Below are 56313 nucleotides of genomic sequence, written 5' to 3'. Positions count from 1 at the left end.
GCCGCGAGGCTTTCGCCGGTGTGGTGGCGGAACACGTCCTCGAGGCTCGCCTCGGGACCGAGCTCGGCTTTCAGATCAGTCGGTGAGCCGAGAGCCCGCAGCCGACCCAGGTGCATCAGCGCAACCCGGTCGCAGAGGATGTCGGCCTCCTCCATGTAGTGCGTGGTCAGCAGCACGGTCATCCCGTACCGCTCCTGCATGTCCTGGACCCGCGCCCACACCGAGTCCCGCGCGACCGGATCCAGCCCGACCGTCGGCTCGTCGAGCACGAGCAGCGCGGGCCGGTTCACCAGCGCCTGCGCGAGCTCGAGGCGCCGTACCATCCCGCCGGAGTACGTCGACGCGAGCCGGTCCGCTGCATCTGTCAGATCAACGATCTCCAGTACTTCGGCCACGCGCGCCGCCCGTTCACGCCGCGGTACGTCGAACAGCCGCGCGAACCACGACACGTTCTCGCGGCCGGTCAGCGCTCCCTCGATCGACAACTGCTGTGGCACGTAGCCGAGCATCCGCCGTACAGACATGGCATCCCTGCGCACATCGAGGCCGAAGACGCGGACCGTGCCCGACTGCGGCGGATAGAGCGTGTTGAGCACCCGAAGGGTGGTCGTCTTCCCGGCGCCGTTCGGGCCGAGCAGACCGAAGCACTCGCCGGGCGCGACGGTCAGGTCAAGGCTGTCGACGGCGAGATGGTCGCCGAACCGGTGACTCAGCCCGGCGATCTCTGCGGCCGGCACTGCTGGTGACGCGGTTTCGGCACTCATACGCGCTCCTTGACGTTCTGCTCGGTTGGGGTGAGGCGCTCGGCGAGCTTGTCGAGAACCGGAAGAGCAGCCCGCAATGCGTCACGGTCGTCAGCGGTGAGACCGTCGAGGGCTTCGTTGACGAGGGCGGCGCGGCGGTCGCGCCAGGCCTCGACCTGCTCGCGGGCCGGTTCGGTCAGGGTCAGGCGGGCGACCCGGCGGTCCGCCTCGTCGGGTGCGCGCAGCAGCATGCGGCGCTCGGTGAGCTGGCCGACCAGGGTTGACACCGTGTTCGCGACGAGGCCGAGCTCGGCGGCGGCCTCGGCGACGGAGATGCCCGGATTGCGTCGCACGAGCCGTACCAGCTCCGCCTGCGAGCCGGTCAGCGTGCTGAGCGCCAACGGCCGGCCCGCGGAACGACGTAGCCGGCGGCGTACCAGCCCGATCGCAGCCAGCAGGTCCTCGGCGAGGGTCTCGGTCACGTCTCCGAGATTACCTCTGTCGCAGAGATATTTCATCGGCAGAACCCCAACTAATCGGGGTACAGCCGGGATCCGGACCCGCGCACGATCGAGTCATGAGCACAACAGAGAGCAACAAAACCGTCGTCAATGACTTCATCGACGGACTGTTCACCAAAGGGGACCTCGGTGCCGTGGACACCCACCTGGCCGAGGACTTCATCAACCACGACCCGCCGTTCGGCGTGACGCCGGACCGCGAGGGGATGCGGGACGCCGGGAAGATGATCCGGGCCGCGTTCCCGGACTGGCACAGCGACACGCACGCGCTGATCGCGGAGGGCGACCTCGTCGTCGAGCGGTTCACGGCCGCCGGGACGCACCGCGGCGAGGTGATGGGCGTGCCGCCGACCGGCAAGGCGCTCAGCCTGCCGGGGATCAACATCTGGCGGCTCCGGGACGGCCTGATCGTCGAACGCTGGGGTCTGCTCGACGACCTCGGATTCCAGCGGCAACTCGGCGTAGCATCCTGACCATGGGGGCGGGGCGGGGTGGGGGACGATGGATCGCCTGGAGGTGCTGATCCAGCGCTGTTACGCGGGGCTGGACGCCGATCAATTGCGGTCCGAAGTGCTCGCGCGGCTGCGGGGTGTGCTGACGGTCGACGCGGCGTTCTTCGCGACGGTGGACCCGGCGACGGTGCTGTTCACGTCGGCGATGGTCGACGAGCCGCTCGGTGCGATCACCGAGCAGTTCATCGCGAACGAGTTCGGGCAGGACGACGTGAACAAGTTCGCCGTACTGGCCGGCGGCCGCGATCCGGTGCGGTCGCTGGGCCAGGCGACGAAGGGCGACTGGGGGAGCAGCCCGCGGTACGTCGAGTTGATGCGCCCGCTCGGTCTCGGCGACGAACTCCGCGCCGCGCTGATGTCGAACGGCCGCTGCTGGGGCGTCCTGTGTCTCCACCGCGAGACCGCAGAGGCGGGTTTCGCGGAGCAGGAGGTTCAGTTGGTACGCCGCCTCGCGCCGCACCTCGGCGAGGGCCTGCGTCTCGGACTCCGCCCCACCGCCTTCGAGGCGCGGGAGCCCGGGCCGGGACCGACAGACCATACCGTATGGTATGCCGGTGGGCCGCGAGTCGGGCCGGGGGTGGTGGTGCTGGACACCAGGCTCCGGATGCAGTCGTCGAGCGTCGAGGCGGATCACTGGCTCGCAGAGCTCGGCTCGGCGGATGAGCTGCCCGTTGCCGTCCGGTCGGTGGCCGCGCGGATGCAGCTCGACCAGGCGACGGCGAGGCTGAAGGTCAGGACGCGGGCTGGCGACTGGTTACAGCTTCAGGCGTCGCGGCTGGGGGACGAGGGGCGGATTGTCGTCGTGATCGAGCCGGTGACACCAGCTCAGCTGGGGTCCTTGCTGCTGGATCTGCATGGACTCACGCCGGCTCAGCAGCGGGTCACGGAACTCTTGTTGCGCGGGTACTCCACGCGGCAGATCGTCGAGCGGTTGTGCCTGTCGCCACACACCGTGCAGGAGCACGCGCGGGCGTCGTTCGACAAGGTCGGCGTCGGGAGCCGACGCGAGCTGGTGAGTGTGTTGCTCAGAGGGTCCGCATCACGCGGATGATGCGGCGGCGGAGCCAGACGCGGCGGGTGCCGTCGGGATAGCGACGAAGACGGGCAAGCTCCCACCCGCCGTACTCCGCGTGCTCGGTGAGCAACCTGCGCACCGCACCGCGGGACTCCGTCCTGGACACCTCGAACTGCTGCAGCTCGTATTCGGCCATCCGCACCTCCACCTACGGGAACAACCAAACCCTCACGAAACATCCTCCAGCGCCGCGGCGATCGCGGGCGGCAGGGTGAGTTCCTCCACTCCGAGCACCGACTTCAATTGCAGCGCAGTCCGGGCTCCGACGATGGCTGCCGACACGCCGGGCCGGTCCCGCACCCAGGTCAGCGCGACCTCGAGCGGGGTCCAGCCGAGTCCGTCGGCGGCTCGCGCGACCGCCTCCACGATGCCCGAAGACCGGGCGTCGAGGTAGGGGTCGACGAATCTGGACAGATGCTGAGATGCCGCCCGGGAGTCCGCCGGGATGCCCGTCCGGTACTTCCCGGTCAATACACCGCGGCCAAGCGGGGACCACGCCAGGACGCCGATCCCGAGCCCGGCGGCAGCGCGGAGTGCGTCGACCTCGGCGTCCCGGGCGAGCAGCGAGTACTCCACCTGGTTCGACACCGGGATCGCGCGGCCCGGCCACGCCTGCTGCCAGGTGACGGCCCGGGCGGACTTCCAGCCCGCGTAGTTCGAGATCCCGACGTACCGCACCTTGCCGGAGGTGACCGCGTGATCCAGCGCGGAGAGCGTTTCCTCCAGCGGGACGTCGTCGGACCAGGTGTGCAGCTGCCAGAGATCGATGTGGTCGACGTTCATCCGGCGCAGCGAGCCCTCGAGGTCGCGCAGCAGGGCGCCGCGGGAGGTGTCGGTGATCCGCTCGCCCCGGCGGACGCTGAACCCCGCCTTGGTCGCGATCACCAGGTCGTCGCGGTCGACCACGTCGCCGAGCAGCGACCCGATCAGCAGCTCGCTGTCACCATCGCCGTACGCCGCGGCCGTGTCGATCAGCGTCCCGCCCGCGGACACGAACGCCGCCAGCTGCTCACGCGCCTCATGCTCATCGGTGTCCCGGCCCCACGACATGGTGCCCAGGCTTAGCCTGCTCACCGCCAGTCCACTGTGACCGAGATAGCGCTGCTGCATGACCCGAGCCTATTGCGGCCCACCGACAACCTCTCGCTAGGCTCGCCAGTCATGCGACTCGGACTCAACATCGGCTTCGTCTTCGGCGGCGACGACCATCTCGATCACCTGAGGCTGGTGAGGGAGGCCGAGGCACTCGGCTTCGCTGTCACCTGGGCCGCGGAGGCGTACGGCTCGGACGCGGCCACGCTGCTCAGCTGGATCGCCGCCCAGACCACCACGATCGACGTCGGCGCGGCCGTTTTCCAGATCCCGGCCCGGACGCCGGCCATGACCGCGATGACCGCAGCCACGCTGGACCGGCTGTCGAACGGCCGGTTCCGGCTGGGTCTCGGCGTGTCGGGGCCGCAGGTTTCGGAGGGTTGGCACGGTGTCCGTTTCTCTCAGCCTCTGCTCAGGACCCGTGAGTACGTTGACATCGTGAACGCGGCCCTCCGGCGTGAGACCGTCGCGTACGAGGGGAAGCACTTCACCTTGCCGCTGCCCGACGGACCGGGCAAGGCGCTGAAACTGACCGTGCGGCCGATCCGCGACCACGTGCCGGTGTACCTGGCGGCGGTCGGTCCGAAGAACCTCGAGCTGGCCGGCGAGATCGCCGACGGCTGGCTCGGCATCCTGAACGATCCTGCCTACCTGGGAGAGCAGTTGACGCACATCAAGGCGGGCCGGCAAGCCCGTCAGCTCGGTCTCGACGGCTTCGACGTGGTGGTTTCCACGCCGCTGATGACCGGGGACGACCTGCAGGTCGCGGCCGACCCGGTCCGCGGGTACGCCGCGCTGTACATCGGCGGCATGGGCAGCCGGGAGAAGAACTTCTACAACGCACTCGCGGTCCGGATGGGGTACGCCGAGGAGGCCAAGCAGATCCAGGACCTGTACCTGGCCAAGAAGCACCGCGAGGCGATGGCCGCCGTACCGTTCGGGTTCCTGGACTCGATCTCGCTGCTCGGTTCGAAGGAGCGGATGGCCGAGAAGCTCACGGCGTACGCCGAGGCCGGGGCGACGACGGTCGCGGTGACGCCGTTCGCGTCGACCGTCGAGCAGCGGATCGCCGACCTGCACACCGCCGCCGAGGCGCTCGAGCTGTCCGGGGTCGCGGGCTGATGACGATCTGGGACTCCATCATCCTCGGCATCGTCGAGGGCCTGACCGAATTCCTCCCGGTCTCCAGCACCGGGCACCTGACCATCGTGTCGAAGATGCTCGGCCTGAAGATCGACGACCCGTCGATCACCGGCTTCACCGCGGTGATCCAGGTCGGCGCGATCGCCGCGGTCGTCCTGTACTTCTGGAAAGACATCTCCCGCATCGCGGTCGCCTGGGTCCGCGGCCTGGCGAACCCCGAACACCGCGGCGAGTTCGACCACCGCATGGGCTGGTACGTCATCGTCGGCTCCGTTCCGATCGTGATCGTCGGCTTCCTCGCCCGCGACCTGATCTCGGGTCCGCTGCGCAGCCTGTGGTGGGTCGCCGCCGCCCTGATCGGCTGGTCGGTCGTAATGGTCGCCGCGGAACGCATCGGCACCAAGGAACGCCCGCTGACCCGCATCACGTTCATCGATGCGCTCGTCATGGGCCTGGTCCAATGCCTGGCCCTGATCCCCGGCATCTCCCGCTCCGGCGCCACAATCTCAGCCGGCCTCTTCCGAGGCCTGGACCGAGTAGCCGCGACGAGAATCTCGTTCCTGCTGGGCATCCCGGCGCTTGTAGGCGCAGGCGTCTATGAACTGAAGGACGCTCTCCACGGCACCGTAGGCGCCGTGCCTCTGCTCGTCGGCACGGTCGTCAGCTTCGTCGTCGCGTACGCGTCGATCGCCTGGCTGCTCCGCTTCGTCGCCAAGCACACCATCGAGGTCTTCGCCTTCTACCGCGTCCTACTGGGCATAGTCCTCGTAATCCTCCTGGCCACCAGCACCATCACCGCCACCTGACGCAACCCCGCGCGCCCGCAACCCCGCGCGCCCGCGGACGCCGGCGCGCGGAGGGATATCCGTTCCTGTTGTGCCTTCTCTGCTCGTGTGAGGGGGGAGAAGGCGCAACACCAGTGGAGAACCCCTACAGCCAGCCGACCTTGCGGAAGAAGGCGTACATGGTGGTGCAGACGATGGCCATCAGGAGGAGGACGGCGTAGTAGCCGAAGTGCCAGCGGAGTTCGGGCATGTTGTCGAAGTTCATGCCGTAGATGCCCGCCAGCATCGTGGGGACCGCCGCGATGGCAACCCAGGCTGAGATTTTTCGCATGTCGTCGTTCTGCTGGACGGACACCCGGGCGAGGTGTGCGTTCAGCGCCGACTGGAGCAGGATGTCGATCGACTCGGTCTGCTCGGAGACGCGGGTGAGGTGGTCGGCGACATCGCGGAAGAACGGGCTCGCCTTCGGGCCGAGGCCGGCGACGCCGTGCGCGAACTCCTCCATCGGCTCGCGCAGCGGATCGATCGCCCGACGCATCTCGAGCACCTCGCGCTTGAGCCGGTAGATCCGCTCCGCGTCGCTGGTCCGCTCGGGCGAGAACACCGAGCTCTCGATCTCGTCGACGTCGAACTCGACCTGTTCGGCGACGGTCTCGTACTGGTCGACGATCGCGTCGCAGATCGCCCACAGTACGGCGGCCGGCCCGTGCCCGAGCATCGACGCGCGCTCCTCAAGCTCGTGCCGCGTGGTGGCGAGCTCACCGCCTTCCCCGTGCCGCACGGTCACGACGTACCGCTGGCCGATGAACGCCGTCACCTGGCCGGTCTCGACCGCGTCACCTTCGTCGACGTACCAGAGGGTCCGCAGTACGACGAGGATCATGTCGCCGAACCGCTCGACCTTCGGCCGCTGGTGGATCTGCAGTGCGTCCTCGACGGCAAGATCGTGCAGATTGAACAGCCGCTGCACCCGCTTCATCTCGTCGTCGGACGGGTCGTGCAGCCCGATCCACCCGAACGAGTCGTGGTCGTCGTCGATGGCCTGGGCAACGGTCTCGGGATCCTTGGGCAGATCCCGCCGTTCCCCCTCGGCGTACACCCCGCAGTCCACGATCACGTCCCCCATCATGGCACCCGAACTTGCCGGACCGGATAACGTGCACACCATGCCCACGGTGATTCTGGTCCGTCACGGCCGTAGTGCCGCGAATACGTCCGGCACGCTGGCTGGTCGCACGCCCGGTGTGAAGCTGGACGAGACCGGCGTCAAACAGGCCGAGGCGGTGGCGCAGCGGCTGGCCGAGCTGCCGCTGGCCGCGATCGTCACCTCGCCGCTCGAGCGGTGTAAGCAGACCGCCGCAGCGATCGCCAAGCACCACGCCGAGCACCATCCCGAGCACGTGTTGCGTCCGGCAACCGACCGGCGGTTGACCGAGTGCGGGTACGGCGACTGGACCGGCAAGAAGATCGCGACCCTCGCGAAGGACCCGCTGTGGGCCGTCGTCCAGCAGCACCCGTCGGCGGTCACGTTCCCGAACGGCGAGTCGATGCGGGGGATGCAGCAGCGCGCGGTCGACGCCGTACGAGCGCACGACGCGGAGCTCGCCAAGTCCCATGGCAACAACGCGATCTGGGTCGCGGTCTCACACGGCGACGTGATCAAGGCGATCGTGGCGGATGCGCTCGGCCAGCACCTGGACACGTTCCAGCGGATCGTCGTGGACACCGCCTCGACCACGATCATCACCTACACCGCGACCCGCCCGTTCCTGGTCCGCCTGAACGACTCCGGCAGCGAGCTGGCTTCACTGGTTCCTAAGCCGACAGCGAAAGGCAAGCCCAAGAAGCAGTCCTCGGACGCAGTGGTCGGCGGACGGTAATAGGGTCTAGATATGGCGCGAGTTGTACATACCTACGACGACCCAGAGCGGTTCGTCGCCGGCACCGTCGGAGAACCAGGTGCGAGGACGTTCTTCCTGCAGGCCAGGGCCGGGCAACGGCTGACGTCGGTCGCGTGCGAGAAGGAGCAGGTGATGGCTCTCGCGGAGCGTCTCGACGTGATGCTGGACGAGGTCGCCCGGCGCTTCGACCGCGATCCGGTGACGCAGACCGCGGTGGACGACACTGCGCCGCTGGAGCAGCCGATCGAGGAGGAGTTCCGGGCCGGCACGATGACGCTGGCCTGGGAGGCCGACGCCGAGCGCGTGGTGATCGAGGTGTTCGCGGTCGTCACGGGTGAGCAGGCCGACCTCGAGGAGACCGATCCGGTCACGGCCGCGATGGAGTCCGACGACGCCGAGGTGTTCATCGTCCGGATCACCGAGGAGCAGGCCAGGGCGTTCGCCCGGCGTGCGGTCGCGCTGGTCGCGTCCGGTCGCCCGAGCTGCCCGTTCTGCGGTCGGCCGATCGACGCGGACGGACACATCTGCCCGCGGGCCAACGGTTACCGCCGACACCTGCCGGAATGATGACTGATTCCGACCTGCTCGCCCGCGGGGAGCTGTCACTGCACGGTCGCCTCGTCGCGGCCTCGAACGGCACCTACCAGGGCTCCGTGAGCCTGGACGGGGAGACCGCTACTGTCGTCTACAAGCCGATCGAGGGTGAGCGGCCGCTGTGGGACTTCCCCGACGGCACGCTCGCGCAGCGCGAGTTCGCGGCGTACGTCGTGTCCGAGACGCTCGGCTGGTCGGTCGTGCCGCCGACGCTGTTGCGGGACGGGCCGCTCGGCGAGGGCATGGTGCAGTTGTGGATCGACGAGGCCGAGCTCGGGGCGGGGGAGACCGAGCTGGTCGACATCGTTCCGCAAGGTCGCGTGCCGAAGGGCTGGGTCGGCGTACTCGAGGCGCTCGACGGCCGCCACAACCCGGTCACGCTCGTGCACGCGGACAACGACGCCCTGAAGCGGATGGCCGTCTTCGATGCCGTGGTCAACAATGCCGACCGCAAGGGCGGCCACGTGCTGAACCCGGGCGACGGCCGGGTGTACGGCGTGGACCACGGCGTCACGTTCAACGCCGACGACAAGCTCCGCACGGTGCTGTGGGGCTGGGCCGGCGACCCGATCCCGGCCGACCTGCTGGACGACGTACGCCGGTTGGCGGATCAGCTCGCTGGTGGCTTCGGGCAACAACTGTGCGAGCTGATCACCACGGTCGAGCTGACCGCGACCCGCGAGCGCTGCGCGACGCTGCTCAAGACCGGCAGCTTCCCGTATCCGAGCGACGACTGGCCCGCGATTCCCTGGCCGGCGTTCTAGCCCTTCGGTTCGACGCCGACGTTGCCGATGCGGCCGAGGTCGTCGAAGGTCACGACCACGGCGCTGCCGTTCGGCGCCGTGCCGCGGATCGCGTCGGGCCCCTCGTCGTACGGCAGGCCGAAGTGCTGGAAGTACCCGCGGACGACCTGACGGTGGTCGGACGGGAACACGCTGACAGCCGTCATCAGCAGTCGCGGCGTGGCGATCGCATCGAACCCGGCCAGCGGCAGCTGCTCGTCCGCGACATGCAGATACACCTGCCCGCGACCGTCGTTGATCGCGGTCGACCAGACGCCACGACCACCGAGTACGGCGCCCGCGGTGATCGCGAGCGTGATCGCGGCCTGCGCCGGTTGCGGGAACCCGCTCAGGTCCAGGCTGCCGGTGGTGAACTCGTCGATCCCGTGCCTGCCGCCGAACTGCCGGATCGCGTCGGTCGGCGCGACTGCCGGCGCGTCCGGGCCGAAGCCCGGGTTCGCCCAGCCCCACAGCCAGGTGCTGTCCTGGTGCGAGAAGCTGCCGAGCAACGAGACGCCGCCGAGGGCGGTTCGGTCGCCGGTGAGCGTCCGCGCGTCGAGGTCGGCGTGCAACGAGCCAGGGCCGACCACCTCGTTGAAGAGGTCCTGTTGCTGGATCGCGGCGGCGGCGATCCAGCCGCCGTACGCCTGGAAGTCGGAACCGAAGTCAGCGCTCATCGCTCGCGACGCTAGCTGGACGTGGGGGCCAGCCGGTGGACGGACCACAGATTGGAACCGTGTTGCGTCATTGAAAATCGGACTGGCATAAGCTCCGACACATGCAGGCGTGGACGAAACCAGACATCCCGGTCGTACCCGGGCCGGCCCGGCGGCTGCGCCTCTACGACACCGCCTCCCGCGGCCTGGTCGAGGTGCCCCCGACGGACAGCGCGACCGCCCGGATGTATGTGTGCGGGATCACGCCGTACGACGCGACCCACATGGGCCATGCCGCGACGTACGTCACGTTCGACCTGATCAACCGGATGTGGCGGGACAGCGGGTACGACGTCCACTACACGCAGAACATCACCGACGTCGACGATCCGCTGCTCGAGCGGGCGACGGCGACCGGCGTCGAATGGACCGAGCTGGCCGCGCAGGAGATCCAGCTGTTCCGCGACGACATGACCGCGTTGCGGGTGATCCCGCCGCAGCACTACATCGGCGTCGTCGAGTCGATCGATCTGGTCTCCGATGCGGTCGAGGACCTGCGCCGGGCCGGGGCCGTGTACTCCGTCGACGGCGACCTGTACTTCGCGGTGAAGACCGACCCGCTGTTCGGCGGCGTGTCGAACTACGACCGCGAGACGATGCGGGAGCTGTTCGCGGAGCGCGGCGGCGACCCGGATCGCGAGGGCAAGCAGGACCCACTGGACAGCCTGCTCTGGCGGCACGAGCGACCGGGGGAGCCCTCGTGGGACTCGGGGCTCGGACGCGGCCGGCCGGGGTGGCATGTGGAGTGCTCGGCGATCGCGCTGAAGTACCTCGGGATGACGTTCGACGTCCAGGGCGGCGGAACGGACCTGATCTTCCCGCACCACGAGATGTCGGCGAGCGGTGCGCAGGTCGCGACCGGCGAGCATCCGTTCGCGCGGGCGTACGTGCACCAGGCGATGGTCGGGCTCGACGGCGAGAAGATGTCGAAGTCCAAGGGCAACCTGGTGCTGGTGTCGAAGGAGCGGCTCGCGGGCGCGGACCCGATGGCTATCCGGCTGGCTCTGCTCACGCATCACTACCGCACCGACTGGTTCTGGATGCCGTCCGACCTGGCCGATGCGCAGGCGCGCCTCGACGTCTGGCGTGGTGCGGCGGGCCGCGGGTCTGGGCCCGATGGCGCGGCTGCGGTAGATGCCCTGCGGGCGGCGCTCACGAACGATCTGGACACGGTCGCTGCGCTGGCTGCCGTGGATGCCTGGGCGGAGAGCGAAGGCGACGACCACGAGGCTCCCGCCCTGGTCGCCGTAGCCGTCGACGCCCTCTTGGGCGTCAAGCTCTAGCAAGAGGTTGGGGAGGATCTTGTGCCCGATTCGGTACAAGATCCTCCCCAACTCGTTTGATGCGGGTTAGCCGGTGACGGCTTGGTGGGTTTTGACGGGGGTGGGGACCGGGGCCGCTGGGACGTGGTCGACCGGCGGAGCCTGGACGTCCGGCTGGGTCGGCTTCGGGGTGGGCTTCGGCTTGGCGGCCGGCTTGGCGCAGGTGGCCGAGGCGAGGTTGATGACCTCGGTGCCGCCGCCCAGGTTGATGGTCAGGCCGGTGATGGTGAACGAGCCGTCCGAGCGCTTGCCCTGGCTGTTGACGCTGATGGCCGCCAGCGGGTTGGAAGGCAAGGACGCGCCCTGCTTGGTGCTCGGCAGCTTCAGGGTCTGACCGAGCAGCGTCACCGCGCCGAGGTCGACGCCGCCGGAGTCACCCGAGCAGTAGACGTTCAGCGAGTCGATGGCGAGCAGCGAGCTCGGCGGGTTGAGCAGCAGGTTGCACAGGTCCGGGAGGTTCTTGACCGGCAGGTCCTTGGTGCTCAGCTTCGGCAGAGGCAGGCCCAGGTCGGGCAGCGCGATGTCCGGCAGCGGCAGGTCGTCCGCGCCGGTCTTCGGCAGGCTCGCGCACTGCTGCTTCAGCTCCGGCGGGATCTGCACCTGGCTGAGGATGTCCGGACCGACCACGATGTCGAACAGTTCGACGGACGCCGAGTCGTTGCCCGCGGTCGCCGTACCGGCCCGGACCGAGAGCAGCGGGTTCTTCGGGAGCTCCAGCGCGGAGGTCGTCTGCCGCTTGCCGTCGAGCGATTCGGCGTACGGCGTCTTCGCGATCGGCACCTGGCCTTCCGCGCTCACGGCGTACGCCGACGACGGGCGGGCCGCGGCGTTGCCGGCCGGCGCACTGGCGACCAGGCTGAACGTCACGACCCCCGCGACGGCCGCAGCCGTCAGCACAGTCGGAGTCAACTGTCGTCGCATACGGAATCTCCTTATTTGCTGTCGATCAGGACAAGCGTCCCGAGCGGAACCTTCTGCAGATCGGCGAGGGCGGTCTTCGGCACCCGGACGCAGCCCGCGCTGATCGCCGCCCCGAAGACGTGGGGATTCGGCCAGCCGTGGATCGCGACCGTACCAGGTCCGCCACCGAACGTGTCCAAGGTGGGACTGTGTGCACCCAACGGGAGCACGATCGGCGACGCCGACCGCTTGTGGTCGATGATCGAGCCGAGCAGGAAGGTCCGGCCGGGCGGCGTCGGCGTCTTCTTCGCGCCGACCCCGGCCTTCCAGGTGCCCAGGCTCTTGTTCTTGTCGAAGAGCTCGATGGTCCGCGAACTGGTGTGCACACGGATCAGGTACGACGAGGAGGCGCGGTCGAGGTCCTCGTCCTGCAGCCAGCCGGTGGACCGGTTGGGCTTGGAGGGGAGCAGGACCCGCACCCAGCCATCGGTCTGCTCGACGACCGGCAACCAGGTCTGGCCGAACTGCGTGGGCGCGATCTTGCCGAACGCGTCGGCGTCCGGGGCGGTGAACAGGGCCGCCTCGGCACGCGGGTGGACGACCAGGCCGTTGGTCCCGGAGAACGGCTGGGTGTCGAGCGGAGCGGTGGCGATCGTGGTGGCGGTCGTCGACGCCGTCAGCGTGGTGAGGTCGACGGTGACCTGCTTCGTCTTGTTACCGAAGATGCCGACCGCGGCGACGATGCCGAGCAGCACGAGCACGGCAAGGGCAGGGATCGAAGTACCGCCCCGCTCGTCGCGCATATCACTCCCCGTGCTCCCGGTGACGGCGCGCCGTCACCCCCCAGTTATCCGGACGAGAATAAACCCATTAGTAACAACGCGCCATGCCGGGCCGGGTTACGTGGTCGAGTGGTGGGCGGCGATGTCGTCACTCGTGGTCAGCCAGACGTCGCTCTGCGCGGCAATGTACTCCAGTGCGAGGTTCAGGTACTTCGCCCGGAACGGCTGCCCGATCACGAACGGATGCAGCGCCAGCGCCATCACTCGCCCGCCCTCTTCACGGAGTACGTCGTACTGGTCCTTCACCATCTGGAGGAAGTCGGGGCCGGACAGGCCGCGGAGGAGCAGGCCGAGGTCGTTGAGCTCGAGCGTGTACGGGACGCTGAGCATCCCGGGCACGTTGAGGCGGTACGGCTGATCGTCGTTGGTCCAGTCGAGGACGTACCGGTACCCGAGCTCGCCGAGCAGTTCCGGGGTGTTGTGGGTCTCGGTCAGCGCCGGCCCCATCCAGCCTTTCGGCCGCTTGCCGGTGGCGGTCTCGATCGTGCTGGTGATGTCGGTGAGGATGCGACGTTCCTCGTCGGGCTCGTAGCCGGTGTGCAGGATCGAATTGGTCTGCCCGTGGGAGAGCCAGGCCCAGTCGCGTTCGACGCCGGCCTTGATGATCTGCGGGTTGCTCTCGGCAACCATCGAGTTCACGAGAGCACTCGCGCGGACGCCGTACCGGTCGAGGATGTCGATGGTCCGCCAGATGCCGACGCGGGCGCCGTACTCGCGCCATCCGTGGTTCAGCGCGTCGGGTTTGACGTCGATCGGCCAGATGCTGGTGGAGGGCTCGTCGGGCAGGAAGTGCTCGATGTTGAGGCCGACATAGAAGGCCACGCGCTTGCCGTCGGGCCAGTCGAGGGCGGGTCGTTCGGTGATCGGGCCGTAGTCGTAGAGCGTCATACCGGGACGGTAAAGTCTGACATCAGTGTCAGGTTCAAGTCCTGGAGGCGGCGTGCGGATCGGGGAGCTGGCGGAGCGGGCCGGGGTGAGTGTGCGGTCGTTGCGGTACTACGAAGTGCAGGGCCTACTCGTGTCCGAACGGACAGCCGGCGGGCAACGTGAGTACGCCGAACGCGCCGTGGATCGCGTGATCCTGATCCAGGAGCTGTTCGCCGCCGGGCTGCACAGCAAGAAGATCGCCGAGTTGCTGCCGTGCATGCGGGACCCGGACGGCGGGCCGAACGAGCGGGCCACGCCCGAGCTCGTCACCGAGCTGACCGCCGAACGGGACCGCATCGACCAGATGATCGCCGACCTCACCACGTCCCGCGCCGTACTCGACGACGTCATCACTACAGCGACGCGCGAGATGCCGGCTTAGTCGCTCGGGTGGTTCTTGTTGCGGCGTCTGAGGTAGCGCTCGAACTCGGCTGCGATCGCCTCGCCGGTGGCTTCGGGGAGGTCGGCCGTGTCGCGCTGCTCCTCGAGCGACTGGACGTACTCCGCGACCTCCGGGTCCTCTTCGCTGAGCTCGTCGGCGCCGCGCTGCCACGCGCGGGACAGCTCCGGCAGATCGCCCTCGGGGATGGCCAGATCCAGCAGTGCCTCGATCTTGCCGAGCAATGCGAGTGACGCCTTCGGGCACGGCGTGCCGGCGATGTAGTGCGGGATCGCGGACCAGATCGAGACCGACGGGACGCCGAGCGTGGTGCACAGGTCGGCGAAGACACCGGTGATACCCGTCGGGCCTTCGTACGTCGACGCCTCGAGGCTCCACGATGCGGTGAGCTCCGGGTCGGACGAGGTCGCGGACACCGGGATCGGGCGGGTGTGCGGCGAGTCGGCGAGCAGCGCGCCGAGCACGACGACGATCTGCGCGTTGGACTCGTCGACGATCTCCAGCAGCTCGCGGGAGAACGCGCGCCAGCGCATGTTCGGCTCGATGCCGCGGATCAGCAGCACGTCGCGGCCGGTGTCGTCGGGACGCGCCAGGTAGATCCGCGTCGTCGGCCAGGTCAACCGCCGTACGCCGTCCTCGTCGAGGCCGACCTGGGGACGGTTCACCTGGAAGTCGTAGTAGTCCTCGGGGTCGATCGCCGTGACGAGCTCCGCGTCCCACTCGTCGACGAGATGGTCGACCGCTCCGGTGGCCGCCTCGGCCGCGTCGTTCCAGCCCTCGAACGCGGCGATCACGACCGGGTCCCTCAGGTTCGCGAGGTCAACCACTCGCAGGCCCCCTGTCGTCTGTAGGCAATCCGGCGGGAAACCGGACTGCCAGCCTACGTGTTCCGGCGGACACGTGTGCCCGGTTTCACGCCCAGCGGAACGTGTCGGTGAGACCCGAAATGTCCGGACCTGGCGCGACCAGGGAGAATGGAGTGGATCTGATCTGAGCGAACGACGTAGAGGAGCGGTAGTTGCCGGCCCTGCAAGCAGTGCTGTGGGACATGGACGGGACGTTGGTCGACTCCGAGAAGGTCTGGGCGGAGGTCCAGCTTGCCTTACTGGCCGAGCTCGGCGCGACCTGGACGATGGACGACTGCATGAGCCTGATCGGCAGCGACCTGCGCGATGCCGTCCAGGTCTGGATGGCGCGGATCCCGGCCGGCGTGATCACCGCCGAAGAGCTGGCCGACCGGATGTTCTCCGAGGTGATCGTGGCGCTCCGCAAGGAGGTCACGTTCCAGCCCGGCGCGCTCGAGCTGCTGCAGGCACTGCGCAAGGAAGATGTCCCGTGCGCGCTGGTGTCGGCGTCGTACCGGCAGATGATCGACGCCGTTCTCCTGCACCTGCCTGCGGACCTGTTCGACGTGATCATTGCCGGTGACGAGGTGACGCTCGGCAAGCCGAACCCCGAGCCGTACTTGACCGCCGCGGCCAAGCTCGGCGTCGATCCGGCCAACTGCGTCGTGATCGAGGACTCGATGACCGGCACCCAGGCAGGTACGGCGGCCGGCGCGTACGTCGTCGCCGTGCCGCAGTGGATCTCGATCCCCGAGGCACCTCGCCGACTCGTCGTCAAGTCGCTCGAACCGCTCACGCCGGAGTCCCTGCGCGCGCTGCTCCGTTGACCAGCTACCGTCACCTGGTGCCTTCGGGGGCGTTGTTCGGGTAATGGCTGGGGAGAGTGAGACGGTGAGCAAGTGGGTGCGCCGGATGTCGGCGGCCGTGGCTGTGGGTGCCCTGGGGGTGTCTTTGGCTGCCTGCGGTCAGCCGGACGACAATGCGCCGCACCCGGGGGAGACGTCGCCGAAGCTGATGCTGCTGCGGGTGGCGACGACGGACTCGATCGCCTCGCTCGACCCGGCCGGCCCGTACGACGCAGGCTCGCGCACCGTCCAGGCGAACCTGTACCAGACGCTGCTGACGATCCTGCCCGACAAACCGACCCCGGTGCCGGACGCGGCGGACTGCCAGTTCGACTCGCCGACGACGTACACGTGCAGCCTGAAGGAACACCTGACCTTCCCGAACGGGCACGAGTTGACCTCGTCGGACGTGAAGTTCAGCTTCGACCGGATGGTCCGGCTGAAGACGCCCGGGGGAGCGGCGCACCTGTTCTCCTCGGTGAAGTCCGTGAGTACTCCGGACGACCTGACCGCGGTGTTCAACCTGACCAGCCCCGACGCGCGCCTGCCGTACCTGCTGACCACGACGGCGGCCTCGATCGTCGACGAGCAGTCCTACCCGGCGAACAGGTTGCTTGACGCGAAAGCTATCGGCAGCGGGCCGTACCAGCTGGCGGCGTACAAACCCGGCGTGGAGATCACGCTCGCCAAGTTCGCCGGGTACAAGGGTCCGCGGGCCGCGCAGAACGACGGCGTCACGATCAGCCAGCTGAAGGACTCGACCGCGCTGTACCAGGCCGTCACCTCCGGCAAGGCGGACATCGCGTTCCATGGGTTCGGTCCGAGCCTGCTGGACAAGCTGCGCAAGTCCGACCAGGTGCAGGTGGTCGAGACCAACTCCGCGGAGATCCGCTTCTTCGCCTTCCAGATGAAGTCGCTGCTGGCGCGCAAGCCGGCGATCCGGCAGGCGGTCGCCCAGCTGATCGATCGCCCGGCGATCGCGAAGAAGGCATACGGCGACCACGTGTCGCCGCTGTACTCCGTGGTGCCGCCCGGGTTCGGCGGTCAGACCGACGCGTTCAAGACGGAGTACAAGCAGCCGAGCAAGACGGCGGCCGCGGCGATCCTCAAGGCCGCGAACATCGCCGCGCCGGTCCCGCTGACGGTCGGCTGGACGCCGACGCAGTTCGGCACCGGCGCGAAGGCCGAAGTACTCGAGCTCAAGCGTCAGCTGGAGGCGTCGGGGCTGTTCCGGGTGACCCTGCGAAGTGCCGAGTGGCCGCAGTACCAGCAGGCCGCGAAGGCCGGGGCGTACGACATGTACCAGTTCGGCTGGATCCCGGAGTTCCCGGACGCCGACGACTACCTTGCGCCGTTCGTGACCGACGTACCGTTCCAGAACGGGTACCGCTCGGCCGCGGCCACGAAGCTGCTGCAGCAGCAACGGACCGAGCAGAACGGGCTGAAGCGCGACGAGCTCATCGGCCAGCTACAGACCGTGATCGCGCGAGAGGTGCCGGTGATCCCGAGCTGGCAGGGGAGGGTCGCCGTCGTCGCCCACAACGACGTCGAGAACGTCCAGCCGGCCATCGATCCGCTGTCGTTCGTCTATTTCTCCGGGATGAGGCGCTGAAACCGGGCGAATATCGCCCTGATCTCGGTACTGACACAAAAATGCCATGGCAGTAACGGTTGGCGAGGCCGCGGCGACCGAGGGTGCGACACCGTGGTTTACTGCGGAACGTCCACGATACGGGACGATTTCCTGACGATCACGATCGGGCAACGCAGCACTTTCCGCGTTTGACTCCGCGCTGTAATGGCGGCAGGTTAAGGCCGCAGCCATACGGGATTTCGTTCCCGTTCAAAAACCGAACCAGGCAGGGGTACCCATCGCGTGAGCGCGCCACTCGAGGTCGAGCCCGGAGCATCGTCGGCGCAGCCGGACGCCATCCTCGAGGGCGTCGGCAAGATCGAGGGCCGGTCGCTCTGGCAGATCTCCTGGATACGGCTGAAGCGCGACAAGGTCGCGATCGCGGGCGGGGTCATTGTGCTGCTCCTGATCCTGGTCGCGATCTTCGCGCCGTTGCTGTGCAAGCTCGTCGGTGTCACCCCGAACGACTTCCACCAGGACCTGGTCGATCCGTCGCGGCAGGTGCCGCTCGGCCGGTTCGGCGGCATCAGCTGGGACCACCCGCTCGGTATCGAGCCGCTCAACGGTCGCGACATCTTCGCCCGGATCGTCTACGGGGCCCGGATCTCGCTGCTGATCGCGTTCCTGGCGACGCTGATGTCGGTGGTGATCGGCGTCGTGATGGGCATCGTCGCCGGGTACTTCGGCGGCTGGGTCGACTCGCTGATCAGCCGCTTGATGGACATCTTCCTCGCCTTCCCGCTGGTGCTGTTCGCGCTGGCGCTGGTCGGCGCGGTGCCGGACTCGATCCTCGGACTCAGCGGCGACTCGCTGCGGGTCGGGCTGATCGTATTCATCATCGGCTTCTTCAGCTGGCCGTACATCGGCCGGATCATCCGTGGTCAGACGCTGTCACTGCGTGAGCGCGAGTTCGTCGACGCGGCCCGCAGCCTCGGCGCGCGCCGCCCGTACATCCTGTTCACCGAGCTGCTCCCGAACCTGATCGCCCCGATCCTGGTCTACGCGACGCTGCTGATCCCGACCAACGTGCTGTTCGAGGCGGGTCTGTCCTACCTCGGCGTCGGCGTCCGTCCGCCGACCGCCAGCTGGGGAGACATGCTGTCGATCGCGGCCAAGTGGTACGCCGTCGACCCGTGGTACATGATCTCGCCGGGTCTGGCCATCTTCATCACCGTGCTGGCGTTCAACCTGTTCGGCGACGGGCTGCGCGACGCGCTCGACCCGCGGTCGCGCTAGGACTTCTCTCCAACCAGGGAGCCTGGCTCTCACGAAAAAAGGGGTGCAACAACAGATGAGATGGAATCGCATCACGACGGTTACCGCCGTCAGTGCGGCCGTCGCCCTCAGCCTGGTGGCTTGCGGGGGACCCAAGGCGACGCCCGGCGGGGGGTCCAGCGGTGGGAGTTCTGCGAAGGCCGAGTTCAACGCGGCCGTCGGCAAGAACTTCAACCCGAGCGACAAGAAGGGTGGCACGCTGCGGATGGCGATCACCGAGCAGTGGGACTCCACTGACCCCGGTGACACCTACTACGGCCTGTCCTGGAACCTGGTTCGTAACTATGTCCGTCCGCTGATGACGTTCAAGGCGGCTCCGGGTGCCGAGGGCGCGAAGCCGGTCCCGGACCTGGCCGAGGCCCCCGGTGTGCCCAGTGACGACGCGAAGACCTGGACGTACAAGCTCCGCAAGGGCGTGAAGTACGAGGACGGCACGCCGGTCACGTCGAAGGACGTGAAGTACGCCGTCGCGCGGTCGCTGGACAAGGCGACGCTGCCGAACGGCCCGACGTACTTCAACGACTTCCTGCTGGACGTCCCGAAGGGCTACAGCGTCTACAAGGACAAGTCGCTGGCCGGGGTCGCGAAGGCGATCGAGACGCCGGACGACCAGACCATCGTGTTCCACCTGAACAAGCCGTTCGCGAGCTTCGACTACTTCGCGCAGCTGCCGTCGACGGCTCCGGTGCCGCAGGCCAAGGACACCGGCGCGAAGTACAAGGAACACCCGATCGCGACCGGTCCGTACAAGTTCGGCACGTACAACCCGAACAGCGGCTTCGACCTGGTCCGCAACGACCAGTACGACGCGTCCACCGACCCGGACTCGGGCCGCAAGGCGCTGCCGGACAAGATCACCATCGCGTACAACGTCGAGGGCACGGACATCGACAACCGGCTGCTGGCCGGTGACCTGGACGTCGACCTCGCCGGTACCGGCGTGCAGCCTGAGACCCAGGCGAAGATCCTCGCCGACCCGAACCTGAAGGCGCACGCCGACAACGTGCCGGCGCCGCGGCTGAACTGGACCGTGCTGAACAGCCAGGTCCCGCCGCTGGACAACGTGCACTGCCGCAAGGCGGTGCTCTACGCGGCCGACCACGAGGGCTACCAGCGCGCGTACGGCGGCCCGATCGGCGGCGACATCGCGACGAACCTGATGCCGCCGGGTGTCACCGGTGCGCAGAGCTTCGACGACTACGGCTTCCTGACCGACAAGAACGGCAACGTCGACAAGGCCAAGGACGAGCTGAAGCAGTGCGGTCAGCCGAACGGCTTCGCGATCAACATCACCTACCGCACCGACCGGGCCAAGGAGAAGGCGGTCGCCGAGACGCTGCAGCAGTCGCTGAAGCGGGTCGGTATCAACCTGACCACCAAGCCGTACCCGACCGGTGACTACACCAAGCTGTACGCCGGCAAGCCGGACTTCGCGAAGGCGAACCGCCTCGGCCTGATCGTCTACAGCTGGGGCGCGGACTGGAACGACGGCTTCGGCTTCCTGAGCCAGATCGTCGACAGCCGGGTCATCCGGGACACCGGTGGTAACACCAACCTGGGTATCCGCATCCCCGAGGTCGACAAGCTGATCGACCAGGCGATGTCCACCACCGACGAGGCCGCGCGTAACAAGCTGTGGGTCGACGTCGACAAGAAGGTCATGGAGCAGGCGGCCGCGCTGCCGGGCATCTGGGCCAAGGGCCTGCTGTACCGTCCGGACACCCTGGCCAACGTCTTCAGCAACGACGGTCAGAACATGTACGACTACGCGGCGATCGGGCTCGCGCAGAAGTAGTTGCCCTGACCAACCATCATTTCGCCAGCAGAGGTAGGTGAAGGCTGATGGTGGCCGGTGATCAGCGATGATCACCGGCCACCACGCCGCGCACGGTGCTCGCATATCTGATCCGCCGGCTGATCGGGGCAGTGGTCCTGCTCTTCATCGTCACGGCAGTCACGTTCTCGATCTTCTTCCTGGTCCCGCGGGTCGGCGGTGCCACGGCGGACGACCTGGCCTCGCGGTACGTCGGCCGCAGTGTCGGCAAGGAACAGATCCACCAGACCGCGGAGCGGCTCGGCTTCACCGATCCGCTGTACGTGCAGTACGGGCGCTTCGTGAAGGGTCTGGTCGTCGGAACCGACTACAACTACGGCCCGTCGACAGAGCACTGCCCGCCGCCGTGCTTCGGCTACTCGTTCCTGACCCAGACGCCGGTCTGGCCGGACCTGGTCGCGCGAATACCGGTCACCGCCTCGCTGGCAGGTGGTGCGGCATTCATCTGGCTCGTCACCGGCGTCGGCACCGGTGTGATATCGGCGCTGAGACGCGGTTCGGTGCTGGACCGATCACTCATGTCGGTGGCGCTGGCCGGTGTGTCGCTGCCGATCTTCTTCACCGGTCTGCTCTCGCTGTCGATCTTCAGCTACGGCCTCGGCTGGACAGCGCAGGGCGGCACGAACCCACTCGACGAAACCAATCCGATCTGGTGGGCGTACGACCTGATACTTCCGTGGACGACGCTCGCGTTCCTGTACGCCGCGGCGTACGCCCGGCTGACCCGGGCCGGCATGCTCGAGACGATGAACGAGGACTACGTCCGGACGGCGCGGGCCAAGGGCCTGACCGAGCGGGACGTCGTCCTCAGACACGGGCTGCGGTCCGCGCTGACGCCGATCCTGACCATCTTCGGCCTCGACCTCGGGCTGCTGATGGGCGGCGCGATCCTCACCGAGACGACGTTCTCGCTCCCGGGCATCGGTCAGTACGCCGTCATCGCGCTGCGGGCCAACGACCTGCCGAAGGTGCTCGGCGTGACCCTGGTCGCCGCCTTCTTCATCGTGCTGGCCAACCTGATCGTTGACCTGCTGTACGCCGTCGTCGACCCGAGGGTGCGGATCTCGTGACCGAGCCGATCGAAGAAGTCCAGGACTCCGTCCAGCGGGTGGCGCGCGGCGAAGCGTTCCTCGACGTACGCGACCTCAAGGTGCACTTCCCGACCGACGACGGTGTGGTGAAGTCGGTCGACGGGATCTCGTTCAAGCTCGAGCGGGGCAAGACCCTCGGCATCGTGGGTGAGTCCGGCTCCGGCAAGAGCGTCACGAGCCTGTCGATCATGGGTCTGCACCCGCCGGGCGTGGCCAGGATCAGCGGCGAGATCTTCCTGGACGGACAGGACCTGGTCCAGGCGAGCCGCGAAGAGGTCCGGCTGCTCCGCGGCAAGCGGATGGCGATGATCTTCCAGGACCCGCTGTCGGCGATGCACCCGTTCTACACGGTCGGGCACCAGATCATCGAGGCATACCGGGTCCACAACAAGGTCAGCAAGCAGGTCGCGAAGAAGCACGCGATCGAGATGCTCGACCGGGTCGGCATCCCGCAGCCCGACCGGCGCGTCGACTCGTACCCGCACCAGTTCTCCGGCGGTATGCGGCAGCGCGCGATGATCGCGATGGCGCTGTCGTGCGACCCGGACCTGCTGATCGCCGACGAGCCGACCACGGCCCTCGACGTCACCGTGCAGGCGCAGATCCTGGACCTGATCCGGGACCTGCAGCGCGAGTTCAACTCCGCCGTCATCATCATCACCCACGACCTCGGCGTGGTCGCTGAGTTGGCCGACGACATCCAGGTGATGTACGCCGGCCGCGCGGCCGAGTACGGCACCGCCGAAGAGATCTTCGACGAGCCGCAGCACCCGTACACCTGGGGTCTGCTCGGCTCGATGCCGCGGATCGACCGGGAACGTAGCGAGCGGCTGATCCCGATCAAGGGCACGCCTCCGAGCTTGATCAACGTCCCGACGGGCTGTGCGTTCAACCCGCGCTGCAACTACGCGCACCTGAACGGCGGCGCCAGCGAGACCGATCGCCCGGAGCTGCTCGACACCGGCAACGGCCACATGGTCGCCTGCCACCTCTCCCCGCAGAACCGCCAGCAGGCGTGGGAGACCGACATCAAGCCGAAGCTGTGAACGGGACGACTGTGACCACTACTGACGCCGAATCCACTCCCGCCGTCCCGAAGATCGGCGAGGAGATCCTCTCGGTCACCAGCCTCGTCAAGCACTTCCCGATCCGTAAGGGCGTGCTGCAGCGCCAGGTCGGTGCGGTCCAGGCGGTCGACGGCCTGACCTTCAACGTGACCCGCGGTGAGACCCTGTCGCTGGTGGGCGAGTCCGGCTGTGGCAAGACCACCACCGGACGGCTCCTGACCCGTTTGCTCGAGCCGACGTCCGGCGAGATCGTCTTCGAGGGCCGCGACATCAGCCACCTGCGCGAGGGCCAGATGCGACCGCTGCGTCGCGACGTACAGATGATCTTCCAGGACCCGTACGGTTCGCTGAACCCGCGGCACACGGTCGGCAAGATCGTCGGCGCGCCGTTCAAGCTGCAGCACGTGAAGACCGAGCACGGCGTGAAGAAGGCCGTGCAGGAGCTGCTCGAGCTGGTGGGTCTGAGCCCGGAGCACTACAACCGGTACCCGCACGAGTTCTCCGGCGGTCAGCGGCAGCGCATCGGTATCGCCCGTACGCTGGCCCTGCGGCCGAAGCTGATCGTCGCCGACGAGCCGGTGTCCGCGCTGGACGTGTCGATCCAGGCGCAGGTGGTGAACCTGCTCGAGGATCTGCAGGAAGAGTTCGACCTGACGTACGTGATGATCGCGCACGACCTGTCCGTCGTACGGCATGTGTCGGATCGGGTCGCGGTCATGTACCTCGGCAAGATCGTCGAGCTCGCCGACCGCGTCGACCTGTACGAGAAGCCGATGCACCCGTACACGGTCGCGCTGCTGTCGGCGGTCCCGGTTCCGGACACCAAGCGGAAGGCGAAGCAGGAACGCATCCGCTTGCAGGGTGACGTTCCGAGCCCGATCAACCCGCCGCCCGCGTGCCGCTTCCACACCCGCTGCTGGAAGGCACAGGACATCTGCAAGGCCGTCGAGCCGCCGCTGGTCGAACTGGCCCCCGGCCACCAGACCGCCTGCCACTTCCCGGAGAACCAAGGTACGGAGACGCCGGCCGCGGCAGTGGATCAGGCCAAGTCGTAGATCGGGGCACCGGTCGGCATCGCGAACGGAGGCGTTCGCGGTGCCGTCTTGCTGAACGTGTAGGTGGAGAAGCCCGGGGCCACGATTCTGTAGGTGCTGGTCCGGGCGTCGAACACAAGCAGGTCCGTCTCCTGGCGTGAGGTGTTTCGGGCTGCGGCTGCTGTGAACGTCGCGTCGTCGAGCCATTGACCGAATCTGAAGGCCCAGTACTCGGAGCGCTTGAGTGGGCCGCCGGTCGGGGCGGTGACGCCGAACAGTTGGAGGTCGGACCAGATGGGCTGATCGCCCATCCTCGCGTCGTCCGGCTGGGTGACGAGGTACTGCGCGCCGGGTGACAGGAAGGCCTGCTCGCCGCTGAACGTGGTCCTGGCTCCGGTGGTCAGCGTGGGGCCGACCTTGAGTGTGTGACCCGTGAGCGGTTGCTCGAGCGGTTGCTGGTACACCAGTTGGCCCGCGGTGACGGTCCGGACTGCGACCGGTGACACGTCGGCCAGCAGCTCACCTTTGTTCGCGTTGATGTCCCAGCGGTACAGGCCTTCGAGCGTACCGAAGTACGCCTTGTTGCCGTCGATCGCGACGATGCTCGGTCCGCGCACGAGGCTGGCGCCGGACGGGATCGCGTTGCCGACCGGCGTACGGACGAGCTCGCGGTTCGCCGCCACGTCGTACACCACCGACTCGAAGTGGTCGTTGGAGCCTTCGGTCCACGCGACCAGGCTGCCGCGGTGATCGGCTGTCAGGCTCCACGCGCCCTTCCCGGTGGCGCGGACCCCGTCGCGGTCGGCGATGTGGATGTTGTTGCCTTCGTCAAGGAACACGAAGCCGGCGTCGGTCTGGACGAAGGCGTTGATGTGCTTGGACGGCACCGCGATGACGTCGCTGCCGTAGTGGATCTTGTTGCCGAGCGCAAAGGTCACCGCGCGGCGTTCGACGTACGGCGCCGGGCGGGCCGGCTGGGGTCGTTGTTCGCGGGGCCGGATGACGGCCGCGCCGCCGACGGCTACGGCTGCCGTCGCGACCGCGCCGCCGAGGACGGTCAAGGCCCGCCGGCGGGAGATCTGCCGGTTGCCGGCCGCAACGATGCCGTCGAGGTCGAGGGGCGGCGGTTCGACGCCGGTGGCGTGCTCGTTGAGGGTGTCCCGGAGGAGATCGGTCATTCCGTCATCCCTGCTTTCAGCACGACGTCGGACCCGAGACGGGTCCGGAGCTTCTTGAGTGCGTCGGAGACCTGGCTCTTCACGGTCCCGACGCTGCAGCCGAGCACTTCGGCCGTCTGCGATTCGGTGAGGTCCTCGTAGTACCGCAGCACCAGCGCTGCGCGTTGCCGGGGCGGGAGCTTTTGTAGCTCGTGCCACAGCCAGACTCGGGCCGTGACGTCGTCCGGGTCGGCGGGACGATCCGGTACGTCGTCGTTGGGGAGCTCGGCGCGCCAGGACTTGCGCCGCCACCAGCCGATGGCGGTCGTGGTGATGACGCGACGGGTGTAGGCCTCGGCGTTGTTCGGGTCGCGGAGGCGGTGCCAGCCGACGTACGTCTTGACCAGGGCTTCCTGGACGAGGTCCTCGGCCAGACCGCGGTCGCCGGCCAGCAGGTAGGCGTACCGGTAGAGCGCGCCGTGCCGGCTCGTCGCGAAGTCCCCGAAGCTCATCTGGTTCCCCTCGGTCGATCTACCTTCCCTGACGTGGGGACGGCGTCAAAGGGTTGGGTGTTGCGGCCAGGAGGGTTCGGGCGATCAGGGCGTGGCCGGCCGCGTTCGGGTGGTCGCCGTCGGAGGCGAGCAGGCCGGTGATGTCGGTGCTGTCCTCGAACGGCGTGTAGATGTCTACGTACGTCGCATCGTCCGCGTGGGCCGCGGCGGCGATCGCGGCGTTGGTACGGACGGTGAGCTGGTCGCTGGCGATCCGGCCGCTCGGGGTGTACTGGCGTTTGGCGACGTCGCCGTCCTTGAAGACGTTCCAGTAGCCGGTCATCAGGATCGTGGTCGGCAGGTCGGCCCGCAGTACGTGGATGCGGGCCAGGATCTTGCCGAGGTTGACCTGGAGCTGCTCGAACTCGTCGGACACGCAGTCGCCCGTGCACTGGCCACTGGTGACGTCGTCGTGGTGGTCGCCGAAATCGTTCGCGCCGATCGTGATCAGTACGACGCTCGCCGCGTCGGTGGCCTGCTCGGCGGGGGAGTTGCGTTGGTCGAGCAGCTGCAGCAGACCGTTCGAGTCGAGACCCGCGACGCCGAGATTGTTGACGATCACGGATCCGCCGGAGCGGTCGTGGAGCAGGTCGCCGTACATCTGGGGGAAGGCGGCGCAGTTGCAGTTGTGGCCGGACGTGACCGAGTCGCCGAGGGCGACGATCCGGACCTGACCGGCAGCCTGCGGCTGCGGCCGGAGGACCTCGCTGATCGTGTCGGCACTGCTGATCGCGGTGACGATCGTCAGGACGACCAGACCGATCGCGAGTCGTCGGAGTGTCTGGATCACGCCGTTTTCGTGTGCCTCGTTCCGTGATGGGGGCTGGCCGGAAGCTCGAGCTGGTTCGCCAGCCAAGGATAGGCCGACGCGAAGGCCGGAGCCGCGAACTGCCACACGTGCGTGCCGGGCGAGATCTCGACCCGGGACCAGATCCCGACCTTGGCGGCGGCCGTCGAGAGCTCCTCGGCCTCGTGCTGGTGCCGCAGCTCCTGGGTGCTGGTGAGGAACAGGCCGTTGACGTTCGTGTACTTGCCGTGGGCATGCATCACCAGGAGCGGCTCGTTGGCGTGCTCGAGCGCAACGTTGCCGCCGTACAGATCGTGCAGGCTCGCCGCGGGCGTGGTCGTGTACGGCGCGAGGTCGCCGGAGATGTCGACGAAGTGGTCGAACACGTCCGGGTGCTCGACGACCAGGTCGATGGCGCAGGTGCCGCCCATCGAGAACCCGGCGACGGCCCACTGCCGCGGGTCGTGCGAGGCGCCGAACATCTTCTCGACGAAGTGCGGGATGTCCTGGTCCAGGTGGTCGGCGGAGTTCCCGCGCGGGCCGTTCACGCACTCGGTGTCGTTGTCGAACCGCTCGGTCGCGTCGACGAAGACCAGGATCGGCGCGTACCCGTGGTGCCGGTGCGCGTACGCGTCGGACACCTGCACGGCGTTGCCGAGCCGCACCCAGTCGCCCGGACCGCCGCGCTCGCCGCCGATCAGCTCGACGACGGGCAGCGCGGGCCGGTGGTCACCGTGGAACCAGATCGGCGGGAGATACACGAGCTCCTGCCGGTGCTTGAAATGGCTGTACGTCGCGGGGATGTTCACCGCGACCAGCCGACCGGCCGGCGGCACCTTCGTCGTACCGGCCGTGTGGGCGAGCCCCGACATCGATACCTGACCCGGCAGCGGTGTGTCCGTCCAGTCGTTCACCGCCGAGTCGATCGTCGGGTAGTAACCGACGAACTGATTGATCCCGTTGGCACACACCAACGCGGCCAGCCCCGCCGCGACCACCGCCGTACCCCGCCGCCACCACCGCGCCGTCCGCCACCCGGCCCCCAGCACGATCAACGCACCGACCCCGAGCCCGAACCACAACCACACCGAGAACGGCAACGGATCCGTCAGCCCGATGAGCGCAGCCCCCGGGTACGCCGCGAACAACGTCACGAACGCGGCCCCCAGCACAACAACCGGCACCACCCCCAACCGCCACCGCCGATCCCGCCACCCCACAGCCGCAACCAACGCACCCCCCGCCACCACATCCAGCACCGCCGGAAACCATCCCCCAAGCAGCGACACACTCATCCAACCCCTCCAGAAGCCGACTAGACCCACAGGCGAGACGCCGAACTACAGCACCCGGTTGGCATGTTCCGTTGAGTGATCAGGAGATTACCGTGTGTCGCAGCTCACGGCGTGGGGATCGGCGTTCGACAATGTCGAACGGGGGGCGTTGTCAGGGGTGGTTGTGGCTCCTAGATTCCAGCCAGCCGTGGTCGTCACGGCGGGGAAGGGAGGTTCGGTATGGCTACGACCGAAGCGGTCAAAGCGAAAACCCTCCTGGGGGAGTGTTCCGCGGAATTCGCGGGCACGTTCATCCTGATCCTGTTCGGCGTCGGGGTGGTGGCGCAGGTGGTGGCCGGCGGGATCGGTGACCACGACTCGATCGCCTGGGCCTGGGGTATCGGCGTGACACTGGGCATCTACGTTGCGGGCCGGATGAGCGGCGCGCATCTGAACCCGGCGGTGACGGTCGCACTCGCGGCGTTCCGCGGCTTCAGCTGGCGGAAGGTACTGCCGTACGTGCTGGCGCAGTTCCTAGGGGCGTTCGTGGCGGCACTGGTGGTCCGCTGGAACTACACCGAGGCATTGCACAAGGTCGACCCCGGTCTGACCATCAAGACCCAGGGCGTGTTCTCCACGCTCCCCGGCAACGGCAGCCTGGACCTCGGCGTCCACATGTGGGGCGGCTTCCGCGACCAGATCATCGGTACGGCGATCCTGATGATGGTGATCCTGGCCATCACCGACCTGCGCAACACGGCCCCGGCCGCCAACATGGCGCCGTTCATCATCGGCCTGTTGGTGGTCGGCATCGGCATGGCCTGGGGCACCAACGCCGGGTACGCGATCAACCCTGCCCGTGACTTCGGGCCGCGGGTAGCGTCGTTGATCACGGGGTACGGCGGAGCGTTGAAGGATCAGTTCGGGGATCTGTATTTCTGGGTGCCGATCGTGGCGCCGATCCTCGGCGCGCTGCTCGGCGCGTTCCTGTACGACCTGCTGGTCGGACGGAACCTGCCGATCGCCGACGAGGACGAGGAACCGGGCCGCATCCCGGAGGAGAACACGAGCGCATGACACCACCCCTGTGTGAGGAGAGGAACTTCCATGGCTGACTTCGTCGGTGCTGTCGACCAGGGCACCACGAGCACCCGATTCATGATCTTCGACCACTCCGGCAACGCGGTGGGCATCCACCAGCTGGAGCACGAGCAGATCCTGCCGCAGGCGGGGTGGGTGGAGCACAACCCGCTGGAGATCTGGGAGCGGACCAGCTCGGTGATCCGGACCGCGCTGAACGCGAACAACCTGCACGCGAGCGACCTGGCCGCGCTCGGCATCACCAACCAGCGCGAGACCGCGGTGGTGTGGAACCGCAAGACCGGTCGCCCGTACTACAACGCGATCGTCTGGCAGGACACCCGGACCGACCGGATCGCCTCCGCGCTGGAGCGTGAGGGCAAGGGTGACGTGATCCGGCAGAAGGCCGGTCTACCGCCGGCGACGTACTTCTCGGCCGGCAAGGTGCAGTGGATCCTGGAGAACGTCGACGGGGTCCGCGCGGCCGCCGAGGCCGGTGACGCCGTGTTCGGCAACACCGACACCTGGCTGCTGTGGAACCTCACCGGCGGCACCGAGGGCGGCGTACACATCACCGATGTGACGAACGCCAGCCGGACGATGCTGATGAACCTCGAGACGCTCGACTGGGACGACGAGCTGATCAGCTTCTTCAACATCCCGCGGCAGATGCTGCCGGAGATCCGTCCGTCGTCGGACCCGAACAAGTACGGCGAGACGCTCGCCAACGGCCCGGTGGGCGGCGTCGTCGCGCTGACCGGTGACCTCGGCGACCAGCAGGCGGCGACCGTCGGTCAGGTCTGCTTCAACCCGGGCGAGGCGAAGAACACCTACGGCACCGGCAACTTCATGCTGCTGAACACCGGTACCGAGCTGGTCCGGTCGAAGGCCGGCCTGCTCAGCACGATGTGCTACAAGTTCGGCGACGAGGCGCCGGTCTACGCACTCGAGGGCTCCATCGCCGTGACGGGATCCGCAGTGCAGTGGCTGCGGGACCAGCTCGGCATCATCTCCGGCGCGGCCGAGATCGAGACCCTGGCCAAGCAGGTCGAGGACAACGGCGGCGTGTACTTCGTGCCCGCGTTCTCCGGGCTGTTCGCGCCGTACTGGCGGTCCGACGCCCGCGGGGCGATCGTCGGGCTGTCGCGGTTCAACACCAACGCTCACCTGGCGCGCGCAACACTGGAAGCGATCTGCTACCAGAGCAAGGACGTCACCGACGCGATGGAGAAGGACTCGGGCGTGACGCTCGACGTGCTGAAGGTCGACGGCGGCGTGACGGCCAACGAGCTGGCCATGCAGATGCAGGCCGACATCCTCGGCGTACCGGTGAGCAAGCCGGTCGTCGCGGAGACGACGGCTCTCGGTGCGGCGTACGCGGCCGGTCTCGCGGTCGGGTTCTGGAAGACCAAGGAAGAGCTCGTCCAGAACTGGAACGAGGACAAGCGGTGGGAGCCGCAGTGGTCCGACGAGCAGCGTGCCGAGGGGTACGCCGGTTGGCAGAAGGCGGTCCAGCGGACACTGGACTGGGTGGACGTCGACTGATCGAGCAGCAGTTGGCAAGCAGTGGGCAAGTAGTTGGCAGTAGTTGGTAGTGGTAACTGAAATCGGAAGGAACAGCACAGTGGGCGTAGTGGCTCTGTCACCGCAAGCAAGGGCCGACGCGATCGACGCGATGGCCGACGGACGAGAACTGGACGTCCTGGTGATCGGTGGCGGGGTGGTCGGCACCGGGTCGGCGCTCGACGCCGCGACCCGGGGTCTGACCACCGGACTGCTGGAGGCGCGCGACTTCGCGAGCGGCACCTCCAGCCGGTCCAGCAAGCTGATCCACGGCGGCCTTCGCTACCTGGAGATGCTCGACTTCCGACTGGTGCACGAGGCGTTGCAGGAGCGTGGCCTGCTCCTGCAACGCCTGGCGCCGCACCTGGTCAAGCCGGTGCCGTTCCTGTACCCGCTCCAGCACCGCTGGTGGGAGCGGTTCTACGCCGGCTCCGGCGTCGCGCTGTACGACGGTATGGCGGTCAGCTCGGGCCTCGGCGCCGGCCTGCCGCTCCACCGGCACCTGACCCGCCGCGGCGCGATGCGGTTGGTCCCGTCGTTGAAGAAGTCCGCCCTGATCGGCGCGCTGCAGTACTACGACGCGCAGGTCGACGACGCCCGTCACACGATGGAGCTCGCGCGCACAGCCGCGTCGTACGGCGCACATGTGGCGAACCGTGTGAAGGTGACGGGTTTCCTGCGTCAGGGCGAGCGAGTCACCGGCGTACAGGCGAAGGACCTGGAGAGCGGCCGCGAGTTCGAGGTCCGCGCGAAGCAGGTCGTGAACGCGACCGGCGTCTGGACCGACGACACGCAGGCGATGGTGGGGGAGCGCGGGCAGTACCACGTCCGCGCGTCGAAGGGCATCCACCTCGTCGTCCCGAAGGACCGGATCCAGTCCAGCACCGGGATGATCCTGCGGACCGAGAAGTCCGTGCTGTTCATCATCCCGTGGGGCCGGCACTGGCTGATCGGCACCACGGACACCGACTGGCACCTCGACAAGGCGCACCCGGCCGCGACGAGCAAGGACATCGAGTACCTGCTCGACCACGTGAACGCAGTACTGACGACGCCGCTCACCCGCGAGGACGTCGAGGGCGTGTACGCCGGACTGCGGCCGCTGCTCGCCGGTGAGTCGGAGAGTACGTCGAAGCTGTCCCGCGAACATGTCGTCGCGCACGCGGCGCCCGGCCTCGTGGTGGTTGCCGGCGGCAAGTACACGACGTACCGGGTGATGGCCAAGGACGCGATCGACGCGGCCGCGGACGCGCTCGACGGGCGGGTGCCGAAGAGCGTCACGAAGAACATCCCGCTGGTCGGCGCCGACGGGTATCACGCGTTGTGGAACCAGCGTCACCTGATCGCGCAGCGCTCCGGCCTGCACGTGGCGCGTATCGAGCACCTGCTGAACCGGTACGGCGCGCTGGTCGACGAAGTACTGAAGCTTGTCGAGGAGGACCCGTCGCTGGGCGAGCAGTTGCCCGGCACGCAGGACTACCTGAAGGCGGAGATCGTGTACGGCGCCAAGGCCGAGGGCGCTCGTCATCTCGACGACATCCTCGCCCGGCGGACCCGGATCTCGATCGAGGCCTGGGACCGCGGCGTCGGCGCAGCGGAGGCAGCGGCCCGGTTGGTCGCGCCGATCCTCGGCTGGGACGAGGCGACGATCGAGCGCGAGGTCTCGTTCTACACCCAGCGCGTCCAGTCCGAACGCGACTCGCAGGACCAGCCCGACGACGAGTCCGCCGACAAGGTCCGCCTCGAGGCGCCGGACATCGTCTCGCCGGCCTGAGCATCTGATGGGGAAGGACCACCACGGTCCTCCCCATCAGCTTTGTCAGCCGTTGGCGAGTTGCTAAAGCTCCTGGTCCTCGGGTCGGATCCAGTTGAAGGTGCGCTGGACGGCGGCCTGCCAGTTGGCGTACTCGGTCTTGCGGCGGGCCGGATCCATGTGCGGCATCCACTGACCTGCGCGGTGCCAGTTGCTGCGCAGACCCTCCAGGTCGGGCCAGTAGCCGACCGCCAGGCCGGCGGCGTACGCGGCACCGAGGGAGACGGTCTCGGTCACCATCGGGCGTACGACGCGAACGTCGAGCAGATCGGCGAGGAACTGCATCAGCAGATTGTTCGCCGTCATCCCGCCGTCGACCTTGAGCGCGGTCAGTGCGATACCGGAGTCGGCGTTCATCGCGTCGACGACCTCGAGCGTCTGGAAGCCGGTCGCTTCGAGGACAGCGCGGGCCAGATGGCCCTTCGTGATGTACCCGGTCAGGCCGGCGATCACCCCGCGCGCCTCGCTGCGCCAGTGTGGTGCGAACAACCCGGAGAACGCCGGCACGATGTACGCGCCGCCGTTGTCCTCCACCGTGCGCGCCAGCGTCTCGATCTCTGCCGCGGTGTGGATCATCCCGAGCCCGTCCCGGAACCACTGGACCAGCGAGCCGGTCACCGCCATCGAGCCTTCCAGCGCGTACGACGCGGGGTGGTCACCGATCTGGTACGCGACCGTGGTCAGCATTCCGTGCTTCGACCGGACGATCTCCTGCCCGGTGTGCAGCAACAGGAACGATCCGGTGCCGTACGTGCACTTCGCCTCACCGGCGCTGAAACAGGTCTGCCCGAACAGCGCGGCCTGCTGATCGCCGAGCGCCGCACCGATCCGGACCCCGGGCAGCACTTCGGTCGCGGTCGCGAAAACCCCGGACGACGGGCGGATCTCCGGCAGGATCGCCCGCGGTACGTCGAACGCCTCGAGCAGCCGGTCGTCCCATTCGAGCGTCTCGATGTTCATCAGCATCGTGCGGCTCGCGTTGGTCACGTCGGTGGCGTGCAGGCCGCCCTTCGCGCCGCCGGTGAAGTTCCAGATCAGCCAGCTCTCCATCGTGCCGAAGAGGATCTCGCCGCGCTCGGCGCGCTGCCGCAGACCGGGCGTGTGGTCGAGCATCCACTTGATCCGCGGCGCCGAGAAGTACGTCGTCAACGGGAGACCGCACAGCTCGGCGAACCGGTCCGGGCCTTCGGTGCCGGCGAGCTCGGTGACGAGGCGGTCGGTCCGCGTGTCCTGCCAGGTCACCGCATGCCCGATCGGCCGGCCGGTCAGCCGGTCCCAGAGCAGGCTGGTCTCGCGCTGGTTGGCGATGCCGATGGCAACGATCTGGGCCGGCGAGGCGCCGATCTGCTTGATCGCGCCGGGCACTACGCGGGTGACGTTGTTCCAGATCTCGCCGGCATCGTGCTCGACCCAACCGGGCCGCGGGAAGAGCTGGTGGTGCTCACGTTGCGCCACCGACACCAACCGCCCGCGCCGATCGAACAGGATGCACCGCGTCGAATTGGTCCCCTGATCCACGGCTGCGACGTACTGCTCAGCCATCTCCCCACCCCCCAACCACCCCACCGCCGGACGTCTCAGGGGTCAACCCCTGAGTCGGTCGGTTGCCCCCGAAGAATCTCAGGAGGCAACCGACCGGCCGAGGGGTTGACCCCTGAGACGTCCGGGGCGCGATGCCGGCGGCGCATGCGGCGGTGGGCAGGGCGGTGGGCAGGGCGGTGGGCGGGGAGGTGGGCGGGGAGGTGGGCGGGGAGGTGGGCGGGGAGGTGGGCGGGGAGGGGGTCATGCGTCCTCCCGGAGGTCGCGGGCGATGGCTTCGGCGGTGGCTCGGACCATGGTTACGAGGTCGGCTCGGTGGCGGAGGCGGCTGTCGCAGATGCGTTCTACCCGGCCGGCGAGGCCGACGGCGCCGACGACCAGGCCGCCCAGGCCGCGGATCGGGGCGGCGATGCTCGCGAGCTCCACCGTGTGCTCCTCGAATTCGCTGGCCCACCCGCGGGCCCGGACTGCGGCGAGCTCCTCGGCCAGCCGGGCCGGGTCGGTGATCGTCCGGGTGGTGAACGCCTCGAGCTTGTGCGGCCGGGAGGCGCCGCTGGCGTCGTACGCGAGAACGGCCTTGCCCAGCGCGGTGGCGTGCGGCGGAAGCGTCGTACCGACGTCGAGGTCCTGGTCGCTGTCGTCGGGCCGGAACACGTGGTGCACCACGACGACCTTGCCCTCGACCAGGCGGCCGACGCGAACGACCTCACCGCTGCGGGAGGCCAGCGAGTCGGCCCAGTTGATCGCGCGGCTGCGGAGTTCGTTCGGATCGAGATAGCTCTCGCCGAGCCGGCCGAACGCGTCGCTCAGATGGTAATGCGCGCCGCTGTGGTCCTGCTCGACGAAGCCGACCTGGTGGAGGGTCCGCAGGATTCCGTGCACGGTCGTCTTCGCCAGCCCCAGTGCGTTGCCGAGATCGGCGACCCCCAGCCCGTCGGGCGCGGCTGCGAGAAGTCGCAGCACCGCCGCGGCCCGCTCGATCGACTGCACAGTCCCCGGCACACCGGCAGATTACCTGTGAATCACTGGTATGGCTTCACCTCAGGAGTTCACTGCAGTACTCACTCTGCCGCGATTGCCCGCAGTACATTCAGCCGACTCGCACGGCGTGACGGCCAGACCGCAGCGAGTACGCCGAACAGCATCGCCGCGGCGACGGCTGCGACCAGTTGGAGCACCGGGATGTCACGAACGCCGAGGCCGTTGTCGACCATCGCGGACTGGATCGCGGCCGCGACGCCGACACCGAGCGCCAAGCCCAGCAGCGATCCGAGCATCGTGATCGCGATCGACTCGACCCGAAGCATCCGGCTCAGCTGCGGCGAGTCCATCCCGACCGCCCGCAGCAGGCCGATCTCGCGGGTCCGCTCGACCACGCCGAGCCCGAGCGTGTTCACGATGCCGAGCAGAGCGATCAGAACCGCGAGCACGAGCAGGAAGCCGACCGCGGCCAGTACGCCGTTCACCGGCTCGCGGGCCGCGGCGGCGTACGCCTGCTGGTCGCGGACCTGGATCGACGGGTAGTCCTTCGTGAGCCGGCCGAGGATGTCGGCCCGGACCTGGCCCACTTGGTTGCCGTCAGCAACTTCGACGTACAGGAGGTTGTCGCTGGTCGTGCCGCCGATGGTCTGGTACGTCGGCAGCGAAACGATCACCGCGTTGAGCTGCCTGTTCGGTGCGACGATCCCGCCGACGGCCAGCTTGTGCGTCCCGGTCGTGGTGGCCAGCTCGAAGGTCTTGCCGACGGTCACGCCGAGCGTGGTCGCGAGGTTGCGGGGGAGGAGCGCCTGGCCTGAGCCGAGCGCGGCCGCGGAGCCCGAGTCGTACTTCGTCGTGATCGGGCCGTCCAGCGTGCCGTCGCTGATCCCGGTGACCTGGACGTTCGTCTTCCCGACCTTGCCGGTCTCGGTCCGGACCCGGTGCACGGACCGTACGCCGGCGACCTTCTCCGTCCGATCGCCGACCTGCGTGCTGAAGGCCGGCGTCCCATCGGTGGTGATGAGGATCTGCGAGGTGCCGAGCGCCTCGGCGATGTTCTCGTTGATCGAGGCCTTCGCCGACGCCGCGATCACCATCAGGCCGCTGATCAGCGAGACCGAGATCATCAACGCGGACGCGGTGGCTGACGTACGGCGTGGGTTGCGCTCGGCGTTGCGGCGGCCGAGCGTGACCGGTGCCTTGCGGCCGAACGGGTACATCAGCGCGCGGACGACGTACCTGCTGAGGAGCGGGCTGAGCATCACGATGCCGATGACCGCGGTCCCGGCGCCGAGAACGATGAGTACGACGCCCGGCAGGCCGCCGGTGTTCAGGCCGATCGCGTAGAACAGGACGGCCATCAACAGCACGAAGGCGCCGATCAGGATCCGGACGAGCAGCGAGCGTTCCGGCACCGAGACGTCATCGCGCATCGCGGCGATCGGGGGGAGCCTCCCGGCTCTGCGGGCAGCCGGTGCCGCGGCGGCGATCGTGACGCCGGTGCCGATGACGTAGCAGGCGATGATCGTCGTCGGGGTGACCTGGAGCGACGCAGTTGGGATGCGCAGGTCGAGCGTTTCGTACGTGAAGCGAATCGCGACGGCGACGCCGATGCCGATCAACAGGCCGAGCGTGGAGCCGAGGAAGCCGATGATGGCGCTCTCGGCGACGATCGAGCTGGTGACCTGACTGCGGGACGCGCCGATCGCCCGGAGCATCGCGAGCTCGCGGGACCGTTGCGCGACGACCATCGCGAACGTGTTGACGATCAGGAACGTGCCGACGAACAACGCCAGGCAAGCGAACAGCACGAGCACGGTGCTGAAGCCGCCGAACGTGGTGTCGAGGTCGTGCCGGCCGTCGGCCGAGACCTGCTTCGCGGTCCGGACCTTCACCGAGTCACCGATGGTCGTGGAGATCGCCTTGCTGACGGTGTCGGCGTCGGATCCCGGCTTGAGCGCAACCGTGACCGACGTCCAGCCGGCCTTGCCGAGCAGTAAGCGCTGAGCCGTCGCACCGTCGAAGGTGACCAGAGGCGCCCCAGCGGCGGCACCTGCGACAGCGGGCGTGGTGGTCCCTGTCAGTGTCGCGGTGAGTGCCTGGGTCGGCGTGACGATCCTGACCTGGTCACCGAGCTCGTAGCCGGCCCGACTCGCCGTTGACTCGTCGAGCGCCAGTTGGCTGCCGCCGTACGGCGGGGTGCCGTCGACCAGCTTGAACGGCGCGGTCGCTGCGTCCCGCGGCCACGCGGCTCCGAAGCTGGTCAGCCCGTAGTTCTCGACCTTCTTGCCGTCCGGCCCGAGGATCTCGACATCGCTGACCATCAGCTGCGGGATCGCGCTCGCGACCCCAGGTACGGCGGCGACGCGGTCCGCGACCTCGGACTGGAACGTCGCGGGGCGGTCCGTGCCGGTCTCGATCGGGGACGACGGCGTGACGGTGATGTCCGCCGTACTCACCGCGAAGTTCTTCTTCAGCGCGTGCGAAAGGGTGTCGGTGAAGACCATCGCGCCGCCGGCGAACGCAACGCCCAGCGTGACGGCGAGCGTGCACAGGACGAATCTGAGCCGGTGCGCGAGGACCGAGCGGAGGCCGAGCCTGAACATCAGCCGGCCACGTGTTCGGCGGGCAGGGCCGTTTCGAGCTTCTTCATCGTGTCGAGCACCGACTCGGCGGTCGGGTCGAGCAGCTCGGACTGCAGCGTGCCGTCGGCCAGGAACAGGACCCGATCGGCGTACGCCGCGGCGCTCGGGTCGTGCGTGACCATGACAACGGTCTGGCCGAAGTCGCGGACGGAGCGGTGGAGGAAGTCGAGGACGTCGGCGGAGGAGCGGGAGTCGAGGTTGCCGGTCGGCTCGTCCGCGAACACGACGTCCGGACGCGAGACGAGAGCTCGGGCGCACGCGACGCGCTGCTGCTGGCCACCGGAAAGCTCGGCCGGCTTATGGCTCAGACGATCGCTGAGGCCGATCGCGTCGATGACCGTGGTCAGCCACTCCTGATCAGGCTTCCGGCCGGCCAGGTCGAGGGGGAGCGTGATGTTCTCGAGCGCGGTCAGGGTCGGGACCAGGTTGAACGCCTGGAAGACGAAGCCGATCCGGTCCCGGCGCAGATGGGTCAGCTGCTTCTCGGGCAGCGTCGTCAGATCGATGTCACCGAGCAGCACCTTGCCGTCCGAGGGCTTGTCCAGCCCGGCGAGACAGTGCAGCAGCGTCGACTTCCCGGAGCCGGACGGCCCCATGATCGCGGTGAACCGGCCCTTCCCGAAGTCTGCACTCACGTCGGCCAGCGCATCCACCTGCGTCTGCCCGCCGCCGTACACCTTCCACACCCCGACCGCCCGAACGGCAATCTCATTCATCAAACGGGTCGCAGCTTGGCCCGTCGTGACGGGCGGACAAGCGGCGACTCCCTCCCTTCGAGGTGAACGCAGAATTTGTCGGCGGTGGCTGATTGGCTACCAAGCGTGTCTCGATTTCGCTTGGATCCCACACCTGCGCAGGTTACTGGCTTACTCGGTCACTGTGCGCACGCGAGGTATGTGTGGAACCTGGCCACCGAGCAGTGGTCGATGAGGAGGCCCGGCCGACGAGGCGTTCCTGGTTACGCCGAGCAAGCCAGGCAGTTGACCGCGGCGAGAGCAGCATTCGGCTGGCTGAGGGCCGGTTCGCAGACTGTCCAGCAGCAGGCGTTGCGGGACTTCGAGCAAGCGCGCAGAAACTACATCGCCGGCACCCATGGCTGTCCAACCTGGCGCCGACTTGGACAGCACGAGGGGTTTCGTGTCGTCGGCCCGCAGGCGCAGCGGGTTGAACGAATGAACCGTAGGTGGGCGCGGGTCCTGGTCCCGAAGGTCGGCTGGGTCCGGTTCCGGGTGAGCCGCACCGTTCCGGTGGCGAAGTCGTACCGGATCAGCCGTGATCGCGCTGGACGGTGGCACATCGCGTTCGCGGCCGTACCGGCTCCGATCCCGGCGCCCGGAACCGAAAAGGTCGTTGGGATCGATCGTGGCATTTCGGTCTCGGTGGCCTTGTCGACCGGAGAGTTGTTCCGTTGCCCAGGGAGCTCCGACTCCGAGGACCTCAGGCTGGTTCTCCTTCAGCGACGCCTCGCCAGAGCGCGCCGCGGATCGAGGCGCAGGCAGCGTGCCAAGATCGCGATCGCCAAGTTATATGCGCGTCTCGTCGACCGCCGGCGTGACTGGATAGAGAAGCTGTCGACGGAGATTGCGCGTCGTTTTGATGTGATTCGGGTCGAGGACCTCCGGATCCCGCAGATGACGCGGCGACCGCGCCCGATACCGGATCCTGCGCTGCCTGGCGGCTACTTACCCAATCGCCGCCGTAGCAAAGCAGCGCTGAGCCGTGCCATCCTCGCCAGCGGCTGGGGGCTTTTGGTGCGGCGACTCGAGGACAAAGCGCATGGCAGGGTCGAGCGGATCCAGCCGGCCTATACCAGTCAGACATGTTCGCGTTGCGGTCACTGTGCACCTGGGAACCGCGAGAGCCAAGCGTTCCGGTGCCAGTGCTGCGGATATCGCGATCATGCCGACGTGAACGCAGCAATCAACATCGCCGCCGGGCGGGCGGTCAGTGCACGCGGAGACAGGCCAACGCGGATGTCTGTGAAGCGTGAACCTCAACCCTCTACCCATGGATAGACGGGTCGGAATCCTTGCCGTACGGCGAGGAGGACGTCAAGCGACGAACCGTATCGATCGACCGAGGGTTCCTCCGGTGGGGTGGAGGTGGAGGATCAGCCGTCGACTGTGATCAGGTCGATGCCGGCCGACTCCGCGGCTACCTCCTCGACCGAGCGGGTCGGGAGGGGCGGAGGGGTGCCGCCCCAGGCGGGGCAGATGGCTTTGTGGTCACACCAGTCGCAGAGCGGGCCGGGGCTGGGACGCCAGTCGCCGGAGTCGAGGGCGCGGGTGATCGCGATCCAGAGCGCGGAGACCTTGCGCTCGCAGGCGCGGAGGTCGGCCTCGTCGGGGATGTAGCGGACGATCTCGCCGTTGCCCAGATACACCAGTTGGAGCATGGCCGGCACGACACCGCGCAGCTTCCACAGCACAAGCGCGTAGAACTTCATCTGGAACAGGGCCTTGGCCTCGAAGAACTCCGACGGTGAGCGACCGGTCTTGTAGTCGACGACCCGGATCTCTCCGGTCGGCGCGACGTCGAGACGGTCGACGTATCCGCGCAGCACCAGACCTGAGTCCAGGGCGGTCTCGACATACAGCTCGCGCTCGGCGGGCTCGAGCGCGTTGGGGTCTTCGAGGGTGAAGTATTTGCCGAGCAGCTGGTGGGCCTCGGCGAGCCACTTCGCCAGCTCCTCGCCGCTCGCATCCTCTGCGAACAGCTCGGCGACCTCAGGCTCCTCCTCGAGGATCCGCTGCCACTGCGGCTCGAGCATCTCCGATGCCTGCTCCAGCGTCCGCTCCCCGCGCGGCAGGTCGAACAAGCGCTCCAGCACGGCGTGAACGACGGTCCCGCGCACCGCTGCGGCCGACGGCTTCTCGGGCAACCGGTCCACGACGCGGAACCGGTACTTCAGCGGGCAGCTCATGAAATCCGCCGCTCGGGACGGCGACAACGCCCCACGCGAGTGCTGATGCGGATCGACTGCGGCTGCAACGCTCATACCGAAACCCTAGGCACAACCACCGACACTTCGCGCGCACCCCACTCCGCCCTGTGGAAAACCCAGCAAACTCCCAGCCTGCTTTCGGCGGACCATCGGCTCGACGCGCGACCCTGGACGTATGACCCGCCAGCCACCGCCGAACCACGACCGAGGGCTCACCTACGACCTCGCGACACTCCATCGCCGTCGTTTCCTCGGCCTGGTCGCCGGCGCCGGCCTGGTCGCCGTCGCAGGCTGCTCGGACAAGAGCACGCCCACGAACACGTCTACCGGTTCCTCAGGCGTGGACGAGATCCCACAGGAGACCGGCGGTCCCTTCCCGGGCGACGGTTCCAACGGGCCGAACGTCCTCAACCAGTCAGCCATCGTCCGCAAGGACATCACCAAGTCCTTCGGCACAGCGTCCGGCCAGGCAGCCGGCGTACCGCTCTCCGTCGAGCTGACAATCGTCGACGCCGACAAGGACACACCGCTCGAAGGCGCCGCGATCTATCTCTGGCACTGCGACGCCCAGGGCCGCTACTCGCTGTACTCCGACGGCGCGACCGACGAGAACTACCTCCGCGGCGTCCAATCAGCCGATGCCGCAGGCAAGGTCACGTTCACCACGATCTTCCCCGCCGCGTACCAAGGCCGTTGGCCGCATATCCACTTCGAGGTCTACCCGAGCATCGACGATGCGACCAAGGCCGGCCAGATCACCCGTACGTCGCAGCTCGCCCTCCCGGAGGACGCGTGCAGCGCCGTCTACGCCGCCGATGGGTACGACGGAAGCGCGCAGAACCTGAGCCGGACGTCGCTCGGGAACGACAACGTGTTCGGCGACGACGACGGCGTACATCAGCTGGCCACGGTCACGGGAGATGTCGATCAGGGATACATCGCGGCTTTGACGGTGGGTGTGTAGCACGGAGTTACCGACGGCAAAGTAGGTTTGGCTTGATGCCAGACTCGCGTGATCCCCAGAACCCCGCCCAGCCGGCCGGCCCTCCACCGCCCGGGACCTGGGTGCTGGGTCGTATCCGCGGGATCCGGTTGACGATGCGCTTCACCTGGCTGCCGGTGGCGATGCTGCTCGCGGTCGGGTTCGCCGCGATCATCGGGCAGCAGTTCCCCGAGCTCGGCGGCTGGCGGTACGCCGCGGCGTTCGCGTTCGTGGTCGCGTTCACGCTGTCGATCCTGGTCCACGAGCTGGCGCACGCGCTGATGGCGTTGCGGTTCGGCATCGGCGTCTCCGAGATCAACCTCGGCTTCTTCGCGGCCGGCACGCATATCGAGGGCGAGCGGAAGTCACCGCTCGAGGAGTTCGCCGTCTCGGTGGTCGGCCCGATCGCGTCACTGGTCGTCGGCGGGCTCGCGTACCTCGGGTCGCGGGCCTTCGACGAGGGTGTCGGGTACGTCGCCCTGTGGGAGCTCGGTATCGCGAACCTGATCGTCGGCGTCACCAACCTGCTGCCCGGTCTGCCGCTCGACGGCGGCTGGGTGCTGCGCGCGATCGTCTGGAAGTTCACCGGCAACATGCACACCGGCACGATCGTGGCCGCGTGGGCCGGGCGGCTGCTGGCGCTCGCGGTGATGGCGGTGCCGGTCCTGCTCGAACAGTTCTTCGGCTGGCAGCCGTCGATGATCGATTTCATCATCGCCCTGCTCGTCGGCTTCTTCCTCTGGACCGGCTCGACCGCCTCGTTGATGCAGGCCCGGCTGCGGAACAAACTGCCCAGCCTCCAGGTCCGGACGCTGGCCCGCCGCGCCGTCGCCGTACATTCCGGTACGCCGATCTCCGAAGCCGTCCGGCTGGCCGGCCAGACCCAGGCCGGCGCGGTCGTGGTGATCGACGGCGACGGGAAGCCGCACGCCCTCGTGTCCGAGACCGCGGTCGCGGCGGTTGCCCCGAACCAGCGGCCGTGGACCACGGTCAGCGAGGTTTCGACCGCCATCGGCGCGGGCCACATCATCGGCGTCAACGACACCGGCGAGGAGATCCTCGCCACGTTGCGCGAGCACCCCGCCTCGGAGTACCTCGTCCTCGACGCGAGTGGCGCGGTGTACGGCGTCCTCGCGACCGCGGACGTGGAACGCGCGTTCCGTTCGCGCTGATTACTCGGTTGCGGTGACCGAAAGTTAAGGTGAGCGCCTTATGGCTGACTTGCGTGACTTTCCCGACCAGGCGTACTCCGGGGTCCATCACGGACCGCTGCAGGAGGGCGAGTGGATCACCCTGCAGGACTCCAAGGGCCGCCGGCATTCGGTCAACCTGGAGCGCGGGAAGATCTTCCACACCACCAAGGGCGGGATCGCGCACGACGACCTGATCGACGGCCCGGACGCGGTCGTGATCAGGTCCAAGGGCGGCGTCGAGTACCTCGCGCTGCGCCCGCTGATGGCCGATTACTCGGTGTCGATGCCGCGCGGCGCGGCGGTGATCTACCCGAAGGACACGGCCCAGATCGTGACGATGGCCGACATCTTCCCGGGCGCCAAGGTGGTCGAGGCGGGCGCCGGCTCCGGCGCGCTGACCACGGCATTGTTGCGGGCGGTCGGGATCCACGGACAGGTGATCTCGTTCGAGCGCCGGGAGGACTTCGCCGAGGTCGCGCGGAAGAACGTCACCGGTTTCTTCGGCGCCGAGCATCCGGCGTGGCGGCTCGAGGTCGGTGACCTGGTCGAGAAGCTCGACGAGCAGGACGTCGACCGCGTCGTCCTCGACATGCTGGCGCCGTGGGAGTGCGTTGACGTCGTTGCTGAGGCTCTTTCACCCGGTGGGGTGTTCTGTGCCTATGTGGCCACCACGACGCAGCTGAGCCGCTTCGTAGAGACGCTGAGGGCACACGGTGAGTTCACTGAGCCGCGCGCGTGGGAGTCACTCGTGCGAGACTGGCATGTAGAAGGTCTTGCGGTTCGTCCGGGCCACCGGATGCAAGGTCACACCGCCTTCCTGGTCACAGCACGAAGGATGGCGCACGGGGTGCAGGCACCTCGGAAGAAGCGACGCCCCGCGCCTGGCGCGTACGGCGACGATTACCTCGGGCCCCGTCGCGAAGAGGCCCGTTCGGAATCAACCGACGACATGCCGAAGGCAACTGGTTCATCCGCAACCGACACGTGATGGGATTCAGCTTGCCCGGCGAGGTTTTCTGGGTAAGGTCCATAGGGTCGAGCCCCACATGGTGAGGTGATGATCGTGGCTGGAGACGAGAGTCCTACCGCGGCAGAACTGCGTAACCAGGTCCGGTACCTGGAAGCCGAAGTCGCGGCGTTGCGACGGCGGCTGCTCGAGCACCCGGCAGACAGCCGGTCGCTCGAGAGCAGGCTGTCCGAAACACAGGCCTCCTTGGCGAGTGTCACCGCTCAGAACGAGCGGCTGGCCGACACGCTGCGGGAGGCGCGAGAGAAGATCATCGCCCTGAAGGAGGAAGTCGACCGGCTGGCGCAACCGCCGTCCGGATTCGGCACCTTCCTCGGACGGAACGAAGACGACACGCTGGACGTGTTCACCGGCGGCCGGAAACTCCGGGTCGCGGCGAGCCCGTCGGTGGACCTGGACGCGCTGCGGCTCGGCCAGGAACTGATGCTGAACGAAGCGCTCAACGTGGTCGAGGCCTGCGAGTTCGAGGTCGTCGGCGACGTGGTGATGCTGAAGGAGCTGCTCGCCGACGGCGAGCGGGCGCTGGTCATCGCGCAGGCCGACGAGGAGCGGGTGGTGCGGCTCGCCTCACCGCTGCTCGACATCGCCCTGCGGTCCGGCGACTCGCTGCTGCTCGAGCCCCGCTCCGGTTATGTCTACGAGAAGATCCCGAAGTCCGAGGTCGAGGAGCTGGTGCTCGAAGAGGTCCCGGACATCGACTACACCCAGATCGGCGGCCTGGCCGGCCAGATCGAGGCCATCCGGGACGCGGTCGAGCTGCCGTACCTGCACAAGGACCTGTTCCTTGAGCACGAGCTCAAGCCGCCGAAGGGCGTGCTGCTCTACGGCCCGCCCGGTTGCGGCAAGACGCTGATCGCGAAGGCAGTGGCGAACTCGCTGGCCAAGAAGGTCGCCGAGCGGACCGGCGTGGCCGAACAGAAGTCGTTCTTCCTCAACATCAAGGGTCCCGAGCTGCTGAACAAGTACGTCGGTGAGACCGAGCGGCACATCCGCCTGGTCTTCCAGCGGGCCCGGGAGAAGGCTTCCGAGGGTATGCCGGTGATCGTGTTCTTCGACGAGATGGACTCGCTGTTCCGCACCCGCGGATCCGGTGTGTCGTCCGACGTGGAGAACACCATCGTTCCGCAGTTGCTGAGCGAGATCGACGGTGTCGAGGGTCTGGAGAACGTCCTGGTCATCGGCGCCTCCAACCGCGAGGACATGATCGACCCGGCGATCCTGCGGCCCGGCCGGCTGGACGTGAAGATCAAGATCGAGCGCCCCGACGCGGAGGCGGCCCGGGACATCTTCTCGAAGTACCTGACCAGAGGGCTGCCGTTGCACGACGACGACCTCGGCGAGTTCGGCGGCGACCGGCAGGCGTGCGTGGACGGCATGATCCAGCGCACGGTCGAGCGGATGTACACCGAGGCCGACGAGAACCGCTTCCTCGAGGTCACCTACGCCAACGGTGACAAGGAGGTCCTGTACTTCAAGGACTTCAACTCGGGCGCGATGATCCAGAACATCGTCGACCGGGCGAAGAAGATGGCGATCAAGGCCTTCCTGGACGAGAACCAGAAGGGCCTGCGGGTGCAGCACCTGCTCCAGGCCTGCGTGGACGAGTTCAAGGAGAACGAGGACCTGCCGAACACCACCAACCCGGACGACTGGGCCCGCATCTCCGGCAAGAAGGGCGAACGGATCGTCTACATCCGCACGCTCATCTCCGGCAAGCAGGGCACCGAGCCAGGTCGCTCGATCGACACCGCGACCAACACCGGTCAATACCTGTAAGACACCCGCGAACCGCCCCCGGACCTGCTGGTCCGGGGGCGGTTCGTTGTCAGGGGGGGTAGGCCTAACCCCCGGTGTGATCGGGGGGTTTCCCCGATTGGTACGGCGGCGGCGCGGGCTTAGCTTGCTGTTATGGCGACGGATGAGGTGCGGAAGGACCTGCGGGCCGCGGTGGCGGCCCGGCAGGAACTGGGGCCGGAGTACGAGAACGAGATCATCGACAGCTTCCTGGAGAAGCTCGATGCCCGGGATGTCCAGCGACGTGTCAGCCCGTACGCCGAGCCGGCTCCGCGACGGCATCCCAGCCGCGAGACCGATCCCGGCGGACTGGCGCTGGCGATCGTGTCGATCGTCGCCGCGATCCCGATCACCGCGATCTCGGCCGCCATGATCGGCCCGTTCGGCGTGCTGATCGCCTGGTTCGGCCTGGTCAGCATCAACTTCGCCCGCACCATGTCCCGCCGCCGCTGACGCGCGCTACCTCGGCACGAGCGGGAGCAACCGGCCCTGGGCGTCGTACGCCCGCACCTCCTGGCGCACTGTGTTGAGATTGACGGTCACATCGACCCGGTTGTCCGCGTAGGCGTAGCCGCTGTCGACGTAGCCTCGTTGCCAGGGACTGGCGTTGCCCTTCCAGACCAGGCGCGTCTCGATCCGGGCGATCTCCGGACGGACTCGGTAGAGCCGCCACATCCGGGACGCCGGCTTCGGCGCCGATACAGCGGATTCGGCGGACATCAGGCCTGCGAGGCCTTCCTTCTGCGTCGGCAGCTTGACCCACTGCTCCGACGGATTTCTCTCCCACAGGCTGGCTCCGGACGGGGCGAGGCAGGCGGCGCGGCCAGAGGTTCCGGACCCCTTGAGAACCATCAGGACTTCGGTGTTCTTCGGATTCGCGCCCGGCACGCGCCGTGCCCAGACAACCGTGAGCGGCCGGCCGAGCCTGAGATGCCCGCCCCGCTCGCACGACTTCGCGAAGGCGGCGGTCGCCTCGGCGTCCGGCACGACTTCGAGACCGGTCGGGGTTGCTGCCGTCGCGGGCCCGGCGACACCGGGGTCGGCGGGCGGCCGGTTGGTGATGACGAGAGTGCCGGCCACCACGACGGCGACGGCGACGGCGCCGACCGCCGGAGCGATCCAGCGCCGGGCCGGCCGGTGGCCCAAGGGACGTGACTTGTCCATCACTCGCTTGCGCAGCTGGGCCCGTCGGGCCGGATCCAGCGGGGGGACGGGAGGCGGGTCGAGGCGGAGGTTCATGACAGCTCCTCGGTGAGGGCGACCCGCGTCAGCAGGTCGGGAAAGCGGCGACGGGTGCGGTGCAGGCGGGCTTTGACGGTTCCGACAGGTACGCCGAGGGCGTCCGCGGCTTCGGTGACGGTGAGGCCGGACCAGACGACGAGCTCGAGGGTCTCGCGTTCGTGCCGGGGGAGCTTGGCGACTGCGCGACGAATCACCGACATGCGGCGTTCGTCGTCCAGCCGGCGGGCGACTTCGGGGGCGTGGTCACGGTCCGGCGCCGGGTCGGGCAGGCGATCCAGCAGGTTGCGCAGCCGGTTCGCCGTCCGGAAGAGGCTCCGGCACTCGTTCGCGGCCACCATCAGCAGCCAGCCGCGGGCGGTCGGTCCGGCCAACGGGCCCGGTGGGTTCCGCTGGAAGCGCCGCCAGGTGTTCAGGAAGGTCGCCTGGACGACGTCGTCCGCAGTACTCCAGGAGGCGGTGCGTCGGAAGGCAAATGCCCGGACGTCGTCGGCGTACCGGTCGAACAACTCGCCCAGCGCGAAATGGTCCCCGACGCGCAGCCGCTCCCACAGATCCGGGTCGGAGCCCGGGTCGGGCGCGGTCGGCGATCCAGGTCCCGCAGATCCCGCAGCCATGGCCGGCTCCGTATCGTCAGTCAGGATGATGTTCACATCGGGTAGTGACCAGCCACCCACCCGATGGTTGCATCAGAGCCGGGCCAGAATCTGGCTCAGCCCCGTGTCGACGTCCTCCGGGAGATCCAGCAGCAGGCCGCGGTGAACGCCGTACCAGGGGGAGAGGCGGGCCCAGTCTGCGGCGCGTTCGACCTCGTCAGGGGTCGGTCGGTACACGTCGATCAGGCCGGCCCGGAGCGGGGCTGGTGCGCCGTTGAGGGGCCAGCAGAGGTCCAGTGCGGGGTCGCCGATGACGCAGTCGGTCCAGTCGATGATGCCGGTGATCTGGCCGTCGGTCATGAGGATGTGATCGGGGCCTAGGTCGCAGTGGATCAAGGACGTGCGGACGCGGGCCACGCGGTCGAGCAACTCCAGTGCGCGAGCCCGGACGTCTGCGGGCAGCAGGGGCACGATCTGCGTCTTGCAGTCCTCCAGGAAGCTCGCCTTCTCGGCATCCGCTGTGGCGGCGTCCAGAGCGCCACGTACGACCGCTTCGACCGGGTCGACGGCGTGTAGGGCCTTCAGGAAGGCGCCTAGCTCGCGGCCCGTCGCCGGACCGCCGTCGGTGAGGGGTGAGCCGGGCAGCATCAGGTGCCGTACGCCGTTGTCGGTCAGCTCAGGCAGTGGGATCGGCAGGGGTAGCTGCGGAGGGAGCCAGGGGAGGAGCGTGGCCTCAGCCAGCAGGCGCGGCCGTACTGCGGCCCGTCGTGGGGAGCGATGGATCCACGGACCCTCGATCCACGCGTCGCTGTCCCAGCCCTGGTCGATAGTCGCGAGACTCCGGACGAACGCACCGAGCAGGCCGACCGCGTCGGGCATGAACTGCCACGACGGGTCGTCCAGCTTGGCAGCGAGCTCGGCGGGGGACATCCACGCACCCCACTCGACCTCTTCCGGCTGGTGGCGCACCGGGCCGTCCCAGACGCATGCGTACAGGTACGCGTGGTACTGCGTGTGGTCGTCGGCGTAGTCGCCCTCCGGCAACCGGGTCAGCTCGACACCCGCGATCCCGAGCTCTTCCTCCAGCTCCCGTACGACGGCGTGGAAGGGGTCCTCACCGGCCGCGACGACCCCTCCGGCGGTGAAGTCGTACCGGCTCGGGTAGAGGTCCTTGATCGGCGTACGGCGGTGCACGTAGATCTCACCGGCCGTATTCCGGACGACTACTCCGGTGGCGGAATGACGCAGGTTGTCGCGCCGCATCACGGATCGCGGCGCGGCCCCGGTGACATGGTTGTCTTCGTCCAGGATCGCCACCATTTCGTCCACGCGCGCAGTCTCACACGTAACCCTGTGGACACAGCAACCCCTTTAGTCGCCCTTACCGCGTAGGCTCGTTCGCATGAGTGTTCGGCGGATCATGGGTACCGAGACCGAGTTCGGGATCTCGGTGCCGGGCCAGCCCGGGGCCAACCCGATGCTGACCTCGAGCCAGGTGGTGAACGGCTACGCGCAGACGCAGCCGCTCGCGCGCAAGACGCGGTGGGACTTCGACGAGGAGCACCCGCTGCGCGACGCGCGAGGTTTCGACCTGAGCCGGGAGGTGGCGGACTCCAGCCAGCTCACCGACGAGGAGACCGGCCTGGCGAACGTGATCCTCACCAACGGCGCGAGGTTGTACGTCGACCACGCCCACCCGGAGTACTCCGCTCCGGAGACGACGAACCCGCGGGACGCCGTGGTCTGGGACAAGGCCGGCGAGCTGGTGATCATGGAGGGCGCCCGCCAGGCCCGGCTGATCCCCGGCGCTCCGCAGCTCAACCTGTACAAGAACAACACCGACAACAAGGGCGCGTCGTACGGCTCGCACGAGAACTACCTGATGCGCCGGTCCACGCCGTTCGCGTCGATCGTGCGGCACCTGACGCCGTTCTTCGTGAGCCGTCAGGTGGTCACCGGCGCAGGCCGGGTCGGCATCGGCCAGGACGGCGCCGCGCACGGCTTCCAGATCAGCCAGCGGGCCGACTACTTCGAGGTCGAGGTCGGCCTGGAGACGACGCTGAAGCGCCCGATCATCAACACCCGCGACGAGCCGCACGCGAATCCGGATCGTTACCGCCGGCTGCACGTGATCATCGGCGACGCGAACCTGTCCGAGATCTCGACGTACCTGAAGGTCGGTACGACGTCGCTCGTGCTCGCGATGATCGAGGACGGCTGGCTCACCGACGACCTGGGCGTCGACCGTCCGGTGTCCGCGCTGCACGAGGTCAGCCACGACCCGTCCTGCACACATCTGCTCACGCTGAAGGACGGCCGCAAGATCACCGCCGTCCAGCTGCAGGCGGAGTATCTGGAGCAGGCCCGCAAGTATGTCGAGGACAAGTACGGCGACGACGCGGACCGGCAGACCAAGGACATCCTGCACCGGTGGGAGCAGCTCCTCGACCAGCTCGCGATCGACCCGATGAAGCTGTCCGACCAGCTCGACTGGGTCGCGAAGTACAAACTGCTCCAGCAGTACCGCGATCGCGACGGCCTGGAGTGGGACGACCCGAAGCTGCACCTGATCGATCTGCAGTACGCCGATCTCCGCCCGGACAAGGGCCTGTATTACAGGTTGGTGAAATCCAACCGGATGCAGCGGATCGTCACCGACGAGGAGATCCGGATGGCGGTCGCGCACCCGCCGACCGACACCCGGGCGTACTTCCGCGGCCGCTGCATGCAGCAGTACGCGCCGCAGGTCGCGGCCGCTTCCTGGGACTCGGTGATCTTCGATCTGCCCGGTAAGGAGTCATTGCAACGGATCCCGACTTTGGACCCGTTGCGGGGGACGAAAGCCCACGTCGGAGCACTTCTTGACCAATGCGACACCGCCAGTGACCTGGTTCGCACCATTACTGGGGGCGCTGCCGGGTAGGGTCGCCGTATAGAGAAAGCACTGCGAAGGGTCGGTTGGGCGTCCGACGCAGTCGGCGGTTCTAGGAGGTGTGTGTCATGGCGAAAGACGGCGGGCAGCAGCACAAGCAGCCCAAGCGTTCGTCGACCGAGGAAGAGGTCGAGCAGGTCGAGGCGTCGGAGGACGTCCAGGAGCGCAAAGAGCGACTCGACGAGGACGTCGATTCGATCCTGGACGAGATCGACGAGGTGCTCGAGGAGAACGCCGAGGAGTTCGTCCGCGGATTCGTGCAAAAGGGTGGGGAGTGAACCGCTCGATGACTTCTGATGCCTCCGGCCGGTTGCCGGAAGCCTTCCTGACCCCAGGTGGCTCGTCGTTCATGGACTTCCTGGCCGGGCACGCGCCCGACCTGTTGCCGGGACGACGGGCCCTGGGTTCGGGTGACCTGTCCAGCGAAGTCCCGCACGGTACGACGATCGTCGCGGCCACCTTCCCCGGTGGCGTGATCATGGCCGGCGACCGGCGGGCCACGATGGGCAACATTATCGCCCAGCGTGACATCGAGAAGGTGTTCCCGGCCGACGAGTACTCGGCGGTCGCGTTCGCCGGCTCGGCCGGTTTCGGGATCGAGATGGTCCGGTTGTTCCAGGTCGAGCTGGAGCACTACGAGAAGCTCGAGGGCGCGACGCTCAGCCTCGACGGCAAGGCCAACCGGCTCAGCGCGCTGATCCGCGGCAACCTGCCGATGGCGATGCAGGGCCTGACCGTGGTGCCGCTGTTCGCGGGGTACGACCACGACATCAACGGCGGCCGGATCTTCTCCTACGACCCCACCGGCGGGCGGTACGAGGAGACCCACTTCTACAGCGTCGGCTCGGGCTCGTTGTTCGCCCGCGGCGCGCTGAAGAAGCTGTACCGCGAGGACCTGTCGGAGACCGACTGCGTGACGGTGATGATCCAGTCGCTGATCGACGCGGCCGACGACGACTCGGCGACCGGCGGCCCGGACATGCTCCGGCGGATCTTCCCGGTGGTCGGCGTGGTCACCGCGGACGGTTACCGGCGGCTGCCCGAGGACGAGGTGGCGGCGCTCGTCGACGCGGCCTGGGCCCAGCGGCACCAGCGTCCCGACGGCCCGGCCGCGACGTCTCTGACCTGACCATCCCGATGATCCTGCCCGATCGACTGATTAGAGGACGACACCTTCGATGAGCGTTCCGTTCTACGTCTCGCCCGAGCAGCTGATGCGGGACCGGGCCGACTTCGCCCGGAAGGGCATCGCCAAGGGCCGCAGCGCGATCGCGCTGCAATATGCCGACGGCATCCTGTTCGTGGCCGAGAACCGCTCGCCCGCGCTGCACAAGGTGGCCGAGATCTACGACCGGATGGCGTTCGCCGCCGTCGGCCGGTACAACGAGTTCGAGAACCTGCGGATCGCCGGCGTGCGGCTGGCCGACATGCGCGGGTACTCCTACGACCGGCGTGACGTCACCGGCCGGGCGCTGGCCAACGCGTACGCGCAGACGCTCGGCGCGATCTTCTCCTCCGGCGGCGAGAAGCCGCTCGAGGTCGAGATCCTCGTCGCCGAGATCGGCGCCGCTCCGTCCGACGACCAGGTGTACCGGCTCACGTACGACGGCTCGATCGCCGACGTGCAGGGGTACGCCGTGATGGGCGGCGCGGCCGACCAGGTCGCGGACTACATCGGCGAGCACTACTCCGAGGGCATCTCGCTCGCGGGTGCTCTCCGGCTCGCGGTGGATGCCCTCGGCCACGACGGCACCGAGGTCCGGCAGCTGACCCCGGACCAGCTCGAGGTAGCGGTCCTGGACCGGACCCGGACCCAGGTGCGCAAGTTCAAGCGGATCTCCGAGGCGACGCTGGAGACCATCCTGTCCGAGTCCCGCCCCGCGGAAGAGGCCACCGAGCCTGCTGACGCGGAGGACAAGAAGGACACCGCGGACACCGGCGCTTCGGCCGAGGACACGCCGATCGCCCCGCCGGCGGATGATGCACCGATCGCTCCGCCGGAAGATCCCGACGACAACCGTCCCCTGTGACGGACCAGCACGAGACCTCAGCCGTCACCGACAACGTGGCGGCTGAGTCGTCTCGGCCTGCCGACCCCGGTCCGTGGGAGCTGCTGGACGAGGAGCCCGGATTCCGGCGGTTCCTCACCGTGCGCCTGCGCCGGTACCGGATGCCCGACGGCCGCGAGGTCGAGTGGGACGTCATCGGCCCCGAGATCGGCGTCACGTCCGGGGTCACCGTGCTGCCGCTGACCCCGGACGGGCGGATCGTCACGATCCGGATGTTCCGGGCCGGCCCGGACGCCGTCGTGACGAACCTTCCGGGCGGCTTGGTGGAGCCCGGCGAGGAGGTGGCCGTCGCCGGCGCGCGGGAGCTCGAGGAGGAGACCGGCTACACCTGCGAGACGCTCGACGTCGTCGGCTGGCAGTGGTCCGGTGCGTCCTCAACGTTCCGCAAGTACGTCGCGATCGCGCGCGGCTGCCGCCCCGACGGCAAACAACAGCTCGACGAGACCGAGGATTGCGTCCCGGTCGAGCTGACCGTCGACGCGTTCCGTGCCGAGCTGCGCACTCCAGGTGCGATGACCGGAATTGATGCCGCCTATCTCGCGTTGGACCACGCAGGCTTGCTTTAGAAATCTGCGGAGGAATCGATATGAGCGACTGGAACACGAACGTCATCACGGAGTTCCGGGAGAACGAAGGCAGGGTCGGCGGCAACTTCGACGGCGCCCCGATGGTGCTGCTGCACCACGTCGGCCGTCGGAGCGGACAGGAGTTCATCGCCCCGACGATGTATTTGGCCGACGAGACGGATCCGGCCGTCATCTACGTGTTCGCCAGCAAGGGCGGCGCTCCGACGAACCCGGACTGGTACCGCAACCTGGTCACTGCCGGTGAGGGCGTCGTCGAGGTCGGCACCGAGACGTACAAGGTGTCCGTCGACGACGTGACCGGCGCCGACCGCGACCGCATCTACGCCGAGCAGGCGCGGCGGTACCCGGGCTTCGCGGAGTACGAGGTCCGTACGGCGGGCATCCGCACGATCCCCGTCCTCAAGCTGACCCGGGTGTCTTGACGGGCGGGTCCGCGCGCTGAGTGGATAGGGGCGTGACCCCTGAAGCTCAACAGACCAACAGCCGTTCGGACGGGTTCGACCTCGGTGACACGGTCGGTCTGGTCCATGGACCGACCACCGATCCCGATGCTGAACGGATCGTCCGTGACACCCTGACCCGCGCCGGCGTGACCACGATCGTCGACGGCGAGGCCGCGGTGACCGTCCACCTCGGCGGCGCCGGTCTCGACGTCGAACCGGCTGCCGGTCTGCCGGCCGAGGGCTACGTGGTTGCCGTCGGCGACCACCAGATCGTTCTCGACGGCGTCGACACCCGCGGCACGTACTACGCGGCGCTGACCCTCGATCAGCTTGTCCAGGGCAACCATGTCGGCCATGTGGATGGTGTCGAGATCCGCGACTGGCCGACGCTGCCGTACCGCGGCTCGATCGAGGGCTTCTACGGCACGCCGTGGTCGCACGCGGACCGCCTCGACCACCTGGACTATCTCGGCGCGCACAAGATGAACACGTACCAGTACGCGCCCAAGGACGACGTCTACCACCGCGAGCAGTGGCGCGACCCGTACCCGGCCGACAAACTGGCCGAGCTCGGCGAACTGATCGAGCGGGCGCAGCGCAACAAGGTCGACTTCACCTTCGCGCTCTCGCCCGGCCTGTCGATCGCGTACACGTCCGACGACGACTTCCAGGCGCTGATCGCGAAGTTCGAGGCGCTGTACGCGCTCGGCGTACGGGTCTTCAACGTCCCGCTCGACGACATCGAGTACGAGAAATGGCACTCCGACGAGGACGCCACGAAGTACGGCACGGGCGGTGGAGCGGCCGGTGCGGCGCAGGCCGACCTGTGCAACCGCGTGCAGCGGGAGTGGATCGCGACCAAGCCGGACGTCGCTCCGCTGCAGATGGTCCCGACCGAGTACTACGACCTCGAAGAGACGCCGTACAAGCAGGCGCTGCGCGAGCAGCTCGATCCGGCCGTGATCGTGCACTGGACCGGTACTGCGGTCGTTCCGGAGCGGATCACGAGCGCACAAGCGGCCGCGGCGAAGGCGGTGTTCGGGCACGACATCCTGATCTGGGACAACTACCCGGTCAACGACTACGCCCACGGCCGGATCCTGCTCGCGGCGTACACGGGCCGCGAGCCAGGCCTCGCCGAGCACGTCGTCGGCATCATCTCGAACCCGATGAACCAGGCCGCGGCGAGCAAGCTGGCGCTGTACTCGTTCGCCGAGTTCGGCTGGAAGCCCGCGACGTACGACGCCGACGCGTCCTGGCGCCGCGCGATCGCCGAGCGTGCCGGGGGAGACGCGGCCACGATCGCGGCGCTGGAGGTGTTCGCGGATCTCACGACGTACGACGGGAAGCTGCATCTGATCAACGCGCCGGTGCTGGCCTCGAAGCTCGCGGCCTTCAAGGCGACCTGGGACGGCGGTGATCTGGCCGGTGCTATCGCGGACCTGGAGCCGTACCTGGAGGCGATCGAGAACGCGTCCGCGCAGATCCGCAGCGGCGTGATCGACCCGGAGTTCGAAGCCGAGACCGACGCGTGGCTGGACGCGTCGTTCTACTGGGGCGGCGCGCTGAGACAGGCGCTGCGCGTGTTCGAGGCGCAGGCGGAGGGCAATGCGTCGGACGTTGCGACCGCCCGCGACGAGATCGAGCACCTGATCACGCAGGCCGACGAGATCCGTGACGTCCGCCTCCCGCACAGCAAGGTCCGGCTCCGGATCGGCGACGGGGTGGCCGACGCATTCGTAGCCCAGGCGACCGGGTCGGTATCCTGAGGGCGGACCGCGACTGGCGCTGAGGTGGACGACCACCGGGGAACGGTCTGCCATCCGGCTTTCGCCGCGCGCCTGGGCACCCTTTGACGAGGAGGAGTGCGCAGATGACTGCTGAGTTGATGATCGGGACCGACCTCGCCGCCGAGATGGTGGCCAAGGCGGCGGAGCGCGCCGCGGCGCTGCAGGAGAAGTACGGCGTCCAGCCGTGTCTCGCGACCGTGCTGGTCGGTGACGACCCGGCGTCCGCGACGTACGTGCGGATGAAGCAGAACCGGTCGAAGAAGGCCGGGATCGGTTCGCGGAGCGTCGTACTGCCGGCCGAGACGACCACCGACGAGCTGGTCGCGGAGATCCGGAAGCTGTCGGAGGACCCGGAGGTGCACGGGATCCTGCTGCAGCACCCGGTGCCGGCGCAGATCGACGAGAGGGCCGCGTTCGAGGCGATCGACCCGGGCAAGGATGTCGACGGCGTGACGATGCTGTCGTTCGCGGCGATGGCCCTCAACGACGCGAGCGATCCCGGGTTCCGCTCGGCGACGCCCGGCGGGATCATGCGGCTGCTCGCGGCGTACGACGTACCGCTCGAAGGGGCGCATGCGGTGGTGATCGGCCGCAGCCCGATCCTCGGCAAGCCGGCCGGGATGTTGCTGCTGGCATCGAACGCGACGGTGACCTATGCGCACTCGCGGACCCGGGACCTGCCCGAGCTGGTCCGGACCGCGGACGTCGTGATCGCCGCGGTCGGCAAGGCGAACTTCGTCCGCGGCGACTGGCTGAAGCCCGGCGCGGTCGTGGTCGACGCCGGCTACAACGAGGGAAACGTCGGCGACGTGCACTTCGAGGAGGCGTCCGAGGTCGCGCGCCTGATCACTCCGGTCCCGGGCGGCGTCGGCCCGATGACGATCGCGCTCCTGCTCGAGCAGACGGTCGACGCCGCCGAGGCACAACTGGGTCAGTGTCCCGGAAGCTAGCGGTCGCACCCGCCGTCCTTGTCGGGGCGCGAGTGCGGCCGGGCGACATCGGCGATGCCTTTGTAGGCGTACGGATCGGTCCCGGCGACCATCACGATGTCGCGGTAGTCGTGCTTGCCGACGTGAACGCCGGCGGGCACGTTCTGCCAGGGGAGCAGCGACTCGGCGCTCATGTAGTGGTTCGCGAGCGCCCGGCGGAGTCCGTGCCGACCGGTGTTCGGCAGTGATCGGTGCAGCAGGTACCCGTTGAAGATCACCGCCGAGCCCGCCGGTACCTCGACCGGGACGGCGTCGTCGTCGGAGTACGGGAAGTCGAACGCCTCGACCGTGCAGTCGAACCGGAGGTCGTCCTGCTCGCGATCGGGATAGAGGACGCCGCGACGGTGCGAGCCCGGCAGCACCCACAGGCAGCCGTTCTCCACAGTCGCGTCGTCCAGCGCGATCCACGCGGCGGTCAGGGAGCGGTCCCTGGTCGGGATGAAGAACTCGTCCTGGTGCCAC

General features: G+C 68.2%; 56 protein-coding genes and 1 riboswitch (2 of these 57 cut by a window edge). Of the genes, 33 read left to right on the top strand and 23 right to left on the bottom strand.

The annotated features are described in order from the left end of the window. On the bottom strand, positions 1-764 hold the 5' portion of the coding sequence (locus EV645_RS35440; protein WP_130448425.1) for an ABC transporter ATP-binding protein. The gene continues 64 nt to the left of window position 1, outside the view; 764 of the gene's 828 nt are visible here — the first part of the coding sequence; its start codon is at positions 762-764; its stop codon lies beyond the left edge, outside the window. Next, complete coding sequence (locus EV645_RS35435) at positions 761-1225, bottom strand: MarR family winged helix-turn-helix transcriptional regulator (RefSeq protein WP_242000859.1); 465 nt, start codon at positions 1223-1225, stop codon at positions 761-763. Before EV645_RS35435 ends, EV645_RS35440 begins: the two co-directional genes overlap by 4 nt. A gap of 95 nt (positions 1226-1320) precedes the next feature. On the opposite strand from EV645_RS35435, the gene EV645_RS35430 reads away from it, so the two are divergent. Both EV645_RS35430 and EV645_RS35425 read left to right on the top strand, forming a co-directional pair. Further along, a complete protein-coding gene (locus tag EV645_RS35430) occupies positions 1321-1737 on the top strand; it encodes an ester cyclase (RefSeq protein WP_130448423.1) in 417 nt (138 codons plus the stop codon). A gap of 28 nt (positions 1738-1765) precedes the next feature. Further along, positions 1766-2827: a GAF domain-containing protein gene (locus EV645_RS35425; RefSeq protein ID WP_130448422.1), complete on the top strand. Its 1062-nt coding sequence runs from the start codon at positions 1766-1768 to the stop codon at positions 2825-2827. On the opposite strand, the gene EV645_RS35420 is transcribed toward EV645_RS35425, so the two are convergent. After that, entirely contained in the window at positions 2802-2987 is a 186-nt protein-coding gene (locus EV645_RS35420; RefSeq protein ID WP_130448421.1) for a DUF5703 family protein, read from the bottom strand. The two genes, EV645_RS35425 and EV645_RS35420, sit on opposite strands and share 26 nt — an antisense overlap. A gap of 32 nt (positions 2988-3019) precedes the next feature. Next, positions 3020-3961, bottom strand: a complete 942-nt coding sequence (locus tag EV645_RS35415; RefSeq protein ID WP_130448420.1) for an aldo/keto reductase — start codon at positions 3959-3961, stop codon at positions 3020-3022. Positions 3962-4012: 51 nt separating this feature from the next. On the opposite strand from EV645_RS35415, the gene EV645_RS35410 reads away from it, so the two are divergent. Both EV645_RS35410 and EV645_RS35405 read left to right on the top strand, forming a co-directional pair. Continuing rightward, a complete protein-coding gene (locus EV645_RS35410; protein WP_130448419.1) occupies positions 4013-5065 on the top strand; it encodes an LLM class F420-dependent oxidoreductase in 1053 nt (350 codons plus the stop codon). Continuing rightward, positions 5065-5892, top strand: a complete 828-nt coding sequence (locus tag EV645_RS35405) for an undecaprenyl-diphosphate phosphatase (protein WP_130448418.1) — start codon at positions 5065-5067, stop codon at positions 5890-5892. The genes EV645_RS35410 and EV645_RS35405 overlap by 1 nt, the downstream gene beginning before the upstream one ends. 124 nt (positions 5893-6016) lie before the next feature. Here EV645_RS35405 and corA read toward each other — a convergent pair whose 3' ends face one another. Next, complete coding sequence (gene corA, locus EV645_RS35400) at positions 6017-7000, bottom strand: magnesium/cobalt transporter CorA (protein ID WP_242000858.1); 984 nt, start codon at positions 6998-7000, stop codon at positions 6017-6019. A 37-nt stretch (positions 7001-7037) separates the two neighbouring features. On the opposite strand from corA, the gene EV645_RS35395 reads away from it, so the two are divergent. From EV645_RS35395 to EV645_RS35385, 3 genes are read left to right on the top strand one after another with little or no spacing between them, the layout of a single operon-like run. Further along, on the top strand, positions 7038-7751 hold the full coding sequence (locus tag EV645_RS35395) for a histidine phosphatase family protein (RefSeq protein ID WP_130448417.1): 714 nt from the start codon (positions 7038-7040) through the stop codon (positions 7749-7751). A 12-nt stretch (positions 7752-7763) separates the two neighbouring features. Beyond that, positions 7764-8339: a DUF3090 family protein gene (locus EV645_RS35390; protein WP_130448416.1), complete on the top strand. Its 576-nt coding sequence runs from the start codon at positions 7764-7766 to the stop codon at positions 8337-8339. Then, positions 8339-9130 (top strand): SCO1664 family protein, encoded by a 792-nt coding sequence (locus tag EV645_RS35385; RefSeq protein ID WP_130448525.1) that lies wholly within the window; start codon positions 8339-8341, stop codon positions 9128-9130. The genes EV645_RS35390 and EV645_RS35385 overlap by 1 nt, the downstream gene beginning before the upstream one ends. Here the strand turns inward: EV645_RS35385 and EV645_RS35380 are convergent. Continuing rightward, a complete protein-coding gene (locus EV645_RS35380; protein WP_130448415.1) occupies positions 9127-9825 on the bottom strand; it encodes a DUF6882 domain-containing protein in 699 nt (232 codons plus the stop codon). The genes EV645_RS35385 and EV645_RS35380 overlap by 4 nt on opposite strands. 101 nt (positions 9826-9926) lie before the next feature. On the opposite strand from EV645_RS35380, the gene mshC reads away from it, so the two are divergent. Next, positions 9927-11147 (top strand): cysteine--1-D-myo-inosityl 2-amino-2-deoxy-alpha-D-glucopyranoside ligase, encoded by a 1221-nt coding sequence (gene mshC, locus EV645_RS35375; RefSeq protein WP_130448414.1) that lies wholly within the window; start codon positions 9927-9929, stop codon positions 11145-11147. A gap of 66 nt (positions 11148-11213) precedes the next feature. Here the strand turns inward: mshC and EV645_RS35370 are convergent, their stop codons facing one another. The 3 genes from EV645_RS35370 to EV645_RS35360 form a co-directional block, all read right to left on the bottom strand. Then, positions 11214-12107, bottom strand: a complete 894-nt coding sequence (locus tag EV645_RS35370; protein WP_130448413.1) for a hypothetical protein — start codon at positions 12105-12107, stop codon at positions 11214-11216. An 11-nt stretch (positions 12108-12118) separates the two neighbouring features. Beyond that, complete coding sequence (locus tag EV645_RS35365; protein WP_130448412.1) at positions 12119-12889, bottom strand: L,D-transpeptidase; 771 nt, start codon at positions 12887-12889, stop codon at positions 12119-12121. Positions 12890-12985: 96 nt separating this feature from the next. Then, complete coding sequence (locus EV645_RS35360) at positions 12986-13816, bottom strand: polysaccharide deacetylase family protein (RefSeq protein ID WP_130448411.1); 831 nt, start codon at positions 13814-13816, stop codon at positions 12986-12988. Between the two features lie 52 nt (positions 13817-13868). On the opposite strand from EV645_RS35360, the gene EV645_RS35355 reads away from it, so the two are divergent. Next, positions 13869-14237: a MerR family transcriptional regulator gene (locus EV645_RS35355; protein ID WP_130448410.1), complete on the top strand. Its 369-nt coding sequence runs from the start codon at positions 13869-13871 to the stop codon at positions 14235-14237. Here EV645_RS35355 and EV645_RS35350 read toward each other — a convergent pair. Further along, positions 14234-15082, bottom strand: a complete 849-nt coding sequence (locus tag EV645_RS35350; protein ID WP_130448409.1) for a PAC2 family protein — start codon at positions 15080-15082, stop codon at positions 14234-14236. The genes EV645_RS35355 and EV645_RS35350 overlap by 4 nt on opposite strands. Positions 15083-15273: 191 nt before the next feature. On the opposite strand from EV645_RS35350, the gene EV645_RS35345 reads away from it, so the two are divergent. The 7 genes from EV645_RS35345 to EV645_RS35315 all read left to right on the top strand — a co-directional run bounded on the left by EV645_RS35345 (position 15274) and on the right by EV645_RS35315 (position 23900). Continuing rightward, on the top strand, positions 15274-15927 hold the full coding sequence (locus tag EV645_RS35345) for an HAD family hydrolase (RefSeq protein ID WP_242000857.1): 654 nt from the start codon (positions 15274-15276) through the stop codon (positions 15925-15927). 64 nt (positions 15928-15991) lie between these two features. After that, positions 15992-17557, top strand: a complete 1566-nt coding sequence (locus EV645_RS35340; protein ID WP_242000856.1) for an ABC transporter substrate-binding protein — start codon at positions 15992-15994, stop codon at positions 17555-17557. A 264-nt stretch (positions 17558-17821) separates the two neighbouring features. Beyond that, a complete protein-coding gene (locus EV645_RS35335) occupies positions 17822-18814 on the top strand; it encodes an ABC transporter permease (RefSeq protein WP_130448408.1) in 993 nt (330 codons plus the stop codon). A 55-nt stretch (positions 18815-18869) separates the two neighbouring features. Further along, positions 18870-20648 (top strand): ABC transporter substrate-binding protein, encoded by a 1779-nt coding sequence (locus tag EV645_RS35330; RefSeq protein ID WP_130448407.1) that lies wholly within the window; start codon positions 18870-18872, stop codon positions 20646-20648. Between the two features lie 95 nt (positions 20649-20743). Then, complete coding sequence (locus EV645_RS35325) at positions 20744-21757, top strand: ABC transporter permease (protein ID WP_130448406.1); 1014 nt, start codon at positions 20744-20746, stop codon at positions 21755-21757. Further along, positions 21754-22824, top strand: coding sequence for an ABC transporter ATP-binding protein (locus EV645_RS35320; RefSeq protein WP_130448405.1), 1071 nt, complete (start codon positions 21754-21756; stop codon positions 22822-22824). Before EV645_RS35325 ends, EV645_RS35320 begins: the two co-directional genes overlap by 4 nt. Positions 22825-22835: 11 nt before the next feature. Continuing rightward, positions 22836-23900 (top strand): ABC transporter ATP-binding protein, encoded by a 1065-nt coding sequence (locus EV645_RS35315; RefSeq protein ID WP_130448404.1) that lies wholly within the window; start codon positions 22836-22838, stop codon positions 23898-23900. Here EV645_RS35315 and EV645_RS35310 read toward each other — a convergent pair. The 4 genes from EV645_RS35310 to EV645_RS35295 are packed head-to-tail and all read right to left on the bottom strand — an operon-like array spanning position 23885 to position 27669. Further along, positions 23885-25057 (bottom strand): hypothetical protein, encoded by a 1173-nt coding sequence (locus EV645_RS35310; RefSeq protein ID WP_130448403.1) that lies wholly within the window; start codon positions 25055-25057, stop codon positions 23885-23887. The two genes, EV645_RS35315 and EV645_RS35310, sit on opposite strands and share 16 nt — an antisense overlap. Then, the gene (locus EV645_RS35305) at positions 25054-25548 is read right to left on the bottom strand and encodes a SigE family RNA polymerase sigma factor (protein ID WP_130448402.1); all 495 of its coding nucleotides are present in this window, start codon (positions 25546-25548) and stop codon (positions 25054-25056) included. The genes EV645_RS35310 and EV645_RS35305 overlap by 4 nt, the downstream gene beginning before the upstream one ends. 19 nt (positions 25549-25567) lie before the next feature. Beyond that, on the bottom strand, positions 25568-26377 hold the full coding sequence (locus tag EV645_RS42030; RefSeq protein ID WP_157997234.1) for an SGNH/GDSL hydrolase family protein: 810 nt from the start codon (positions 26375-26377) through the stop codon (positions 25568-25570). Beyond that, complete coding sequence (locus EV645_RS35295; RefSeq protein WP_130448400.1) at positions 26374-27669, bottom strand: alpha/beta hydrolase; 1296 nt, start codon at positions 27667-27669, stop codon at positions 26374-26376. The genes EV645_RS42030 and EV645_RS35295 overlap by 4 nt, the downstream gene beginning before the upstream one ends. A gap of 219 nt (positions 27670-27888) precedes the next feature. Between EV645_RS35295 and EV645_RS35290 the strand changes: the two genes are divergently transcribed. The 3 genes from EV645_RS35290 to EV645_RS35280 all read left to right on the top strand — a co-directional run bounded on the left by EV645_RS35290 (position 27889) and on the right by EV645_RS35280 (position 32065). After that, the gene (locus tag EV645_RS35290) at positions 27889-28725 is read left to right on the top strand and encodes an MIP/aquaporin family protein (protein WP_130448399.1); all 837 of its coding nucleotides are present in this window, start codon (positions 27889-27891) and stop codon (positions 28723-28725) included. 30 nt (positions 28726-28755) lie between these two features. Next, positions 28756-30273: a glycerol kinase GlpK gene (glpK, locus tag EV645_RS35285; RefSeq protein ID WP_130448398.1), complete on the top strand. Its 1518-nt coding sequence runs from the start codon at positions 28756-28758 to the stop codon at positions 30271-30273. 79 nt (positions 30274-30352) lie between these two features. Beyond that, positions 30353-32065, top strand: a complete 1713-nt coding sequence (locus EV645_RS35280; protein WP_242000855.1) for a glycerol-3-phosphate dehydrogenase/oxidase — start codon at positions 30353-30355, stop codon at positions 32063-32065. Positions 32066-32128: 63 nt separating this feature from the next. On the opposite strand, the gene glpK (EV645_RS35275) is transcribed toward EV645_RS35280, so the two are convergent. From glpK (EV645_RS35275) to EV645_RS35260, 4 genes are all read right to left on the bottom strand, one after another. Continuing rightward, positions 32129-33646, bottom strand: coding sequence for a glycerol kinase GlpK (gene glpK / locus EV645_RS35275; protein ID WP_130448397.1), 1518 nt, complete (start codon positions 33644-33646; stop codon positions 32129-32131). A gap of 240 nt (positions 33647-33886) precedes the next feature. Further along, a complete protein-coding gene (locus EV645_RS35270; RefSeq protein ID WP_130448396.1) occupies positions 33887-34645 on the bottom strand; it encodes an IclR family transcriptional regulator in 759 nt (252 codons plus the stop codon). 59 nt (positions 34646-34704) lie between these two features. Further along, on the bottom strand, positions 34705-37227 hold the full coding sequence (locus EV645_RS35265; protein WP_130448395.1) for an ABC transporter permease: 2523 nt from the start codon (positions 37225-37227) through the stop codon (positions 34705-34707). Continuing rightward, positions 37227-37982 carry an ABC transporter ATP-binding protein gene (locus EV645_RS35260; RefSeq protein ID WP_130448394.1) on the bottom strand — a complete coding sequence of 252 codons (756 nt, stop codon included), beginning with the start codon at positions 37980-37982 and terminating at the stop codon, positions 37227-37229. Before EV645_RS35260 ends, EV645_RS35265 begins: the two co-directional genes overlap by 1 nt. Positions 37983-38066: 84 nt before the next feature. On the opposite strand from EV645_RS35260, the gene EV645_RS35255 reads away from it, so the two are divergent. Then, the gene (locus EV645_RS35255; RefSeq protein ID WP_338419173.1) at positions 38067-39281 is read left to right on the top strand and encodes an RNA-guided endonuclease InsQ/TnpB family protein; all 1215 of its coding nucleotides are present in this window, start codon (positions 38067-38069) and stop codon (positions 39279-39281) included. A 95-nt stretch (positions 39282-39376) separates the two neighbouring features. On the opposite strand, the gene EV645_RS35250 is transcribed toward EV645_RS35255, so the two are convergent. Then, a complete protein-coding gene (locus tag EV645_RS35250) occupies positions 39377-40264 on the bottom strand; it encodes a RecB family exonuclease (RefSeq protein WP_130448392.1) in 888 nt (295 codons plus the stop codon). A gap of 121 nt (positions 40265-40385) precedes the next feature. On the opposite strand from EV645_RS35250, the gene EV645_RS35245 reads away from it, so the two are divergent. The 5 genes from EV645_RS35245 to EV645_RS35225 all read left to right on the top strand — a co-directional run bounded on the left by EV645_RS35245 (position 40386) and on the right by EV645_RS35225 (position 45659). Then, a complete protein-coding gene (locus EV645_RS35245; protein ID WP_130448391.1) occupies positions 40386-41174 on the top strand; it encodes an intradiol ring-cleavage dioxygenase in 789 nt (262 codons plus the stop codon). A gap of 35 nt (positions 41175-41209) precedes the next feature. Continuing rightward, positions 41210-42364 (top strand): M50 family metallopeptidase, encoded by a 1155-nt coding sequence (locus tag EV645_RS35240; RefSeq protein ID WP_242000854.1) that lies wholly within the window; start codon positions 41210-41212, stop codon positions 42362-42364. Between the two features lie 40 nt (positions 42365-42404). Then, complete coding sequence (locus EV645_RS35235; RefSeq protein WP_130448390.1) at positions 42405-43373, top strand: tRNA (adenine-N1)-methyltransferase; 969 nt, start codon at positions 42405-42407, stop codon at positions 43371-43373. Positions 43374-43442: 69 nt separating this feature from the next. Continuing rightward, positions 43443-45188 carry a proteasome ATPase gene (gene arc, locus EV645_RS35230; protein ID WP_130448389.1) on the top strand — a complete coding sequence of 582 codons (1746 nt, stop codon included), beginning with the start codon at positions 43443-43445 and terminating at the stop codon, positions 45186-45188. Positions 45189-45320: 132 nt separating this feature from the next. After that, positions 45321-45659 carry a hypothetical protein gene (locus tag EV645_RS35225; protein WP_130448388.1) on the top strand — a complete coding sequence of 113 codons (339 nt, stop codon included), beginning with the start codon at positions 45321-45323 and terminating at the stop codon, positions 45657-45659. Between the two features lie 6 nt (positions 45660-45665). On the opposite strand, the gene EV645_RS35220 is transcribed toward EV645_RS35225, so the two are convergent. From EV645_RS35220 to EV645_RS42025, 3 genes are all read right to left on the bottom strand, one after another. Then, complete coding sequence (locus EV645_RS35220; RefSeq protein ID WP_130448387.1) at positions 45666-46445, bottom strand: hypothetical protein; 780 nt, start codon at positions 46443-46445, stop codon at positions 45666-45668. Further along, positions 46442-47062: an RNA polymerase sigma factor gene (locus EV645_RS35215; RefSeq protein ID WP_242000853.1), complete on the bottom strand. Its 621-nt coding sequence runs from the start codon at positions 47060-47062 to the stop codon at positions 46442-46444. The genes EV645_RS35220 and EV645_RS35215 overlap by 4 nt, the downstream gene beginning before the upstream one ends. 72 nt (positions 47063-47134) lie before the next feature. Further along, positions 47135-48361, bottom strand: a complete 1227-nt coding sequence (locus EV645_RS42025; protein ID WP_242000865.1) for a phosphotransferase — start codon at positions 48359-48361, stop codon at positions 47135-47137. Between the two features lie 82 nt (positions 48362-48443). Here EV645_RS42025 and dop point away from each other — a divergent pair, with 82 nt between their 5' ends. The 8 genes from dop (at position 48444) to EV645_RS35170 (ending at position 55812) form a co-directional block, all read left to right on the top strand. After that, the gene (gene dop, locus EV645_RS35205; protein ID WP_130448385.1) at positions 48444-49964 is read left to right on the top strand and encodes a depupylase/deamidase Dop; all 1521 of its coding nucleotides are present in this window, start codon (positions 48444-48446) and stop codon (positions 49962-49964) included. A gap of 77 nt (positions 49965-50041) precedes the next feature. Next, a complete protein-coding gene (locus EV645_RS35200; protein WP_130448384.1) occupies positions 50042-50251 on the top strand; it encodes a ubiquitin-like protein Pup in 210 nt (69 codons plus the stop codon). A gap of 8 nt (positions 50252-50259) precedes the next feature. After that, positions 50260-51102, top strand: coding sequence for a proteasome subunit beta (gene prcB, locus EV645_RS35195; RefSeq protein ID WP_130448383.1), 843 nt, complete (start codon positions 50260-50262; stop codon positions 51100-51102). Positions 51103-51151: 49 nt separating this feature from the next. Continuing rightward, the gene (prcA, locus tag EV645_RS35190) at positions 51152-52003 is read left to right on the top strand and encodes a proteasome subunit alpha (RefSeq protein WP_130448382.1); all 852 of its coding nucleotides are present in this window, start codon (positions 51152-51154) and stop codon (positions 52001-52003) included. Beyond that, positions 52000-52608 carry an NUDIX hydrolase gene (locus EV645_RS35185; protein WP_130448381.1) on the top strand — a complete coding sequence of 203 codons (609 nt, stop codon included), beginning with the start codon at positions 52000-52002 and terminating at the stop codon, positions 52606-52608. The genes prcA and EV645_RS35185 overlap by 4 nt, the downstream gene beginning before the upstream one ends. Positions 52609-52628: 20 nt before the next feature. Continuing rightward, positions 52629-53051 carry a nitroreductase family deazaflavin-dependent oxidoreductase gene (locus EV645_RS35180; protein ID WP_130448380.1) on the top strand — a complete coding sequence of 141 codons (423 nt, stop codon included), beginning with the start codon at positions 52629-52631 and terminating at the stop codon, positions 53049-53051. 32 nt (positions 53052-53083) lie between these two features. After that, entirely contained in the window at positions 53084-54841 is a 1758-nt protein-coding gene (locus EV645_RS35175; protein ID WP_242000852.1) for a glycoside hydrolase family 84 protein, read from the top strand. Beyond that, positions 54841-54926: riboswitch (ZMP/ZTP riboswitch) on the top strand. It overlaps the preceding gene by 1 nt. 19 nt (positions 54927-54945) lie before the next feature. Then, positions 54946-55812, top strand: coding sequence for a bifunctional 5,10-methylenetetrahydrofolate dehydrogenase/5,10-methenyltetrahydrofolate cyclohydrolase (locus tag EV645_RS35170; RefSeq protein ID WP_130448378.1), 867 nt, complete (start codon positions 54946-54948; stop codon positions 55810-55812). Here the strand turns inward: EV645_RS35170 and EV645_RS35165 are convergent. Then, positions 55809-56313, bottom strand: the 3' portion of a protein-coding gene (locus EV645_RS35165; protein WP_130448377.1) for a phytanoyl-CoA dioxygenase family protein. It continues 338 nt past the right edge of the window; 505 of the gene's 843 nt are visible here — the last part of the coding sequence; the start codon falls outside the window, past its right edge — the gene reads right to left on this strand; the stop codon is at positions 55809-55811. The genes EV645_RS35170 and EV645_RS35165 overlap by 4 nt on opposite strands.

It is taken from the genome of Kribbella rubisoli (assembly GCF_004217145.1).
In the GTDB taxonomy this organism is placed as follows: domain Bacteria; phylum Actinomycetota; class Actinomycetes; order Propionibacteriales; family Kribbellaceae; genus Kribbella; species Kribbella rubisoli.
The sequence above is the reverse complement of the archived record's forward strand: the minus strand, read 5'-3'. Positions and strand labels throughout refer to the sequence as shown.

Excerpts from the sequence above, each read along its gene's own strand:
- EV645_RS35265 (WP_130448395.1), bottom strand. The coding sequence starts at position 37,227 with ATGTTCAGGCTCGGCCTCCGCTCGGTCCTCGCGCACCGGCTCAGATTC.
- arc (WP_130448389.1), top strand. The coding sequence starts at position 43,443 with ATGATCGTGGCTGGAGACGAGAGTCCTACCGCGGCAGAACTGCGTAAC.
- EV645_RS35295 (WP_130448400.1), bottom strand. The coding sequence starts at position 27,669 with ATGAGTGTGTCGCTGCTTGGGGGATGGTTTCCGGCGGTGCTGGATGTG.
- EV645_RS35330 (WP_130448407.1), top strand. The coding sequence starts at position 18,870 with ATGAGATGGAATCGCATCACGACGGTTACCGCCGTCAGTGCGGCCGTC.
- EV645_RS35200 (WP_130448384.1), top strand. The coding sequence starts at position 50,042 with ATGGCGAAAGACGGCGGGCAGCAGCACAAGCAGCCCAAGCGTTCGTCG.
- EV645_RS42025 (WP_242000865.1), bottom strand. The coding sequence starts at position 48,361 with ATGGTGGCGATCCTGGACGAAGACAACCATGTCACCGGGGCCGCGCCG.
- EV645_RS35390 (WP_130448416.1), top strand. The coding sequence starts at position 7,764 with ATGGCGCGAGTTGTACATACCTACGACGACCCAGAGCGGTTCGTCGCC.
- dop (WP_130448385.1), top strand. The coding sequence starts at position 48,444 with ATGAGTGTTCGGCGGATCATGGGTACCGAGACCGAGTTCGGGATCTCG.
- EV645_RS35180 (WP_130448380.1), top strand. The coding sequence starts at position 52,629 with ATGAGCGACTGGAACACGAACGTCATCACGGAGTTCCGGGAGAACGAA.
- EV645_RS35360 (WP_130448411.1), bottom strand. The coding sequence starts at position 13,816 with ATGACGCTCTACGACTACGGCCCGATCACCGAACGACCCGCCCTCGAC.
- EV645_RS35220 (WP_130448387.1), bottom strand. The coding sequence starts at position 46,445 with ATGAACCTCCGCCTCGACCCGCCTCCCGTCCCCCCGCTGGATCCGGCC.
- EV645_RS35215 (WP_242000853.1), bottom strand. The coding sequence starts at position 47,062 with ATGGCTGCGGGATCTGCGGGACCTGGATCGCCGACCGCGCCCGACCCG.
- glpK (WP_130448398.1), top strand. The coding sequence starts at position 28,756 with ATGGCTGACTTCGTCGGTGCTGTCGACCAGGGCACCACGAGCACCCGA.
- EV645_RS35430 (WP_130448423.1), top strand. The coding sequence starts at position 1,321 with ATGAGCACAACAGAGAGCAACAAAACCGTCGTCAATGACTTCATCGAC.
- glpK (WP_130448397.1), bottom strand. The coding sequence starts at position 33,646 with ATGGCTGAGCAGTACGTCGCAGCCGTGGATCAGGGGACCAATTCGACG.
- EV645_RS35235 (WP_130448390.1), top strand. The coding sequence starts at position 42,405 with ATGGCTGACTTGCGTGACTTTCCCGACCAGGCGTACTCCGGGGTCCAT.
- EV645_RS35370 (WP_130448413.1), bottom strand. The coding sequence starts at position 12,107 with ATGCGACGACAGTTGACTCCGACTGTGCTGACGGCTGCGGCCGTCGCG.
- EV645_RS35170 (WP_130448378.1), top strand. The coding sequence starts at position 54,946 with ATGACTGCTGAGTTGATGATCGGGACCGACCTCGCCGCCGAGATGGTG.
- EV645_RS35290 (WP_130448399.1), top strand. The coding sequence starts at position 27,889 with ATGGCTACGACCGAAGCGGTCAAAGCGAAAACCCTCCTGGGGGAGTGT.
- EV645_RS35385 (WP_130448525.1), top strand. The coding sequence starts at position 8,339 with ATGACTGATTCCGACCTGCTCGCCCGCGGGGAGCTGTCACTGCACGGT.
- EV645_RS35380 (WP_130448415.1), bottom strand. The coding sequence starts at position 9,825 with ATGAGCGCTGACTTCGGTTCCGACTTCCAGGCGTACGGCGGCTGGATC.
- EV645_RS35260 (WP_130448394.1), bottom strand. The coding sequence starts at position 37,982 with ATGAATGAGATTGCCGTTCGGGCGGTCGGGGTGTGGAAGGTGTACGGC.
- EV645_RS35250 (WP_130448392.1), bottom strand. The coding sequence starts at position 40,264 with ATGAGCGTTGCAGCCGCAGTCGATCCGCATCAGCACTCGCGTGGGGCG.
- corA (WP_242000858.1), bottom strand. The coding sequence starts at position 7,000 with ATGATGGGGGACGTGATCGTGGACTGCGGGGTGTACGCCGAGGGGGAA.
- prcB (WP_130448383.1), top strand. The coding sequence starts at position 50,260 with ATGACTTCTGATGCCTCCGGCCGGTTGCCGGAAGCCTTCCTGACCCCA.
- EV645_RS35240 (WP_242000854.1), top strand. The coding sequence starts at position 41,210 with ATGCCAGACTCGCGTGATCCCCAGAACCCCGCCCAGCCGGCCGGCCCT.
- EV645_RS35245 (WP_130448391.1), top strand. The coding sequence starts at position 40,386 with ATGACCCGCCAGCCACCGCCGAACCACGACCGAGGGCTCACCTACGAC.
- EV645_RS35310 (WP_130448403.1), bottom strand. The coding sequence starts at position 25,057 with ATGACCGATCTCCTCCGGGACACCCTCAACGAGCACGCCACCGGCGTC.
- EV645_RS35395 (WP_130448417.1), top strand. The coding sequence starts at position 7,038 with ATGCCCACGGTGATTCTGGTCCGTCACGGCCGTAGTGCCGCGAATACG.
- prcA (WP_130448382.1), top strand. The coding sequence starts at position 51,152 with ATGAGCGTTCCGTTCTACGTCTCGCCCGAGCAGCTGATGCGGGACCGG.
- EV645_RS35365 (WP_130448412.1), bottom strand. The coding sequence starts at position 12,889 with ATGCGCGACGAGCGGGGCGGTACTTCGATCCCTGCCCTTGCCGTGCTC.
- EV645_RS35305 (WP_130448402.1), bottom strand. The coding sequence starts at position 25,548 with ATGAGCTTCGGGGACTTCGCGACGAGCCGGCACGGCGCGCTCTACCGG.
- EV645_RS35425 (WP_130448422.1), top strand. The coding sequence starts at position 1,766 with ATGGATCGCCTGGAGGTGCTGATCCAGCGCTGTTACGCGGGGCTGGAC.
- EV645_RS35225 (WP_130448388.1), top strand. The coding sequence starts at position 45,321 with ATGGCGACGGATGAGGTGCGGAAGGACCTGCGGGCCGCGGTGGCGGCC.
- EV645_RS35420 (WP_130448421.1), bottom strand. The coding sequence starts at position 2,987 with ATGGCCGAATACGAGCTGCAGCAGTTCGAGGTGTCCAGGACGGAGTCC.
- mshC (WP_130448414.1), top strand. The coding sequence starts at position 9,927 with ATGCAGGCGTGGACGAAACCAGACATCCCGGTCGTACCCGGGCCGGCC.
- EV645_RS35415 (WP_130448420.1), bottom strand. The coding sequence starts at position 3,961 with ATGCAGCAGCGCTATCTCGGTCACAGTGGACTGGCGGTGAGCAGGCTA.
- EV645_RS35405 (WP_130448418.1), top strand. The coding sequence starts at position 5,065 with ATGACGATCTGGGACTCCATCATCCTCGGCATCGTCGAGGGCCTGACC.
- EV645_RS35410 (WP_130448419.1), top strand. The coding sequence starts at position 4,013 with ATGCGACTCGGACTCAACATCGGCTTCGTCTTCGGCGGCGACGACCAT.